The 57,671-nt window shown below is 45.6% G+C and carries 28 protein-coding genes (2 of these 28 cut by a window edge); 1 reads left to right on the forward strand and 27 read right to left on the reverse strand.

Going from position 1 to position 57,671, the window contains the following annotated elements; genetic code table 11:
• From RIH33_RS08260 to RIH33_RS08385, 26 genes are all read right to left on the reverse strand, one after another.
• Positions 1-565: the 5' portion of a DUF1961 family protein gene (locus RIH33_RS08260; protein ID WP_406650382.1), read on the reverse strand. The gene continues 209 nt to the left of window position 1, outside the view; the window shows 565 of its 774 coding nt (coding positions 1-565); the start codon lies at positions 563-565; its stop codon lies beyond the left edge, outside the window.
• A 207-nt stretch (positions 566-772) separates the two neighbouring features.
• Positions 773-2,413 (reverse strand): sulfatase, encoded by a 1,641-nt coding sequence (locus tag RIH33_RS08265; RefSeq protein ID WP_406650384.1) that lies wholly within the window; start codon positions 2,411-2,413, stop codon positions 773-775.
• Between the two features lie 42 nt (positions 2,414-2,455).
• Positions 2,456-5,182 (reverse strand): hypothetical protein, encoded by a 2,727-nt coding sequence (locus RIH33_RS08270; protein ID WP_406650385.1) that lies wholly within the window; start codon positions 5,180-5,182, stop codon positions 2,456-2,458.
• A 76-nt stretch (positions 5,183-5,258) separates the two neighbouring features.
• Positions 5,259-7,109 carry a hypothetical protein gene (locus RIH33_RS08275; RefSeq protein ID WP_406650387.1) on the reverse strand — a complete coding sequence of 617 codons (1,851 nt, stop codon included), beginning with the start codon at positions 7,107-7,109 and terminating at the stop codon, positions 5,259-5,261.
• A gap of 413 nt (positions 7,110-7,522) precedes the next feature.
• Positions 7,523-9,172: a polysaccharide lyase family 7 protein gene (locus RIH33_RS08280; RefSeq protein ID WP_406650389.1), complete on the reverse strand. Its 1,650-nt coding sequence runs from the start codon at positions 9,170-9,172 to the stop codon at positions 7,523-7,525.
• A 141-nt stretch (positions 9,173-9,313) separates the two neighbouring features.
• On the reverse strand, positions 9,314-11,167 hold the full coding sequence (locus RIH33_RS08285) for an arylsulfatase (RefSeq protein ID WP_406650390.1): 1,854 nt from the start codon (positions 11,165-11,167) through the stop codon (positions 9,314-9,316).
• Between the two features lie 151 nt (positions 11,168-11,318).
• Positions 11,319-15,359, reverse strand: a complete 4,041-nt coding sequence (locus tag RIH33_RS08290) for a two-component regulator propeller domain-containing protein (protein WP_406650392.1) — start codon at positions 15,357-15,359, stop codon at positions 11,319-11,321.
• 136 nt (positions 15,360-15,495) lie between these two features.
• Positions 15,496-16,806 carry an alpha-L-fucosidase gene (locus RIH33_RS08295; protein WP_406650393.1) on the reverse strand — a complete coding sequence of 437 codons (1,311 nt, stop codon included), beginning with the start codon at positions 16,804-16,806 and terminating at the stop codon, positions 15,496-15,498.
• A gap of 34 nt (positions 16,807-16,840) precedes the next feature.
• Positions 16,841-18,505, reverse strand: coding sequence for a hypothetical protein (locus tag RIH33_RS08300; RefSeq protein ID WP_406650395.1), 1,665 nt, complete (start codon positions 18,503-18,505; stop codon positions 16,841-16,843).
• A gap of 85 nt (positions 18,506-18,590) precedes the next feature.
• A complete protein-coding gene (locus RIH33_RS08305) occupies positions 18,591-20,948 on the reverse strand; it encodes a GH92 family glycosyl hydrolase (RefSeq protein WP_406650397.1) in 2,358 nt (785 codons plus the stop codon).
• Between the two features lie 396 nt (positions 20,949-21,344).
• A complete protein-coding gene (locus RIH33_RS08310) occupies positions 21,345-23,186 on the reverse strand; it encodes a RagB/SusD family nutrient uptake outer membrane protein (RefSeq protein ID WP_406650398.1) in 1,842 nt (613 codons plus the stop codon).
• 33 nt (positions 23,187-23,219) lie between these two features.
• On the reverse strand, positions 23,220-26,207 hold the full coding sequence (locus tag RIH33_RS08315; RefSeq protein WP_406650400.1) for a SusC/RagA family TonB-linked outer membrane protein: 2,988 nt from the start codon (positions 26,205-26,207) through the stop codon (positions 23,220-23,222).
• A gap of 453 nt (positions 26,208-26,660) precedes the next feature.
• Positions 26,661-28,877: an alpha-L-rhamnosidase C-terminal domain-containing protein gene (locus RIH33_RS08320; protein WP_406650402.1), complete on the reverse strand. Its 2,217-nt coding sequence runs from the start codon at positions 28,875-28,877 to the stop codon at positions 26,661-26,663.
• 116 nt (positions 28,878-28,993) lie between these two features.
• Positions 28,994-30,193, reverse strand: a complete 1,200-nt coding sequence (locus RIH33_RS08325; protein ID WP_406650404.1) for a Gfo/Idh/MocA family protein — start codon at positions 30,191-30,193, stop codon at positions 28,994-28,996.
• Between the two features lie 188 nt (positions 30,194-30,381).
• Positions 30,382-31,728, reverse strand: a complete 1,347-nt coding sequence (locus RIH33_RS08330) for a Gfo/Idh/MocA family protein (protein WP_406650405.1) — start codon at positions 31,726-31,728, stop codon at positions 30,382-30,384.
• Positions 31,729-31,730: 2 nt separating this feature from the next.
• Positions 31,731-33,125, reverse strand: a complete 1,395-nt coding sequence (locus RIH33_RS08335) for a DUF1080 domain-containing protein (protein WP_406650407.1) — start codon at positions 33,123-33,125, stop codon at positions 31,731-31,733.
• Between the two features lie 182 nt (positions 33,126-33,307).
• The gene (locus RIH33_RS08340; protein ID WP_406650409.1) at positions 33,308-36,115 is read right to left on the reverse strand and encodes a heparinase II/III family protein; all 2,808 of its coding nucleotides are present in this window, start codon (positions 36,113-36,115) and stop codon (positions 33,308-33,310) included.
• Positions 36,116-36,137: 22 nt separating this feature from the next.
• Complete coding sequence (locus tag RIH33_RS08345) at positions 36,138-37,295, reverse strand: glycoside hydrolase family 88 protein (protein ID WP_406650410.1); 1,158 nt, start codon at positions 37,293-37,295, stop codon at positions 36,138-36,140.
• Between the two features lie 65 nt (positions 37,296-37,360).
• Positions 37,361-37,660 carry a hypothetical protein gene (locus RIH33_RS08350; protein ID WP_406650412.1) on the reverse strand — a complete coding sequence of 100 codons (300 nt, stop codon included), beginning with the start codon at positions 37,658-37,660 and terminating at the stop codon, positions 37,361-37,363.
• A gap of 187 nt (positions 37,661-37,847) precedes the next feature.
• Positions 37,848-40,352 carry a glycosyl hydrolase family 95 catalytic domain-containing protein gene (locus RIH33_RS08355; protein ID WP_406650414.1) on the reverse strand — a complete coding sequence of 835 codons (2,505 nt, stop codon included), beginning with the start codon at positions 40,350-40,352 and terminating at the stop codon, positions 37,848-37,850.
• A gap of 68 nt (positions 40,353-40,420) precedes the next feature.
• Positions 40,421-41,875, reverse strand: a complete 1,455-nt coding sequence (locus RIH33_RS08360; protein ID WP_406650415.1) for a sulfatase-like hydrolase/transferase — start codon at positions 41,873-41,875, stop codon at positions 40,421-40,423.
• Between the two features lie 301 nt (positions 41,876-42,176).
• Positions 42,177-43,733, reverse strand: a complete 1,557-nt coding sequence (locus RIH33_RS08365; RefSeq protein ID WP_406658706.1) for an arylsulfatase — start codon at positions 43,731-43,733, stop codon at positions 42,177-42,179.
• Positions 43,718-45,616 (reverse strand): hypothetical protein, encoded by a 1,899-nt coding sequence (locus RIH33_RS08370; RefSeq protein WP_406650419.1) that lies wholly within the window; start codon positions 45,614-45,616, stop codon positions 43,718-43,720. The genes RIH33_RS08365 and RIH33_RS08370 overlap by 16 nt, the downstream gene beginning before the upstream one ends.
• A 279-nt stretch (positions 45,617-45,895) precedes the next feature.
• The gene (locus tag RIH33_RS08375; protein WP_406650420.1) at positions 45,896-47,641 is read right to left on the reverse strand and encodes a RagB/SusD family nutrient uptake outer membrane protein; all 1,746 of its coding nucleotides are present in this window, start codon (positions 47,639-47,641) and stop codon (positions 45,896-45,898) included.
• Positions 47,642-47,677: 36 nt separating this feature from the next.
• Complete coding sequence (locus tag RIH33_RS08380; RefSeq protein WP_406650422.1) at positions 47,678-50,827, reverse strand: SusC/RagA family TonB-linked outer membrane protein; 3,150 nt, start codon at positions 50,825-50,827, stop codon at positions 47,678-47,680.
• 323 nt (positions 50,828-51,150) lie between these two features.
• Positions 51,151-55,263 carry a two-component regulator propeller domain-containing protein gene (locus tag RIH33_RS08385; RefSeq protein WP_406650423.1) on the reverse strand — a complete coding sequence of 1,371 codons (4,113 nt, stop codon included), beginning with the start codon at positions 55,261-55,263 and terminating at the stop codon, positions 51,151-51,153.
• Between the two features lie 318 nt (positions 55,264-55,581).
• On the opposite strand from RIH33_RS08385, the gene RIH33_RS08390 reads away from it, so the two are divergent.
• Positions 55,582-56,838, forward strand: a complete 1,257-nt coding sequence (locus tag RIH33_RS08390) for a CHASE2 domain-containing protein (RefSeq protein WP_406650425.1) — start codon at positions 55,582-55,584, stop codon at positions 56,836-56,838.
• Positions 56,839-56,993: 155 nt separating this feature from the next.
• On the opposite strand, the gene RIH33_RS08395 is transcribed toward RIH33_RS08390, so the two are convergent.
• Positions 56,994-57,671, reverse strand: the 3' portion of a protein-coding gene (locus tag RIH33_RS08395) for a chondroitinase-B domain-containing protein (RefSeq protein ID WP_406650426.1). 1,209 nt of this gene lie beyond the right edge of the window; 678 of the gene's 1,887 nt are visible here — the last part of the coding sequence; the start codon falls outside the window, past its right edge; the stop codon is at positions 56,994-56,996.

A 57,671-nucleotide genomic window follows, 5' to 3' on the forward strand; every position in this document is an offset into this window, starting at 1 on the left:
CTGTTCGCTCATAGGCTGGAGTGACTTCCGTATCCCCAAAAGTTTCCTTATTACTGGCCGGATAGCGTCTCACCCGTAGGTAATCATTGCCAGGATCTTCGTTTACCATGGGAAAAGCGGCGTAGCTGATGTGAATGGTATTCATGTTGAGCCAGTATTTGCTCATAGTTGGTATCCTGCGGTAGTCATTCCATTCTGTGATGTCCTTGCTAAACTGCCCCTCACCAATTCCCGTGGCCTGAATAAACAAAATATTCACGTTGATCACCTGCTCTTCGGTTCGTGTGTAGTCGTATTCGATTTTCACATCGCCCTCAAAGGACGGTTTGGTCCAGAGTACTGCATGGTGTGCATCGTTGTGATTTTCAGGGCCTGCACTGAAAGTCATACCCTGTTCTGAGTTTTCGATGGTGGCCATTTCACCATCCAAAAACCACTGGTCAGTCCAGTCTGCGGTACAGGAATCCGAGAAGGCTAAAACCCATGATTCTGAGTTAACTTCCTTTTGCTGCCCAGGGGAACACCCCAGGTACATCAGGAACAAAACAACTACGACTATTTTCATTAAATGCTGCAATACCAATAGCTTTTAATAGCCCGGGAGGAAAGCCATATCCAAGCTATGGATTCCCTGCCAAACCTAAATTTTCAACGCTAATTTCGGTATTTCCAGCTTTGCAGGTTATAACTAATGGACCGTATACGATCAATTATTGTTCAATTAATGAAATTTCAGCCTATCAGGGCATTTGTTCAATAAATCACTTTTCTACTACCAGAAGTCATTACCCTTCTCCACCATCATGTTCTTATACTTTTCAATAAAAACACTATCCAGCTCAGTTGAATCCTGGTATTTCACACGCAATTCTGATAGCTTGATTTTCAGCTCATTGAGTACTTCTGCATAAGCAGGATCATCAATGACATTGTTCATTTCCTGTGGATCATTGATGCGGTCATACAGTTCCCATTCATCCACGTCAAAATAAAAATGGGCGAGTTTATATTCTTTCGTGACAATCCCATAATGACGCTTGACCATGTGCACACTCGGGTATTCATAGTAGTGGTAATACACGGCATCACGGTCCCATTTTTCATTCTGCCCTGTCAAAAGGGGCATCAGATTCTCTCCTTGCATATCATCCGGCGGCAGTATGCCAGCAGCACTTAGGAGCGTCTGGGCAAAATCGAGGTTCTGTACCATTTCATCCTCTACCGAACCGGCTTTGACCTTGCCTGGCCAGCGAACCATCAAAGGAGTCTTGAAAGATTCGTCATAGATAAATCGCTTGTCAAACCAGCCGTGTTCTCCGAGATAGAAACCCTGATCAGAGGTGTACACCACAATGGTATTTTCAGCTAATCCACTTTCATCCAGATAGTCCAGCACGCGGCCCACATTGTCGTCCACTGAGGAAATGCAGCCCAGATAATCCTGCATATATCGCTGGTACTTCCACTGCATTTTTTCCTCCTCTGTAAGTGAAGGCCAGTTTTGCTCAAACCAGTTGTTTATGGAATCGAGAACAGGGTCGTACATGGCTTTCTGCTCCTGAGTAGCTCTGCCATAAGGGCCGTAAAATCCATTTTCGAACTCCTCCACTTTAGGTAATGCCTTGTCACCCATTTTTTCCACGAGCTCAGGCCTGATTTTGCTGTCGTGGCTGTACATCATGTGGGTAAGCAGGTTCATCTCAGCGGTATTCGCCGCGGTACCCCGGTTTTTATAATCATCAAAAAGGCTTTCAGGTTCCGGGAATATTTTCTTCGTAAACTCGGCAAACTTATCCGCCCTTGGCCACCAGGGACGGTGCGGGGCCTTGTGCATGTACATCATCATGAAAGGTTTGTCCGCATCACGTTTTTCTTTGAACCAGTTCAGGGTAAGATCTGTGATCACATCAGTGACATAGCCCATAATAGTGGTATCGCCCGCTGACGTATTGAAATCAGGGTTGAGGTAGTAGCCCTGCCCCGGAAGGATCATGAAATCGTCCACACCTTTTGGGTTGTTGCCAAAGTGGAGCTTACCAAACATGGCTGTTTGGTATCCATTGGCCTGAAAAATCTGCGGAAATGTAACCTGCGTGGTATCGAATGGCATCAGGTTATCGATCTTCCCGTTGATATGTGTATGCTTTCCGGTCAGAATGGTAGCCCGTGATGGCGCACAGATCGAGTTGGTCACACTGGCATTGGTAAACAGCATCCCCTCTTCGGCCAGGCGGTCGATATTGGGGGTTTCAATCAACTGGCTGCCATAAGCGCTGATGGCCTGATAGGCATGGTCATCAGACATGATGAAAAGGATGTTGGGACGTTTCGGTTCTTGGTTTTCCTCTTTTGGTGGGTTGCAGGAGCAGAGCACCAAAACGCCAATTACTGTCTGTAAAAACTGAACTTTCATACTTTCACTTATTGAAATTTTTAACTTCATTTTCAGCCACCATTAATCAAATGTGATCTCCCTGTAACTCCCGGAATCATACTGCCTTTCACTTGCTCCATTGCCAATGCTCACAGCAACCTCGTTATCGAGCATGAGTTTGCCACCATTGTACGTCAGCACCACATTGCCTGTTTCCTCAGTGGACAAGGTATATCCATGACCGTTCAGGGTAGTTCCGTTCCCCATAAAAAGGATCAGACTGCCATCTTGCGCTCTACCGACCAATGCGTAAGCAGCATCACTGCTCATATCCTGATACTTGGCCTCTTTTCCATCTTTGCATGAAAAGACATAGTCTATTCTGCCCGATTGATGCACGACCTGCACACCTACAAAATCATCTGTGGCATTTTCATCTTCAAAGCCATCGATGCTGACAATACTCCTGCCCTCCCCTGACGTGTAGGGCTCATATACCGAAACAAAAGGATGTGACCAGGCTTCGCCATGCTGCCGTGCAGCAAAAGTGAGATAAGGCTGCTTATCGACATCATAAGGTAATCCTCCATTCCCTCTAAAGGCTTTATTGGGTGGGCTTTTGATGGAAAACACTTCACGGCCTTCTGTACCTTTCATCCACAGATTCATGAAGATATCCTCCTCTCCCTCAGGCATGTCTATCTTCCATTCCACCTGATAGTCCTTATCCGTTTTTATCAATTTTTTATCCCACATATAGTCCAGCGCATAGAGGTGCCCCCCGGCAAAGGCCATTTCCTCATTTGGACTGAGGTCTAAAGGCTTACCGGACTCATCCATCAACTCCATCGATTGCCCAAGGTTATGATAGTAGTAATCGTGAAACTTATCTCCCTTGCGCTGCTTCTTTGAGCGAAAAATATCAATGTAGTAACCCGTAGCTTCCCCTGTCTTCACAATGCTTACCAATCGGCTCTGGTCGCTGCGGGTTTCCGGCTCCAGAAAGTACACATCAGAATAGGTGATCTCAGAATAATAGCCTTCCATTTTTTCTGATTTGGGGTACTCACCCATCAGGTCAAACGCATGATAGCTCAACATTTCCGTGTAGGAAGAGGCCCCATCTACCATCACCGTGTTGTGTGCCGGAAACTGTGAGTAATATTCCAAATAAATCGGCTGAAGGTAACCCGCTCCCTTACCGGGATCGGCTCCCTGCACAAAGCCCTTTCCGTATAGCTCCATGTTGATGCCATTGGCGTGCATGTGATTTCCCAAAGAGCCATTGAGCGAGACCATCATGCCGTCCCGGTCTTCGCCCATGCGCTGCACGTGCCAGCTCACGTTGGGCGCATAGAAAGTCTGGGTGATATAGTCACCTCGGTTTCCTTCTTTGTATTTGGGGTTAAGTTCCAATGGTTTGGATGCAAAAAATGAAGCGATATCAGCACGTGATTTCTGAAATTTCTCACTTTCCTCATCTTCGACAAGCAGTCGATACATCGCCGTGTATGCCTTTTCACAATCCTGATCACCACTTTTCTGAGCGATCCTGATCATATCACTGATGGGCTCGGTAGTCACAGGCCCATAATAGCTGTCACCAAAAGCCACCGTTTGCCCATTAGGGAAAAGATACTGTGGCAGCATTCGTACCGCCTCATCCATCACCGGCATATAGGGCAGCAGGTTATGATCGAAGGTATTGTAAAAGTCCACCATAAAATTGGTGAGGTCTTTGGTCACGCCCTGGGCATAGCCCGGGCACTCCGCCCATACGCCATTCTCTGAATCATAACCGTATTCCAGAAACTTAGTGAGCGACCACTGCCGGGCAGAAGTCACATTGAGGATGTAGTTGATGTAGTACTGCCGGCCCTTACCGTCTTCATAGTTTTCATCGTCCTGCAAAACCATGGCGGCCTTCAGGATGATTTTGGCCTGATGCAGGTTCCAGTTGTTTTGAGGCACGCCGTTTTTGATGATCAGGTCATTCCATTTCTTGATGGTGGCGTCATAATAGCTGATCTTCTCTTGCTGGTTTTGCTCAATATATCGATGTAAAAAATCATAGAGCTCCGCCACCTCAGTCAGTATGCTTTCGTGAATCACCTGAAAGCACGTTAGGCCCACCAGCGTTTGAATGTGTCCATTGAGCAGGTCAATCGGCTCACTGCGATAATACATACCCATCATGTAAGTATCGAAGATATCGAAGGCAAAACGGGCATAGCGCTCATCGCCTTCCAGCCAATATAAAAACGCCGCATCTTTGGCAAAACCGATAATCCGTTGATTGTGTCGATGTATGATACCCCCTGTCTCTGCCTGACCGACCCATTCCAGGGGATTCCCTTCCCTGGTTTTGTTTTGCAGATACAAACCCCGCTCATCGTCCATATAAGGAATGATGTCTTCCAACTCCGGCATCACATAATCCGTGGTGTAATCGCGTGATCCTGTAAAGCGAACAGTGGGTACTGGTGCCTCACCATCGGCATGTGAATAATAGATGCCATTGACATAGACATTGGTGGCTTTGCTGGTCCAATACATCTGCAGACGTGACACCATCCATTCCGGATCACTGACATGACGCTCCACATGCTCATCTATCCGTTTGTGAATGCCCGCGAGCACGTCCTTTGCCCATTCCTCTTTTCGGATGGTTTTCTCCAGCTCCTCCCTCTTCTCCTCCGTAATGTAAATGCGCGGATACCCCTTTTCCAGGTTTGTGGGCAGGGGAATTTGAGCGTTGCTCAAAAGTGAGAGCAAAATCAGGGTAAAAAGTAATGTTAGTTTTTCCATGCTCAATATTTTATTTTGTGGTGCGATTGGGGTTCTTCTGTTGCCATCATTTGCAGCCCCAAAACACACATCAGTGTCAAAAATTTGGGGTAAAGCGAACCGTAATGCGGCCTTGCGATAAAGGTTGATTGAAATCCACACCCACACGAAACGCCGGAGCACCTTCACGTAAGTGCGCTACCGGAACCTGCTCTCCTTTCAGGCTAAACTGGCCACTTTCTGAGAAAACCTCAGCCTTTACGCTCATCCCATTTTCCGTAAGGACTATCGTATGATCATCTATGATTTCATATTCACCCAAAGTCATGATCGCCGTGCCAAACATGACCGGTTTTGACGTTGAAAATTCATCGGTAATGGTAATGGTGCCCGTGCCGGATTTATCATGCTCCACCTTTCGGATCAGTTTCTCCAGAGCCGGAATTTCATAAGCCGGCTTTAAGTCCATCACCAAACGGTCACTGCCTTTTTCAAAATCTGTTTCCAAAATTTTACCTGCGAACGCTCTGCCATTAGACTGCAACTGACCATCAATTCTCGGTAACGGATGCCCCCAGGAACTGCGTGCCGGGTTGTCCTTAGCAAAAGCACCGGCTATGTACGATGGTGCGCCAATATCGCCACTGACAATTTCATCACCCAGGGCTATCACATAACTCCCCACATCACTGTGATTGTGATTTTCAGCATTGTGACCCGCTTTTATGGAAATAGAAAATGGTATCGGCTGCTGCCCCCGGGAAATCATCACACCGTAATCGTCGAAATACGTGACTTCCGGTAATTGAAAATCAGTACCCGCTTCCGCAAGGTAATTTTTAAAATCAGCACCCAATACGATGGCCTGTACCGCCTCATCAGGCTTAAAGTAGCTGGGTTTTCTGGTTTGGTAATACTTGGCTGCCATCACATAGGCAAAATTGTCGCTGCCACTTTTCACATGCGTTACCCCATCCGAAAACGGAGAATACAAGCCGGGATGAATCTGAAAAGCCTCCGGAAAATCAGCCACACGCTTTAGCTTCACTGAGTCGCTAAAGGTGAAAAGGTCAATCTGCCCGTCGGTATAATCATAGAGAATTTCGGCCAGGTAGAGATAATGGCCAAAACCGTAATTCCAATAGCCGGTGCCTTCAGAACAGTAGCCATCTTCACCAAATCCAGACATGTAATACCTCATGCTGTTGATCGCACTACCGATGGCCGCCGTTCTTTCCTGCAAATCCTCAGAAGCCACCATAATGGTGAAAAGCGACCCACTGGTACACACAGAATTCCAGTTGCTCGTGGTGCGTATCCACTGATTACTTTCGGGGTCCGACTCTTTGGTCGATTTTAAGTACGAATCGGTAATTCTCCATCGCAGTTGTTTGTTGATTTCATCTCGTAATTCTTCCGATAGTTTATCCTCCAGCACCGCATCGGCCAATGCCAGTACCAAACCAAACTTTCGGGCACCCAGATCGATATGCACCCTCTTTCCTTCCAACACGGTATTTTGGTCATCGTCGTGATTGGGGTGCAGCCATGACTTCATAGCCAGGATAGCTCGTATATGTGCTTCTGCGGGCTCCAGAAAGCGGCCTTTATTTTCGATACATTCTGCTAAAATGTATTTCTCTAAGCGATCCATCGTTCGGTAATACCGTGGCTTATAGATCCCACGGTTTCCTTCCTTGTTGGCTCTTCTGTAAATCTCATCGCTGATGGGCACTTCCGGATCACGCTCTATTAATGCTTCTGCATCCTCCAAATAGTATTTACCCAAATCTGTCTGACCAAAATCTTCCCAGTAGGTACGATGGGTATAAGCAGGTGCTGGCTGATATGGCTCTTTGGGCACCACCTCCCTGAGCAACGCCAGTTGTTGCTCATTCGGGTAAATAGCATCCCCACTTACCAAAGTCAGGTATGCTTCTATATCCAAAGGTTTACTTTCCTCATTTTGCTTCTGTGTGCATTGAACCAACAACAATAGGGAACATATCAAGGCTGGGATGTAAGGTGTTTTCATGGTTTTATCATTGAGGTTTACCCTTCAGGTAGTTGATGGACATCAAAACATAACAGAAAGCCGGCGGCCACGAACAACCTTTTCATAGCATGAGGTTTTCTATTACAGGACAAATCAATGACCATTATCCAGCCACAAGTTCAACATCTGCAGGGCTTTGGAATATAACAGACTATTCAAGAACTATCAATTATGATGCATTGCTTGGCACATGATCATGGATCCTCAAAAATATCCTTCAGCTCTTTGCGACCGACATGATAAGGCATAAAAAAGAGCCGTTCCAATAATTGAAACGGCTCTCCAAAATGGTAATAAATAATTGATTAGTCCTTAATAATCCTGCTTGTTTGGGTCTTACCATTCAATGAGTATTGGAAGAAATAGACACCCCTTTCCAAATCGGTAACATCTACATTTACCTGATGGCTACCCTGACTCAAAACATGTCGCTCAATACTGCGAAGCACTCTGCCGTCCAAGCCCAATAGCTGCCCATGGAAATAGCTTTCCTGATCGATTGTAATGTCTACTGTAAATGATCTGACTGTTGGATTCGGATATACAGTAATTAACCCATCGCTTTGCTCCAGACCTATAGAGGCATCTATCCGAGAGGAAGATCCCGTACATGTTATGACATTAAGGGAGCTGTTATAAACCAATGCTGCGTGTGTCACATCATCCACACAGAAATTCACGGTAACGCCCCCTTTTTCTGTGGCTGAAGTTAACAAGTCTACAGTTCCTCCACTGCCAGTAGTACCTGACACAGTTTCATTAAAAGTTCCCGAAAAGGTGCCAGTCACATTGGCTCCAGAAACAGGAGATCCGGAATCATCCAGTATCGTTACAGTTGCCAAACCATGCTTTTGGCCTTTGCCAGCACCCTGAGAACCGGTGACAATGTTGGAAACGTACAAATCCGTACCCTGTCCTACGCTATTACCAGTAATAGTGACAGTTGCTGAGGTCGCAGATGCAGATTGGTTATCAGTAGCCACTGCGGTGAGGTTGTATGATCCAACGCCTACCACCCAGTTTGTCGAGAATGGACTTGAGGTATCGATACCGACACTGCTTCCGTTGACAAAAAATTCTACCTGACTGACCGTACCATCACTATCAGCAGCATTGGCCGTAATGGATAGGTTATCCCCTTCATTAAATGAAGCTCCATCCGCAGGAGAAGTAATACTTACACTGGGAGGAGTATTTCCTGGTGATCCACCCGGTCCGTTATGCAACTCATCAAAATAAGCAGTTGCTTCACCATTGTCCTGCAAATACACACCTGCTTTCCAGTAACTCGGATATGACCAGTATGAAACATCCATATTGACTTTCTCCACACCCTGAAAATTGATGATCATGTTACCACCTACCAGCTTGATTTCACAATCGAAATACCCACCAGGATCAGCCCCAAGGTCCACATGGGTGGTCGCCTGACCTCCTGCGTCAGTCTTAATCGCTGCCCATATATGGTTGACCGGAGACTTTGTCTGATGCTTGTAAATGCGAAGGAGAGGTTTATTCGGGCCATTCCCGGCATTGGCATCATCGTGGATTTGCATGACAGTGACTTGATCACACGTCTGCTGTACAATGTCAATTCGCCCAAACAAGGTTTGATCAGATGCCGTAAGGTCCCAGTTTCTCAGGTCTCTTAGTTCCGTCCTGTTGCTGGACCCGGACTGATTGAACGCTACCTTATCACCATCGGCCACATAAAACCAACTTGAGGTATAGCCATTGATTAAATCAGACTGAGTAGCTGCAGTAGAGCTGGTTGGGGCCTGCAATTTACATTCTCCAATAAAATCCTGAAACCTGGGAATGTCATATGGTGCACTATAAGTTTGGGCTACGGCACTATTTTCGAGAAAAAAGAAGGCAGATAGCATGAATAAACTGGCCGCTACTGGCCGAAAAAATCTGACTCGAACAGCCTTTAAAGTATTTGTTAGATTCATTTTAGTTGTCTTTAATTGGTTAGAGTTCAGTAATCCGGTTAGGACTACCCTGTTCATTGTATCCATGGATTGGTTACCAATAATTAGTCGACTCGTGAACATTCGTTAACGAGATAGGATCAGGAAAACGAAACTTTCATTTTAGCGCCTTTCAATATGGACATAGTACGCACCCAATGTTTCTCCAGAATCCAACGTGAACCATGTCTGCAGTTTGCTTTCGCCCGCTTTCAGGTCTATTTCAAATTCCACAAACCCGGCACTGGGCTCCACCACTTGTATTACATCCACGTCCTGGATTTGAAGCCTTGCCTGCGATATGGTTAATGCTGTACTTTCCACACTTTCGGTAACACTTGTGCCTGGTAGCGGTGTTCGCACTGCTGCTTTTTCGTTCAAAGCCAACTGAGTTTCCTCCGGCCATCTGCGAAGCTTCACGCTGTACTTCCCACTTTCCTGAACATTGACTAACCAGTATCCATTGTCCTTGTAGGCTGTACGGATATGGCGCTGGTGCCATGGACTTGCCTCGGCTTCTGTATGCCAATCGTGAGCGACTAACCTGGTGGGATTGTCAGCGCTGTGTCCTACATAGAGGTAAGGTTGATCTTCATAGGTGGGTGAAAGCTCTGCCCACCACTGATCATAGTAATCCCTGTAGGCTTGTACTTTATCAGGGAATTGGTCTGCGATATTCTCCCGCTGTTCCGGATCTTCCTCGAGGTTATAAAGTTCCACGCCATCCACCAACCGCCATTTTCCCTGCATCAGGGATGTTCTCCTCCATGGCTCAGGCTTCTCAATGCGCTGTGAATTGGCAATCACAATCCGGTCCTTGAATGCAGCGTTATCTCCTTTGATTAAGGGCACCAAACTTTGACCATCGAAGGTTATGTCACCTCCGGTTTCCAGACCACATAAGTCCACAAGGGTTGGCAATACGTCGTAGTGAGCTGTCAGCTCATCAATATCCTTTCCCTGATTGATTTCACCTCCATCCCACCGAATGAACAGCGGCACCCGGTGGCCGCCCTCATACTTACTGGCTTTCAAGCCCCGCATTCCTGCATTAAAGCCCTTGCTCATAAAGCCATCTAACCGATGTCCATCCATCGTGGCCCCTTGAGCGGTGCCGTTATCAGTAGTGTAGACAATAATGGTGTTGTCCAACCGACCGCTCTCCTTCAGGAAGTTCAGCAGTCTGCCTACATTTTCATCAATGTTGCGAATCATCCCCAGAAACGGGGCACTCGGAATGCTGTCGTTGCCCTCCAGATCCTTATAATATTTGTCTTCCACAAAATAGGGTGAGTGGGCGGTATTGGAAGGTAAGTAACAAAAGAAGGACTCGTCCTTTTTCGAATCAATCCATTTGATCGCCTCTTCAAACCAGATATCGGCACTGTAACCTTCATACCGCTGCAACTCTCCGTTGTGGATGTACATATCATTGAAATAGTCATTGTCCCAATAATCCATGGTTTGCTCCATACCTCCTCCTCCATGTGTCAGTACTTCATCAAAACCTCTATCCTGTGGCCGGAAGGGATAGTTATCTCCCAGGTGCCACTTACCAAAAATTCCGGTAGCATAGCCATTGTCTTTAAAGATTTGTGCTGCGGTAGTTTCACGCTCCAGCAACAGGGACCGACCATTGACGGTATGCCAAACCCCGGTACGATTGCTGTGGTGCCCAGTAAGTAAAGCCGCCCTTGTTGGTGAACAAGTCGGGCTCACATGATAGTCTGTAAACCGAACACTGCTGCCGTGCAGCTCATCAATGTGAGGGGTTTGGATAAAGGGATTGCCCAGGGCCGAAATATCACCATAACCCTGATCATCGATCAGGATGAGTATGACATTGGGCTTTTTTGCAGAGGTAGTCTGAGGTGAACAAGCATGAAGCATCAAAACCAAGGTCAGAACACATACCCCCATCATTGAACGCAAAACGTACCCGGATGCCTTACTCACTGCTATTTTAGAATCTGTCATTGGGAGCCTGTTGAGTGGTTTAATTAAAATTGGTTTGACTAAGAAGGATAATTTCACTCCTGACAAAGCTGGTCATAACCTGAAAACCTGCCTATCACATATCGTTCATATGTTATAAACAATGACTCTACAATTCGGCTATCTGGTGGATCTATTTGATCAACTCACTCGGTGCACACCCGAATTGCTTTTTAAATCGCCGGCTGAAGTAGAGCGGATCATTGAACCCAACAGAATTAGCCACTTCAGAGACGTTGTAGTTCCTCGTTTTCAACAGTGAGGCTGCTTTTTTCAGGCGTATGGTTCTGATGAACTCATTGGGTGACATATCGGTCAGTTCGGTGATTTTCCGATACAGTTTGGATGAGCTGAGTGCCAATTCTGAACTTAAAAAAGCCGGAGTTAAATCAGGACTTCCAAGGTTCGTCTCAATGATGTCCTTTATCTCAGAAATCAGATCAATGTCAAGTTGTGAGTGCGCCAGGCTGGTCACATCACTCTCGGTTTCATCAGAAAACCGTTGTTTGAGTTCGAACCGGGTTTTAATAATATTATCTATTCTGGATTTTAACAATGAGGGATCAAATGGCTTGACCAGGTAACCATCCACTCCTATTTTATACCCTTTGATTTTGTTTTCATTTTCACCCAAAGCCGTCAGCAATACTATGGCCGTGTGACTGATCTTTTCATCGCTTTTAAGAGCTTGTACAAACTCAAAGCCGTCCATTACCGGCATCATGACATCCACCACACAAAGTACCGGTTTTACTTTGCGACAAAGTTCGAGCCCCTCCTTGCCGTTTTCTGCACCATACGTCTTATAGTAGCCGGAAAGAAACTCTATCAGATAATTTCTCAGCTCAGCATTGTCATCAATGACCACCACAGATGATTTCACATCTGTATTGGTCTTAGGTGCAATGTACGTACCCAGCGCATTCAATGATTGGGTAGATTCCAGTGATTCCTTTTCCTGTTCACTATCAACTACGGTTGAAATCTCATGGCTTTCAAACGCGGTTTTGGAGATGGGCAATTCTACGGTGAAGATACTTCCTGAATCTGTCGTGCTTTTAACAGCAATGCTCCCTTTGTGAATCTCTACCAGGGATTTGACAAGAGAGAGCCCGATACCAGTACCTGTTGTGCTCTCTTTGCTGTTGTTTGCCTGATAAAATCTGGAGAAGATCTTTTCCTGACTTTCAAGTGGAATACCAATACCATCATCGCTCACTTCTATCAGCAGGGTCTTGGAGTCGTTCTCTTTTACACCCACAAACAGGTCAACATGTCCGTGGCTATTGGTAAACTTGAGCGCATTGGAGAGCAAATTGTACAGTACTTTATTGTACTTATCCACGTCTATCCAACATACGATGGACTCATCCTCTACATTAAAATTGAAGTTGATGTTTTTAGAATGCGCCAACTCCACGAAGGAATAAAAAATGTTGTTGGTATATGGCAGGATGTCAACCTCTGCCACTTTTAACTTGACCTCACCCGCTTCTGCACGTCTAAACTCAAGAATCTGATTCACCAGTCTCAATAACCGGTTAGTGCTGTGATTGATCAGGTTAGCCTTGTTTCTGATGAATTCATTGCTGTTTTCATGATCCAGGATTTGTCTGACCGGCCCAAGTATTAAGGACAGTGGTGTTCTTAGTTCATGAGAAATATTGGTGAAGAATCTTAACTTTTCATTGTTGAGTTTTTCATCGCGCTCACGTTGAACTTTTTCGGTCAGGAGCTCTTGTTTTAGCTGAACACGAAATTTGATTTGTTTCCGCGTGAAATAGCCCATCAGCACCAAAACAAAAACCATCAATGCAATTCCTTTATAACTCACCCAAAAAGAAGGCAATATTTCAATACTGTAGGAAGAAACTTCACTCCATTTGCCATCACTATTACTCGCCCGTATCTTAAAATTATAGTCTCCGTGAAGCAGGTTGGTATATTGAACCGTCCTGGAGTTACCACTGGTTTCTATCCAATCGTCATCAAAGCCTTCCAGCATGTACTGAAATTTATTCAACCGCTGATTGGAATAGGAAGCTGAGGAAAACTGTATGGAGAAGTTTCTGTTTTCATGGTTAAGAATCACTCTTCTGGAGTAATTCAGGCTTTTATCAAGCGGTATTTGCCCATTTAACTGTACTCCAGGCAAAACCAGCTCATTATTTACTTTGAATTCGGTAATGATTGGCTTTGGTGACCACTCGTTTTCCTGAATATTCAGTGGAGAAAAACTGATCACTCCGTTTTTACCTCCTAAGTAGATCTTCGAATTATTGAAATTGTAAAAACCGCTGGAGCTAAATACATCGAGCCGGTTGCCACTGTTTACGTTGTAAATATTGGCTTGATTATTATCCACATCATACCTGGATATGCTGTTGTTGTTCATGTTCAGCCACAAATACCCATTGGCATCTTCTACAATATCTGTCACCCACTTACCCTTCAATTCTTTGGGTTCGGATATTTGCCTGAACGTGTTGCTTTCTGAATCAAAAACGCCCAAACCTTTTCGAGTAGCTGCCCATATTACCCCTCTGGAATCAATGAATACATCACTTACATTTTCATGTGGCAGTCCTTCATTGGGTCGAGAGTCGTCTGTAAAAACATGAAATTCCTTCCTGGCCAGATTATACCTAACCACGCCACCTTCGGTAGCAAACCACAGGTCGTCAGAATCAACTGCCATCTTATTGATGTCAAACTCGGGCAGTATATGAGTGATTGGTTTCAAAGTTTGCTTCTCCAGAAGCTTTGCACCCTCTCCATGGGAGCATACGATCAATTTGTCCTCATGCTGCGCAAAATCAAAAACAGGAGTATTGCTGAAGCCTACATCTAACAATCTGGAATCCCTTTTGAGATAATCAAACACCAGTATCTTCCCATTCCATAAACCACAATAGAGTGTTTTACCGTCGGGTGAGTAAATGCTCGCTATGTCAAAATTTCCATTAACAAGAGGGACTAAACCCTCACTGGAAGAAATAAACAGACCATTGTGCCTGGTAGCTACAACCACTTCATTGCGATAGGTCTTAGTAAATCCTCTGATTCTTGGCACCTGGTTATCGATGTACCTGGATATGTCTTTGTTAATCTTAAATTGATTTTCGTAAGGGTCGTATTTATCCAGCCCCTCTTCGGTACCAATCCACAGAACTCCCGATGTATCGAAATGCAAGGCCGACACGAGATTATCCACCAGGGATTCATCTTCAGACAATACTGAAAAGTACCACTGAAAATTACCCCTGCTGATCTCCTCCAGGTCATCGCATACCAGCAAACCACCCAGTGTACCTACCCAATATTTACCATCAGGCGCCTGAGCCACACATAGAAAATAGGGCCCCAACTTTTCACTTACTTTGTCATCAGGGATCTGTAGGTTCCTAAAGCCATTCTGGGCCAGGTCAAACTTGTATAGCCCCTTGCGTGTCCCCACAAAAACATCCCCCTCTGCGTCCTCATAAATAAAATACAAATAAGGGTTGGTGACGGTAGATCCGGGTACCTTCAATGTAAAATACTCGATTTCGGATATTATACCTGTCCCTCCCAGTTTCACCTTTGCTACACCTGCTGTTTCAAAGGAACCTATCCATATATTTCCATTGCGGTCTTCGAAAATCCCCTTCACATAGTTAAATCCTTCCAGAGGCACTTTGGTAAAGGCGTTTTTGTCAGGCTCAAACAAGTACAGCCCGGAATCTTTTGTACCCACCCATACACGGTCAAACTGATCCAGGTAGATGGAGCGTATTTCCTCATCGGGCAAACTGTTCGGGTCCTCACTCTTGGACAAGTAAGTGGTAAACTCATAGGTATCCAGCTTCAAATGAGACAAGCCCCTGCGTGTACCAATCCACAAACTATTAGAGGCACTGTCTAATTTTAAAGCGGTAATATCATCGTTGTACAATGTATTATTGGCTTCATCATTGCTCAGGTAGTTTTTGAACTGAAATCCATCAAAACGGTTAAGTCCGTAAAATGTGCCTAACCAAATAAACCCCTGCTCATCCTGAACAATATGTCTGATGGAATTATGAGACAGGCCATCTTCGTCGTTATAATGTTCAAATTCTATATGCTGAGATAGCGCATAAGAAACCGACAGGGTCAATAAAAATACCAGGGCTAAACGTTGTTTAATCAGCATGCCGCATTACCATTTAATTCCCAATTCCAATTCTCATTCTTTCCATCTGCTATTTAACAGCTCCAACCATCCTGTGAAAATTTTAAAAGACATTAATTATACCCTCTAATGTAAGACCTTTTCGAATTTTCATTTGTCAAGGTTGAACAAACTCCACATTGGTCAGCTTTATCACAATAGGATTTGGCCAGATCTTGTCGTTATAAACCCGCTGGGCTCTGGTGACAGATAATTCCAAATTATGAGATCGCTGACTGAATAATGATACTGGTTTATTGTCAGGTGAATATTCGACCACCAGATCATTTTGACCCAATACAGACATTTCAGTATCCTCCGTAACCCTGATGCTCTCAGTATAAAAAAGCCTTCGCCCACCCTTGAACCACTCTGGTTGATTCGTAATAAAAACATAGGCTGTATTTTCCTCTTTGGCCCTGGTAAACCACAAATCACCTTCTTTGATTTTACCAGGCACCGTTCTTACATTTTTTACAGCTTCATTGTTAACAAACATCCAAAGGGCAATTTCACGCAATCGCTCCTCCTGCTCAATGGGTAGTTCGCCATTGGGTTTGGGGCCTACATTCATCAAAAAATTACCCCCTTTGGCTCGGATCTCAATCAACTTGTTTATCAAATCCCCACCGTCTTTGTACACCTCATTGGTTGGTTTGTAAGCCCACTGTGTACCCATCGTCATACAGGTTTCCCACGGTCCGGGCATGGGGCTATCCGGGATTTTCTGCTCTGGTGTATTCATCTCTCCACGGGTTACTACCACCTCAGGATACTTTTCATGCACATATTGTACGAGGTTCCTTTTAGAGAAAGAATCGAAAAATGCAAAATCAATCTTCCCATAATTGGTGAATAATTCATCCACCTGCTTCTTCGCATATTCAAACAGCTCCTCGTTTTCAGTAACCTGCGTCATAGGCCCTTTTCGTGAAATCAAATGCCCTTGTTGATAGATGAAACTAAAATCCTCCGGAGAATAATAGAAGCCGACTTTGAGTCCAAATTTTCGCAAAGACTTCACCAGCATACCGGTAATGTCCTGGCCGTAGGGGGTATTCATAATATTAAACTCGGTGGTCTTCGTATCCCACATACAAAACCCATTGTGGTGTTTGGTGGTGAATACAACATACTCCGCTCCGGTGAGCTTAAATAATCTGGCCCATTCATCCGGATCAAACTTATCGGGATAAAATGTTTTCGGCAGTTCATTCATGTACCGCTGAAGATAATCCTCCGAAGCGCCTACCATGGAGTGGCTAATGACGCTCCCGAGCTGTGAATCCATGCTCCAGTGGATGAATATCCCAAACCCCATGTCCATGAAGTCTTCTTCCAGTTCGGGCCTGTTTTTCAGCTGACTGAAAAGAGAAATACTGACTAAACACATCAGAAAGGTCATCAGGGACTTTTTAAGCTTGTTCATGGTTTGAATATTTTATCGTTTAATTAATTGCATTCTACATTCCTAAATCACCATCCAGCAATGGCCAGGAATCAAAATCTCTATCAAGTTGGTGATCATCTACTGACACCATCACCCACTGATTTTTCTCTGCCTTTACATCGTAACCCAATAAAGGGCCTCCGGGAAACTTAAATTGATGAGTCAACATATCAGGGTCTGGGTTTTCGGTGATTACTTCCCTGAATACGCCTGCTGCCGGGACATCCTCAAACACCGCCACCAATCCAAGTTGATCCGTGGAGTAAATGATAATGCTCACGTCGTTTGGGCCTGAATAAGCAGACCAGGCTCCTTCGCGAGCCACCTCCTGCAGGTGAGGAGGAACGGACACAGCACCTGCTGCACAGGCGAAATTTTTATAGACTCCTGTGTTGTTCCAATGCATGAAATCATCACCGGGCCCGGAGAGGTGGATTATTTCAGACAGGTGATCAGCAGTGTCGTTGAGAAAAAGGCAAACAGGCCTGGTTACAATCTCTGATTTCTCGCCCCGGTTGACACCTCCGGCACTCAGCAGAAAACCCTGGCCTGCGCTGCTGATCTCAGGGGAAGCCGCCGGGCCATGTCCCTGACGCACAAAATGTCCGCCGCGTTTCTCAAAAAGCATCTCCACAAACCGATCAGCCGGACGGTAAGGCATGCATGCCCCCATCAATGAATGTATGATGGCCACCCCGATGTTTTTGTCATATTGCTCAATGGCCAGGTAGCTCAGCCAGGACTTGATAAATGCCCCATGATAATCTGTAGTGAGCTCCCTGATGTTTGTTTTTTCGTACCTCCTCCGCATTGGCGGGAAATGCTTCAAGTTGAGGCTATTAAGCGCATAGCTCCAGTTGATATAATCGAGCACCTCTCTGGCTGTGTTGCGCACTTTTTCAGACGCAAATGCTTCAAGATTGAGCAACGCAGTGATGGTATACCCCAAATATGGAATAGAATTGAACTCGTAAAGCCCATTGGTTTTCATCTCTTCCATGAGGGATAGTAGCTTTTCCTCCATGCCATTGGCTACATTGTCATAGTAGCGCTCGGTATTGCCCTCCAACCGTACCCACCTGTTTTTGAGATACCGTGAACCTTCGGTCATCAGGATGTGATTCTCAGTCTCCATGACCAGACCTAATGTTCTGGGAACTGTATAGCTAAAACTGCCTCCGTCCTCCAGCAACAGAACCTCCAACAGGTGCTTTTTTGTATCGGGATATAGGATGTCCGGCTGCTCACCAAATTTCCAGAGGATGGTCGTCAGAATGGTGAGGGTAAAATCATAATCTCCCTTCGGGTTCAGGCCCCATGAAGAACCACAATTCCCCCAAACGGTCATGCTTTGTAAAATGGTATTTACTTCCGGGATATCTTGCTTCAGTAACAACCGGGCAAGTAAAATTCTGGTGGCATTCCCCTTTTTAACCAGCATCTCCGCTGTTACGGGCATTTGAGCCATGACCTGGTAAATACTATCAGCAAAAGCTGATTCATTTTTCCATTCCCGGGTCCGTTCATGAGGAACAGCAATGTTTCCGGGCTTCAGCGTTACCTCACGGTATTTAACAGGACCTAAAATCTGCGATTTGAGCTGAATGTTGTTCACTAAAAACAACACCGCCACACCAAACAGCACGATATACTTTGCTACAACCTTAACCTTCACCATGCTCCAATTTTAGTTATACATACTAACCTTTGTTAGGCATATCCAGCTCATTCACAACTTCCCATTTCCTCTGAACTCGCAGGCATTATAGATCACTATTGATTTCAGTCGTCGCCATGTCAGGAGTGCTCGTGGATCTATCTGTCATGCGCAGTGTGAGGCTGCCGCCTGCTGTGATTTGTCCATGACTGATGGTATATCCATTGACCAGTTGGTTATTCCATTCTACCGATTCTACATAGACATTTTCATCGCTGTTATTGATCGATTCAATGGTAAAAGTGGTATCGGAGTAATAATCCGGATTCAGCTCTATGCGCACCTTGTCAAAAATGGAGCTGCCGATTTGGTATTCTGGATTTTCATCCACTCCGCCATTCATTTGAAACAGGCCTATTTTCATTAACACTGCCAGGCTTCCCATCAATCCCTGATCCTCGTCTCCATTATAGCCCGTGGCTGGAGATAAACCACTAAAGGTTTGATCTACCACACTGCGGGACCAGTATTGGGTTAAGTCGGGCCTACCCATTTTGTGAAAAACAAATGCCGTCTGTATAGAGGGTTGATTGCCGTAGTTAATCGGGATCCTTCTGTACTCAGGGTGCTCTTCTACATCGTGGGATGTGCCAGCTGTAAAGCCCAGTTTCATGGCCTCTACGAATTGAGCGTTGAGTTTTTGCACGGCCTTTTCGGAGCCTCCCATCAGGCTGGCCAGTCCCTCTATATTGTGGGGCACAAACCAGGTGGCCTGAGCACTGTTTGCTTCTACAAAGCCCACTTTGTATTCGTAGGGATCAAAATTCTCCTGCCATTTGCCATCAACATCCCTAGGGCGCATCCACCCTGACCCTTGGTCGAATACATTTCTGAAGTTTTCAGAGCGTTTTAAGAAATACTCATAATCTGCCTGATGACCCAGCCGCTTTGCCAGCTGTGCGAGGGTCCAATCCTGATAGGCATACTCCAGCGTAAGGCTTCCTCCGTCCTGATGTCCCCCAAATTTCCCATCAGGGAGTGGATAAGGGACAAAACCATTTTCTATGTAGTATTTCAAACCTCCACCTAAACTGGTGTCATGCTCATAACCTGCCTTTTCCATGATCCCACCTGTCACATGGTTCTTTTTCACAACCTTGTAGATGTGTTCCAAATCCTCAGCAATCAATCCTTCCTGAATAGCACTCACAATAAAAGGCGTGCTGGATGCTCCTGTCATTACATAAGTATAGTTTCCTCCAGATGGGCCCCGTGGGATTAGCCCTCCGTCTTTTTGATACTGCAGAAGTGAGTGCACAAACTGTGCTTTGATTTCAGGATAAACCAAGCCCCACAGGGTATTGATGGTCCACTGCGCTCCCCAAAAGGAATCAGAGTTAAAATGATTGAATTTAGGCTGGCCATTGTCATCCAGGGGTAATTGCCCCACTCTGAAAGTAGTGCCGGTATTGTCCGGATAAGCACCGTTTACATCACTGATAATTCTTCGCCCCTGCAAAGCGTGCCACAAGTCTGTATAAAATCTTCTCTGGTCTGTCTCGGTGCCTCCCTCCACTTTGATTCTGCCCAATAAGCCATTCCATTCATTTTTGGACTGAGCCACCACCGCATCAAAATCCCAGTGAGGTAACTCCTCCCGGATATTCAATGCTGCGTTTTCTACAGAGGTGTAGGAAATTCCCACCTTCATGAGTACAGCCTCCTGCTTTGTACTGGCAAGCCTCACCAGGTAGTTGCCTGTGGTTTCGTCTTGATCCACAGAAGCAATGTCTGTGTTCAGGATTACCTTGAAAAATACGGTTACCGGCTTAGGTCTTCTTCCGGTTGCACCCATGACTACTTTACCGGAAAGCTCATTTTGATTGTCTTTCCTGATCCCTCCGTCCGTGTTTTCACATGGGCCGAGCATCGTGTTGAGGTTAAACAATACACCTGCCTGATCTGCTCCGGGAAAACTGTATTGATGTAGCCCCACGCGGGTGGTACTCGTGAGCTCAGCGGTGATTTGGTATCTGTCAAGCGCTACGTAATGATAACCCGGAGACATCTTTTCGGTTTCATGGCTAAACCTAGAATAAAAGTCCTGGTAAACCGTGCTTTTATTCCCTTCTGATAAGGTGACTGGCATTACAGAGACTCCAGACATTTGCCACGCATGAATGTGGCTAAATCCTTTTATGGTATCCGTTTTATACCTGTAGCCACTTCCCCAGGCACCGTCAATTTCAGTATCAGGACTGAGGTTGACCATACCAAAAGGCCTGCTGGCAGATGAAAAGAAAAACCATCTGGAATTCTCGGTATCTAAAGCAGGATAAACCAGCTCGGAGACAGATTTCTCCTCTTCTAATTTGTCTACCGTTTTTACTTTCAGTTTGCAAGACCCTGTTATCACTAAAACCAGGCATACAAAAATTTGTATATATAATTTGTGCTTATGCATGTATTTTCTCTTTAAACAACAGGAGTGAAATTTTTCATGAAGTCACGAACGCAACACGAACAACACCCCTGACTTTCCACTCCCCTCCGGAAAACATTACTCATTTGATGTTTTCATGGGCACGATTTTTCCACCTTATCCTGAGATGGACCGAAAACCTCATGTACCATCTGACCATCATTTTACAAGCCTTCGACTCGTGGGTTGTAGCAGGTTTCACTCTTTTGGAAGACTGCTAAATCAGCATCTGATTTCAGCATACTTTGCCTCTTCCTTCTACTCTAAAGGAATCTTGACCGAATGAAACATTTGCTATGGTGAAGTGTAAAAAGGCAGACAAAAAGTTTCATCTGCCTTTTATACAACTGGAATTAGTTCACACCCAAAACCACGATCCTAGTATCCATCATTTTGAGCAATGGATGGAATGGTTCTATCAATCTCTTTCTGAGGAATCGGACGCAGGTAATGCGTACTCTTCAACTGACCCAATGCCCTGGTCCATGGGTTCATTGACGAGGTGCGCTCGATCAGTTTTTCAGTTCTTTTCAGGTCAAACCACCGACTATACTCACCCATCAGTTCCCTTGCACGCTCATCCAGGATCATATCGATATCCAGGTTTCCGTTGGCCCGATAGGACACAGTAGCCATAGAAGACAGATTGGCTGGTTCTTGGGCGCGCATTGGATCGCTTCCTGAATTGGCGCCAAGCGCTCTGTCAACAATCGTATTGTAATAAACCTCGGCACCCCCCAGATTTCCATTAGATGCACCTTTCAGGATTGCCTCAGCGGCAATCAAGTAAGCTTCAGCGGAACGGAATAGTGCCAGATCAAATGTACCCTGGGCTTCATCGTATGGGAGGCCTGGCTGCCAGAACTTCCACATAAGAGGTGTCATATCCTCCACATGGTAAGGCGTATTAGGATTAATTCCTATTTCATCCAGATTCAGAACTGCATAAGGTTTGCTACCGCCTACATCCATACCCTTATCCGCATTGCTGGCAGGGCTATTCCATGGAGGAAAATACACTACCGTATCTCCGGTGGCTATATTGATCTTCGTATCAGGATCATTAAGATCCGGAACAAAATCGTTGACATCCGTCAATGCATACATCGCCTCTACAAAATTGTGATGGTACCTGGTATCCAATTGCGGATCAAACAATCTGTAGGTCGCCGGAGTGGTGATATAAGTGTTTCGTCCACCATGGCGATTATAGTCGCCCGTTCTTCCCGGAGAACCAGGAATACTTTCTGCGTCTCCACCAAAAAGAGAATGATAATCATTGCCTATTTGATATTCACTAGGCTCATCATTGTCACTACCATTGGTTAGAATGTTGTCACTAAACTGTACAGCAAAAACTATTTCAGCATTTTGATCATTCTGAGCAGGGAAGGTTTCTTCAAGTGGATTCTCAGCGTGAAGGGGGAATAATTTACGATAATCTGACTCCAGTGGATAATCGGCAATGATCATATCTGCATATCCTACCGCCTTGTCAAAATCAGCTGCCGTTCCACCCAGGGAACTGTTGAAATTCCACCCTCTTGTCAGGTGAACCCTGGCCAATAGAAACTGTGCAGCACCCTTTGTGGCACGACCATACTGTGTATTGTCCTTCGTAGGCAGGGCTGCTTCTGCTTCTTCCAGGTCTTTAACAATTTGATCGTAAACCTGCGCTGCGGGCACTTTGATCACTTCCCTGCTGGCAGTAGTGGTTTCCTCCAATGGCATTGGAATATCACCCCATTGCTGCACCGCATAGAAATAAGCAAGAGCTCTAAGGAATTTTGCCTCTCCCACTCTGATCGCTATCAAATCAGCATCCATTCCCTGGACATCATTTTGTCTTGAGATGGTGGTATTGGTCCTGGAAATTTGACTGTACAGCAAATCCCATAGCTTGGTAGTGGAACCCACATTAGGGGTAAAGCGGGTATCGTATACATTTAAGACGTTACCCTGGTTTCCACTGCCCGCTTCGTCCCAGGACGTACTGGTAAACAGGTCGGTTCCCATCAATACTAAATCCCGCTCTTTATGTATTTCCCTAAGCTTGGTATAGTTTGATCTCACAAGATCCTCGAACCCTTGCTCAGTGACATAATAGTTATCTGTGGTCTGATAAGAAACCGAATTCTCATCCAAAAAATCATCGCAACCGGTAGTGAACAAAGTCACAAGGGCCAGTGCTATTATATATTGTTTATTAAATAGTTTCATTTTTTAAATGTTTTGATGCTGGAAATAAACCGACTAGAATGAGACATTTAAACCAAACAAATAGGTAGACGATGGAATACCGTCATTGTATGTACTGGAGTTAAATTCCGGATCCATCCCATCAAAATCATGGAAAACAAATGGATTGCTTATCTGGACGTACATCCTGAAGTTGCTAAAACCGTATTTGTCCAATGCTGTCCCTGGCAGGGTATAGCCAAGCGTAATGTCAGAGATTCTCACAAAACTTGCATCCTGATAGAATACAGCACCCCTGAAAGGATTATTGGCAATACCGGGCCCATAGTATTCATTGGAAGGGTTGTTAACAGTCCAGTAGTTAAGATTAAGTGCATTGTATCTTCCGGCACCTATCTCCCCCATGGTACCTGAGAGCATACTGTTTCTATAAGTAGCGCCCTGGCTGGTATAGATCAGAAATGAAAAGTCAAAGTTGCCATAGGTAAACTTGTTGGTCATTCCCATCGTCCAGTCAGGCTGTTCGGAGCCAATGATCGTTCTATCATCGATATCTTCATTTGAAGAAATCATACCGTCACCGTTTTGATCCACCACCTTTACCGAACCAGGAACCTGATCATACTCAGCAGCTTGATCAGCTTCATCCAATTGCCAGATTCCATCAAATTCATAATCGTAGTGAGCCTTCAATGGGTGGCCTACAAATAGACCTGTAGCGATATCAGCCTGTATGCCATCATTGCCAATAGAGAGTATCTCGTTTACATTCCTGGCAAAATTGATACTGGTGGTCCATTTGAATTTCGTACTGGCGATATTCACCGTATTCAACGACAACTCAATACCCCTGTTAGCTACTTCACCTACATTGGTGGTCACGCTACTAAAGCCTGAAGATGTCGGGATTTGCTCATTGTAAATCAAATCAACTGTTTTACGGCTATATACCTCCAAACTAGCGCCGATCCTGTTTTTAATGAATCCCATATCAAGACCGATGTTCAGTTCCTTACTTTTTTCCCATTTCAGATTTCTGTCCGCCAAATTGGCCGGAGCAAACCCGAATGCCTCGGAGCCCCCAAAATCATAGGCAGTATTGACCAATCTCGCCTGCGTGCTGTAAGGAGAAACAGAACTATTACCAACCAATCCATAGCTCACCCGTAATTTCATGTCGGAAATAGCCTCAATACTATTGATGAAATCCTCTTCACCAAGTCTCCATGCCACCGCTGCTGATGGGAAGAAGTCCCATTTATTCCCCTCACTCAATTGTGAAGCGCCATCCCATCTGCTGGTAAGTGTCAGTATATATTTGCTTTTATAACCATAAATGACCCTTCCCATGTAAGAGAGCAAAGATCTCTCGGTCAGTCTTGTATCTAATGAAGCAGGTCTTCCTGTGCCGTAAGCGTACCATAAGGAATTATATGGAATCTCATCAACATAACTATCCATTTCTTCATTGCGCTCGAAGAAGCTACTTTGCGCACCTGTAATCATGATATCGTGATCACCGAGCCCCTTCTTATAGGTAATTATGTTGTCCAGGGTATAATTGGAGATATCATCGGTTTGGCGAAATGATCTCGGAAGTAACGTAGTTTTTCTGTCCTTGGTCATAGTCCCCCGGAACTGGCCAAATCTGGAATTGTCAACGCTTGCGGAAATGGCTGATTTAATAGATAACCCTTCAATGGGGGTTAATTCCAGGTAAGCATTCCCAAAGAAAGTATTCGACCGGGTCTCATCCTGAAAATTATCAGGGTGTATTTCCATAAGCGGATTTAAAACCTGCTTATCATTGATGCCCATCCAGGCAGCATAGCCATTCCATTCAAAATCCTGGTTCTCATCCGGGTTCAGAATGTCATCGTAGTGGGCCACACCCGTAGGCCTGGCTCTGTAAGCACTTCTCAAGGCTTCATTAGAGCCCATTTGCTGCTTTGCAAAACTATAATTAGCTGTAAAACCTACTTTCAGGAAGTCGTTTACCTTACTGTCCATGCTACCTTTGATGTTATAGCGCTGGAATTCTGTATGCTTCAAATTTCCGCCTTCACCCAGGTATCCAGCTGAAAAATGATAGTTGGTAGTGCCACTTCCTCCGCCCACTGATATGGAATGATTGGTCTGCATAGCAGGTCCTGAAATTTCGTCTAACCAATTGGTACTCTTACCCGATTCAACCAGGTCAATTTCCGTAGAAGTAAACGGCCTTGAAGTACCACCATTTAGCTCATTATCAGTCACGCTGGCCTTGTAAAACTGCTGTGCATTCATCATGTCTGGTAGGTGATTTGGTGTTTTTACACCTACGTAGCCATTGTAACTAACCACTGGCTTACCTGTGGTTCCTCTTTTGGTCGTAATAATGATCACACCATTGGCTCCTCTGGAACCGTAAATGGCAGTTGATGAAGCATCTTTCAGGATATCCATCGACTGTATATCTGCGGGATTAAGTGCATTGATGTCTCCACCCATCACACCGTCAATGACCACCAGTGGCTCGTTGCTGTAATCTATCGAACTCAACCCCCGAATGTTAATGTTGTATCCTGCCCCCGGCCGGCTATTCTGTTTAGTGACAATCACACCGGCAGCCTGACCCTGAATGGCTTTTGCCGCCTGGACAGGGTTGGCTCGTACAATATCCTTAGACTCAACAGAGGCTATTGCTCCTGTCACATCTTTCTTTTCAACCTGACCATAACCAATAACCACAACCTCCTCCAGCGAGGTGACATCAGGCTCCATGGATATATTGATCGTTGACCTTGTGCCTACAGGTACATTTTGGGAATGAAATCCTATAGAACTAAATACTAAAACAGCATCTGAACCTTGTACCTCAAGTGCATAGTTTCCGTCAAAATCTGTCACTGTACCAGTGGAAGTACCCTGAACAAGTATACTCACTCCTGGTATTGCAGTATTTTGATCGTCTGTTACTACTCCTGAGACTCGCGTCTGTGACCAGGCAGTACTCGCATAACCTATTAATAAGGCTAACAATAAGAGTCTACGTTTTCTCATAAAAATCATTTTAGGTTAAAAAAAATTGAACTCCCTTATGGATTATCAAGCCTCAAGTAAGATTAACCGAATATTTTCCTAATGGATTTTTTATCCAAAAACATGGATGATTTATATACTTGGTAAAATACAGTCTATTTATTGCGTATTGCCACTTTTAAAAGCGATTTATCCTTACAAAATTGCCATTTTTTGAATGGTTAAACCATTATTCCCAGATACCATCCAGCCAGTCGGGCCATTCGGAAGCGTACATCCATGCGGTGAGTGATATGTCCATAGATATGATCCCGGGGTATGGGCAACTTCCTGCCCCAACTTCAAAATCATGTGGAAATTCTCCCCGGCGGAGCAGATCTTCTTAAATAATTCACCAAAAAACATGAGTTTTTACGCGAAGAAACAATCTGCACAACAGGATCAGGGTCAGGTTTTATAATTCCAGGTCAAAGTCTAAAATAATTCCAGGTCATTTACGCCCGGCTGCAGCAGAATAATATCCTGATCGATATCAAGTTCCACTCCATTCAGGACCACTCTGGCAACTGATTCTCGCTTGAAATAGAACTCACCGGACATGTTGGCAGGAATTTCGACGTGATAACTTTCAGTCTCATCAGGGTGCCGGACATAGTCAGCTTTGATGGAACCTCTTATGGTAGGCACTTTGATGGCACTTGAAGTTAAACCGCCCATCTGTGGTCTGATTGTGACTGTGGTACAGCCCGGAGTTTTGGGCTGGATGCCCCACAAATACCTGGGAATGATGTTGGCTGGAGTTGCTCCCCAGGCATGGTTCCAATCTGAATTAGGTTTGTATTTCATGTCCCATGCTTCCAGGGTCATGGTAGACCCGATTTCTATCATATTATACCAACTTCGATCATGTGTTGCGGTCATCAACTGCAGCGCATAGTCACCTTCATTGGCATTGTACATTGCCTCCAGTAGGTATTGGGACCCATAGACACTGCAAGCCATGCCCCTGGATTTGATGAAATCCGCTACTGATTTTACGTGTTCTTCAGGTACGATATTAAAAGCCAGGGCCAACATATTGGAGTGTAGGGAGGCATGGTCCGTACCTACACCATCTACATAGACGCCCGCCCTTTCATCAAACAACTGGTCGTTGATCGCTTGTCTCACTTTGAGGGTCAGTTGTTGAAGCTCTTTTGCTTCTTCATGCTTATTCAGAAGCCTGGCAAATTCGGTGATGATCTCCAGGTTTCGGTAATAGAAGCAATTAACCACCGTATTAATCGGCTTGAAAACAAAGCCGTCCCGCTCACCTTCCTCTGTAGCCAGCTTCCAGCCGGTATCCTTTTGAGCTGGTGGCCAGTCTACGATATCTTTCAACCGGTCTTTGGGGTCGGTAAAACCTAACTTCTCCATGAATGCAGGTGTCGCGTTTTCCGAGCTTATCAGGCCATCTTCACCACGCAGCTCCATTAAGGTTTTATGTTTGAGCTCCTCATAATATTTGGTCACCAGCTCTGTGTTACCGGTATACAGGTAGTCTGCATGAAACATAAGCGCTACGTGCAGCTGCCACTCTGTGGGCCATGTCGGGTGTTTCATGAAATATTCCACAGTTCGCCGCGCCATGGCGTACTCCCTATCGGTAGTGTAATGGCTTAGCTGATTCAGATAGGCATCTGCCTCGTAGGGAATGCGTTCCCGGTCACCATCCACATACAAACCAGCAAAGGTTGTTGCCTTAATGGAGTATTTACACAAATCCCAGATTCTATTTAAGGTACTATCTGAACAGGTAAAATAGCTGGCATCATCCTCCCAATAGCCATGGTAAAATAGCTGAGTGAAATCTTCGGCTTTCATCTGGCCTTGTGCTCCTTCCAATTCGGCATATCGGAATGGCATCAACACCGGAAATGAATCCGGCAATTGTATGGCCACAGATTTCGTATTCCTTTTGTCAGGTTTGATTTGCAGCGCATATTCTGACACCTCAGGACTTACCGGCACCTTTATTTTTTGGTACCGAATGGTTCCCTGCGGATCTCTGTTGATGTGATTGTCAACCAGCTGCTCTCCAATATGGACAATGAGGGTATCCCTGGTTTCTGATTGATACTGAAATGCCAGGGTGGCAAATGCATCTTTCCCAAAGTCTATGAAATAAGAATCCTGACCGATTTTCCGAAATACAACAGGCTTGATGCTCTCCACCTGAAAATGGTTGGCACTGGTAATCACTCCTTCTTTTATACCCATTTTGAAGCGCTGAATTTTGGAGAATGGACGCTCCTGGCCTTTGATATCCCAAATTTTCACCTTCCAAAAATAACTGTTCCCCTCCTCCAGGGGTTTCCCCCGAAACTCCACATCGATTGATTGTCCTTCCGGGACTTTCCCGGTATCCCAAACATCACCCTTATTTTCGTTCAGCAAACTTTGAGAAGATGCTACCAGGATTTGATAAGCCGTCTGCCTAACCGCCGATATGGGTACTTCCCAGGCAAACTCCGGATTGAAATCTACTATTGATGTTCCCTCAGGTTGTCGCAGGTATTCGACACTTAAGCCCAAAGGACCATCGCTGGCCTTTGAAGCTTCCTGGCATCCGATCATCGAAACAGCAAGTATGAAGCAGATCAGTTTCAGAAGGGCTTTAAAACGAAGTTGACTGTACTTATTCCTAAACATGATTTGAGAGAATGATGGGTTGGATTCCAGATATGCACATATGATCTTTAACAGAATAAGTCTCTCTATTCCTCTTATCAAATGAACAAACTACCCCGGCTTGGTTTACTTAGCTATCAGCCCAGGTTATCAAACTCAGGATTCCAATGGACGATTTTTTGATTATACATGGCATCCAGCCCCATCTGCACACAAATGGCTGCTTTTGCTCCGGAAACAATATTGGACGCTGGTGTGGTGTTGTTTGTGATGCTATCCCGAAAATCCATCAAGGCCTGTTTACTTGGCTCGATATGATCAACGTGAATAGGAATGCCCTTGCCTTCGTCCCACGAGACTGTTGCCCCGGACACACCATCTACATCGCCCACTTCCTTGTTCAGTTTTCCTTCAGGGTAAAACCATGCCTTGGCATAGCTTAAGATCAGGGTGCCTTTGTCGCCAAATACTTTGATTTGATAGTCGTCTTTAGAATTGGCGGTTAAGCAAGTGAATTTGGCTTTCACACCCCCTGGATAATCATAGATCAGGTGAATGTTATCATAGGTTTCCCTTCCATCTTTCCAATAATCTACTCCACCAAAACCAGTGACTTTGTTGGGAGTAGCTCCCAGTACCCAGTTAGTAAAATCCAATTGGTGTGAACACAACTCGGCCAATAAACCGCCGGAATATTCCCTGTACATCCTCCAGTTAATGATTCTCTCCAATTCCGGAGAAGGTACATACCTCCTCCAATCCCCGTTTCTATTCCACTGGCATTCAAAGGCCTGAACCTGACCCAGCTCACCTTTTTTTATCAGATCAACCACGTGGCTGTACAATCTGGAACTATGGTATTGATGGCCCGTTTGGAAGATCTTTTTGGATTTACCAGTCACCTCCACAAGGTCTTTTATCCCATCATAGCCTTTCGCCATGGTTTTCTCACAGTACACATGTTTCCCCGCGTCAATGGCATCTTTTGCAATCCCGGCGTGCGTACTAAATGGGGTTGCAATCAGTACAGCATCTATGTTTTTGTCATCCAGTAACTTTCTGTAATCTTCGTACCCTTTCACCTGCTTACTCTCCACTTTACTCAGGCCTTCTTCCAGGCGAAAAGGAAGAATATCCGCACAGGCAACGACATCAAAATGATCAATACCATTGATATTGGGGATCAAGCCCTGCCCTCTGGATCCTGTACCTATCACCCCTATTTTTATTGAATTATTCGCTTTGTTAACACCCATTATGTTGGCTGTTGCGAATGTTGAAGTCACTATTCCTGCTGTAGCTAAACCACTATTAATTACAAATTGCCTTCTCTTCATGCGTTTCTATTTATTTCTAATCTCTGATGGTATTTACGATAAACCCTGTCGCTCTCCATCACGGTATAATTTAACACGACCGGGTTTTATTTCGCTTCATCAATAGCCTTTTCTTAACATAAAATCACCTTTGACACTTATGGTCAAAGGTGATCGATTCTACTATTTACCTCAACACCTGAAAAATATCAGACCGGTTTAATCTCCCAGCCCGGCTCATAGGTTCTGGACCATAATTTCATCGCCTCTCTGTTATAGATGCGACCAGTGGTTTCATCCACTTCATAGGCATCGTCTATTCTGTAAGCAATGTTGGCATAATGGGTCAACATCTGACTGATTGCTCCCTGGTCTATTGGTGAAGTCAATTCTGCCTTACCACGAATGGCATCAAAGAAATTCATAGTATGCATGGTTGACATATCTCCACCACCACCAAGGGCTGTTCCGGCTTCAGTTCCAGAAGAAAGACTTTCTTTGATCAGCTCCCCCTTCAGACTATAGAGTTTATAACCCTCTCTGTCAATGAAAACAGAACCTTCAGATCCGTAGATGATGGTACCTCTACCAGCCCCAAATTTATAATACCCATTCCTGCTTTGGCCGTCCCACTTGATCACCTTGTTTCCTGAAAACTTAAAGGTAGCTTCCATGGTATCGTACATTTCCCATCCATCGTCCTTGTATTGGTATTTGCCTGCATTGACTTCTACGCGCTCCGGGTATTTGACCTGTAGCGCCCATCGGGCAATATCCAGTTCGTGCGTGGCATTGTTTCCTGTCTCTGCCGTTCCGTATGCCCACCCGTACCAGTGCCAATTGTAATTCCAGGTGTCATCAGTATATGCCCTTCGGGGGGCTGGCCCCTGAAACAACTCCCAATCCAATCCCTCCGGAGGGTTGGCCGGTGTCTGGTGAGGTACAGATCCTCTTCTACTGGTATAAAAAGCGATGGCCTGGTAGACATCACCAATTATCCCTTCATGGATTTCCTTGATAATCTCCTGCGATTGCGGAGAAGAGCGTTGTTGGTTACCCATTTGAACAATCTTATCGTATTTCTTCTGATAAGCTACCAGCAACTCACCTTCTCTTGGATTATGACTACAGGGTTTTTCCAAATACACGTGCTTGCCGGCCTGCATAGCCATACATGCTCCGGGTGCATGCCAGTGATCTGGTGTTGCCATGAATATGGCATCTACTTTTTTGTCACTGATTACCTTTCTGATGTCATTTTCCAACTTGGGCTTATCGTTTGTCACTTCCGCAAACATGGCAGCGGCTCTTTCCCGCTGACTTTGCATCACATCACAGAGATAAACCAGCTCTATATTATTAGCAGGATCTGCGATCGCATCTTTGTAGGCTGGAAACCTTCGTCCCAAGCCCTGCAGGGCAACGCGTATCCGATCATTCGCTCCTATTATTTTAGAATAGCTTTTTGCACTCATTGCATTCAGCTGGCTGGTCAGACCGATACCGGCAGCACCTGCAGTCGCTTTTAGAATAAAATTTCTTCTGTCTTTTCTCATAATTACTCCGCTGTGTTTTTATCCATTGGACGAATCTTTACATTTCTAAAGGACACAAAATCACCATGGTCCTGTAGGAGAATCTGGCCTTTGTCCAACTCACCAAAATCCTTCCATTTGACATATTTACTTTCCGAAACCAGCTTTCTGTATTCCGGGCTTTTGCGCTCATATTCCAACACTTTCACGCCGTTTAGCCAATGCTCTACATGGTTGTCGATTGATTTGATATGAGCGGTATTCCACTCTCCAACAGGATTTATCGGCTTATTGGTATCTGCCTGAATCAGATCGTACAGAGAAGACACGGTCCTACTGCCTTCATGATTTCCTAACTTGGCATCCGGATGCAGGTCATCGTCCAATATTTGATATTCCAAACCAATAGAAGATCCTGATCCTTTGTTGATCTCCGTATCTACATAGTATTTAATTCCACTGTTAGCTCCTGGTGTAAGTTTAAAATCCACCTTCAACTCAAAATCACCAAAAAGCTCCTCGGTCACAATATCGCCTCCGGCTCTGGACTCTGCTCCGCCTGAGGATAATACCGATAAAACTCCGTCTTCTATTACCCAACCTTCTTCCGGGAATTTATCCAGTTTAGCGCCTTTCCAGCCAGTAGTAGTTTCACCATCCCAAAGTAACTTCCATCCTTTTTTAGCTTCGTCGATGGTTAAATTATTCTTTGTTACGACTGGTTGTAATGGCGATTTGGTCGTGTACTTGTCAAGGTCCTGAGTAAGGATTTTCACTTCCCGCCACATAATACTCTTACCTTCCTGATCATCTTCCTTGATACTATGCACCTGCAATCCTATAAACCCGGTGGCCGTTTGATCATCAATCAGGTACGCCGCAGGCACACCATTTATCCATGTTTTAATGGTATCGGCTATGGCTTCAATCCGATAGTGGTTCCAGTCGTTTTGTTTAAAAGCCTTTTGTGCTTCAGTATTAGCCTCCATGGTATTTAGCCACCCACGTCTGGCTTCATCATAAATGCCCGCACTCCAGGCCCTTTCAGATGGATCAATTTCGATCTGGTAACCGTGTACCCTGCCCTTCAGGTAATAGTCAAAACTGTTACTCCGGATTTGAATGCCAGAGTTCATAGATGGGTCCACCTTGTACTCCAGCTCCAGAATAAAATCCCCATAGCGTTCATCTGATCTTAAGAACGTATTCGGTGTGTTTTTAACGGTGGTCCCTACAATGGCTCCATTCTCCACCTTGTATGTGGCATCGCCACCAATTTTGGACCACCCGTTCAGGGTTTCTCCATCAAACAAATTAACCCAGGGGGTTGAATCCTTTGCCTCGGTCTGGCATCCAAAAAGACTCGCCGAAACTAAAAATGAGAGTATGACTTTTAGTGTGTTGGTTTTTGTGATCATATAAAATAAAGTCTATTTATTTGATTGTAATTATTTCAAAACTAGTCTATACATGATATTCGAATATGGATTTTTTACTCAAAAACATGGTCAAAAATGAAAATATTAATGTTTACGGCTCTCAAGGTAACCAAACAACAGAATTTCTGATTTTCAATTCTCATCTAATTAAAACCTAACGGCTAGTTTTTCAAAACAATGACTGCTTTTTGAAAGGCGTCATCCAGTCGAAAATCAATTCTACCCGGGTCGTTGCGGTTTTTCATACCCTTCCTTGTTTCGATAAGTTTTCCATCTGCATAGAGCTCGATATACTCAGGATTGAACCTCACCGGCACCCCGATCAGCACCGCTCCGTCATTTTGAATTTCAAAACCCCTTTCAACTCTTTCAATGGAGAGGGTGACTGGTTCGCGCACACTGAGTATCTCCCAACCCTTTTTCGAGTAGCGGGTAACCCCGGCAGCAAAGGTGAAGTCAAGTTCATCCCCGGTTTCCCGGGTGATGCTCAGCAGTCCTTTCTGGTAAAAGTCGTCAGCGTCTACTATGTCGTTTTGAGTGGTGGTGACCACTATTTTGTCGCTGGTGACCTTGTTTTCATGTGTGATCTGAAGGATCTGTGCTGAGCCATTTCGGTCATCTTCTGTTATAGAAACATCCGAAACTACCTGAGAATCGCCTTCCATGTAGGGATTGAGAACCGCTACAAATGGATCCCTCCACGCTTCTCCATGGCTTCTAATAACCAGGGCAGGTACTTTTTCATCAAGTATTTCAGCCGGAGCAGTTGCTTCGTTCAGCGCATTGGATTTGGGGCCATTTACGGCAAAATACTCCCGGTTTTCTCCGCCTTTGAGCCATACTTTCATCAGGCTATTAGGATTTCCGACACTTTCCAACTTAAAAAGGGCCTTTAAATCCTGAGGAGTGGTAAGCGATTTTTCATCAGAAAAGTATTCGTATGCCGGCAAAAATCCGGGCCCATTCAGTGTAGCCGAAGCAGAGGGTATCAGTTCTTCATTTTCGCCATAGAAACGCAGCGACTGGCCCAGGCTGTGGAAAAAATAGTCGTGTATTTGGCTTTCAGCGTCTGGTCTTTCAGAACGGAACACGTCCAGCACATAGGATTTCCCGGACTGATTGCGAACGATGGCTGTCAGCCGCTGCTGATTGGCAAGCGTGGTGGGCTCTACAAACGAAACCTTAGAAAAAGTGACCTGATCAAAGATATTATTGCGGTCCCCCGATACCGGGAAATGCTGATCTAAACTAAATGGCTGGCTTACCCGCATGGCGCGACTATCCGAAATACCATCTACCACCACCGTATTGTGTGCAGGATAGCGCGCATAGTATTTGCGGTGATCTTCGTGCCAGTAGCTCGGCCCTTTGCTCATGTCCGGGGCCAGAACCTGCTCATTTGCATACACTTCTATCGCGATTCCATTGGCATGGGCATGGTTTCCGAAGGCACCAAAAGTAGAAACCATGGTGGCATCAGGGCCTGCTCCCATGCGCTGCACAAACCAGCTCACATTGGGTGCGTAAAATGTGGGCGATGTTAAACGTGCGATGAGTTCGCCGGCATCCGCCTCATCAGTCTCAACCAACTCGTCCACATAAAAAAACAGCTCAAACAATCCTTTTCCCCGCTTTTCAACGTCAGAAAGGCTTTGATATAAGGCGGTAATTTCTTTTTCTTTGACTGTCTTGCCATACTTTCTGTAGTTGGCGATCAAGTACTCAAATGTTTCATCTGGCAGTGGCTGATGACGGGAATCTCCGAAAGCGACAATGTGTCCATTTGGAAACAAGTATTGGATGGAGGCCAGAGTAGCTTTCTCTACAACCGGGAAGTTTTCCAACTCATTGTCGTTGGTGGCATTGTCCAGTACGGTGAGGATCTTCAACAATGTCTCCGTGACGTGCATCGAGTAAGAGGCGGATTCTGGCCAAATACCTGTTTGCTGGTCATAGTTTAAGATGGCCTCCTTCAGTGCTATTTGTCTGTCGGTGCTCAGCTCAAAGGTATGATCGAGGTAGTATTGCTGCCCTTTTGCGTTATCGTAGTATTCGTTGTGATCCAGGGCCAAAGCAATAAAAGTGAGGAAGCGCGCCTGGAAGAAATTCCAGTTGTTGTCGGGTATTCCATTTTTGATGATTTGATCGCCCCATTTCTGAAAAACCGCCACGGATATATCCCGGTCGTGCCCGTTTTCATCGAGGTACTGGTACATAAAATCGTAGATCAACGAGAGCGAAATCACTATTTGCTCGTGGATCACCTCAAAGGTGGCCAATCCCGACACCCACTGTTGTTTGGAACTATCAAGGTCTACGGGAGCATCACGGTAATACATACCCTTCATGTATGTGTCGTAAACCGGTAATGCCAGTGCCGCATATTTCTCCTCTCCGGTGTACCAGTACAGAAATGCTGCATCTTCGGCAATGGCCATGATGTTCCTATTGATCCCTTCAATGATATGACCAGCTTTGGACGGATGTACCCATTCCATTTCTTTAGTCTCGCGGTGTCTCAGGTACATGCCACGCTCATCATCAAAGTAAGGCGCTATTTCTTCCAGCGGTGGCCTCATATAATCGGTGGCCCAATCCCGGGTTCCAGAAAAACGTACCGTAGGCACCGGTGCTTCTCCTTCAGAGTGTGAAAAATCACCTCCACGCAAATACACTTTGTCGTGTTTTGTTTTCCAGTTCATTTGCAACCGAGCTACCAACCATTCCGGATCGGCGGCACAGCGCTCCATGTACTGATCTATTTCTTCTTTCTTTTTCGCTATGATTTCCGCCTTCCATTTTGTCTTTTGTACCGACCTGGCAAAATCCTTAGCAGCCACGCCGCTGACATATATTCTGGGATGGTTTTCCCTGGCCCCAGATTCACCGGGTTGTGCCTGGGACACTGCGGCCGGTAGCAATAGGACCAACACAACCATCCATGATTTAATATTCAGCTTGAAATTCATTTTGTCAACGTTTAATATGTCCTCAAATCGCTAATCCAAATTCTTTAAGCCTTAAGAGGGCTTCCATGAAGTAATAATCTGCATAAATGATGGGCACATCTATTTCCCTTCCCTTTGGGTAATGTCCTGTGGAATGCAGCAAAATGGCCAGGTTATCTTCTCTGCTGAGATAGTTGGCAGTAGCCAGTCTACTAATCAAATCCACCGCTGCACTTTGATATGTTTCACTTTCCGATTGATCCCCCACCAGTGTAGCGAGTTCCAACAGGCCACATGCGGCAATACAAGCTGCAGACGCATCTTTGGGAGCCTTGGGGATAGCCGGGTCATCAAAGTCCCAATAAGGAATACCGTCTTCCGGCAAACGACTAAGAAATACCCCGGCCAGCTTTTTAGAAGTTTCCAAAAAGTCCGCTCTGCCTGTCTCGCGGTGACTTATCGCAAAACCATAAATAGCCCAGGCCTGCCCACGTGCCCACTGAGAACTATCAGCGTATCCCTGATGTGTGATCCCTTTAATAAAATGGCCGTCGAGGGTATCATATATTCCTACATGATAAGTGCTGAAATCTGATCTCACAAGAGTTTCCATCGTGGTTTCAGCATGTTGTTCAGCGATATCATAGAGCCTTGTGCTGCCTCCGTTTTTGGATGCCCAAAACAGCAACTCAAGGTTCATCATATTGTCGATGATGGTGTTATGAGGGTATTCCTTCTTTGCCGGCCAGGAGTGTATGGTCCCGACTGTTGGATGGAAAAGAGTGGCCAGTGTATCTGCCGCTTTAAGCATCACCCGCCGGTAAGTGTCGTTGCCAGTCAATCGGTAACCATTGCCGAAGCTGCAATAGACCTGAAAACCAATGTCGTGATCTTCCGCCGATGTGTTGGCTATTTGTTCTATTGGTTGTGTAAACCTTTCAGCCTCCTGCTTTAAAGATTCATCACCGGAATGCTCATAAGCATACCACAGGATGCCAGGCCAAAAACCACTGGTCCAGTCATGTAGACTCACGGTTTTCCACTCTTTCTCTCCCATGGCGATGTTCCTCGGCATGCGATCGGCATTGGGTAGGCTGGCTGCAGTAGCCCTGACCTTCGAAACGCAATGATTTAATACCTGTTCGGTAGAATTCTCTTTTGGGCCCTGACTACATGAAGCCGTCCACAGAATGACCGACATCCAAAAAATGGTTTTTGTTGGTCGCCAGGAATACGTGTTGAAATTTCGGTTCATCCTCTCAATCATTAGTCTAGTGGCACCAAATGCATAGCAAAACCATTGTTGGCGAGCAGCTCGATATCCATTCTATTTTCATTGCCCAATGCTAATTCTTCGCTTTTAACCCTGGTTCGGGACGATACAGACTCCTTATTTTCCTCCAACCTTCTCACTTCAAAAATGACGCCCGGTCCCTTTTCTAATGACAGCACGAAAACATTTTTGCCATCCGGCGAAGTGACTTGTATGGGTGCCTGATGGTTCGCACAGCCCATGGTAGCCAAACACATAATAAGTAGCCACCCGTATTTCATAATCCTGATCATTGACAATGGTTTTTTCATTACAAGTAATTCACTCAATAACCTATGGATGGAACACAATCATCCACCGAGGCTAAAATAGGAATCATTCGAAAACCGCAGTTTCAATTGCAAATTCCATCCATGAATCAGGTGATTATATCCATGATTTGTCGCCATGGCCTGTCAATTTCTTATCAATTCAGGATGATCAGCCCCCGCTTAAAGTCACCAACTCTCCGGCTTTGGTGGGCAGGTCATACAAATAGCTTTTTGGGGGCTCATACCCTTCTAAATTTGCTTCTTCTGAAATCAGAGGTTTCAGAACTTCAGGTGTATGATAGAAAGGATTTTCATTTGATCCTTTGGCCTTTTTCAACTTTTCACCTGCGGCCTTCAACTCATTGTAAGATCTGACACGCAGGTTTCCGCCAAGGGTAGATTTAACAACCGCTTTTAACAGTTTTCCATCTTTCCACTCCATCGATTCAATCACAAAACCACCACGTGCACGCAATCCACTGACCTTCCCGTCTTTCCACACATCCGGTAAAGCCGGCAGCAAATGAATGGCACCATCATGGCTCTGAACCAGCATTTCGGCAAGACCTGAGGTGAAACCAAAGTTTCCATCGATCTGAAACGGCGGGTGAGCATCCAGCATATTGGCATAGGTACCACCCCCTTTGGGTGAATCCGGACGTCCTACCAATTTGATTTGATCGCCCATCAGTTTATAGGCGTGGTTGCCATCGAGCAGGCGTGCCCAGAGGTTGATCTTCCAGTTCATCGACCAACCGGTAGAGGGATCGCCCCGATGAATCAGCACATTTTTAGCAGCTTCAAATAACACCGGATTTCTATAGGGAGAAATCTGATTGGATGGCTGCAAAGCATACAGATGAGATACATGGCGGTGCTTGTCTTCCGGATCATCCCAGTCTTTGATCCACTCCTGTATCTGTCCATGCCGACCGATTTGGATAGGCGCTAGTTTAGGAATTGTTTTTTCAATCTTCTCCATCAATGCTGCATCTTTTCCTAAAATCCTGGCCGCCTGAGCGGTCCTGGTGAGCATATCGAATACCAACTGATTGTCCATGGTTGCCCCATACTGGATGTTGACCATATTGGGCAAATGTGTCGGACGGTTTTCCGGTGAAGTTGACGGAGACATCACCAGCCAGCCGTTCTCCGGTTCGGGTGTTAAAAAGCTCAGACAAAATTCTGCTGAGCCTTTCATGGCGGGGTACACTTCTTTCAGGTACTCTACGTCTCCTGAAAACAGGTATTTCTCCCACAGATGCTGACTCAACCAAAGGCCACCGGAAGGCCACATGCCCCAGGTGGCTCCATCCACAGGGCCCGTAATTCTCCACAAATCGGTGTTGTGATGCGCTACCCAACCCTCTGCCCCATACATCACCTCGGCAGTTTGCTGACCGGCCACAGACAGCTCCTTCACCATCTGTATTAATGGCTCATGCATCTCTGGCAAGCTGGTGACCTCAGCAGGCCAGTAGTTCATCTCGGTATTGATGTTGATGGTATAAGCACTTTTCCAGGGTGGATCAAGCTCATTGCACCAAATACCCTGAAGATTCGCAGGCTGACCACCGGGCTGTGACGAACTGATCAGTAAATATCGGCCATACTGAAAATACAATGCAGCCAGTGCAGGATCATTCACCGCACTAAAGTTTTTGATGCGTTCATCGGTTGGCCTTTTGGATTCCTCCGTTTCTCCCAGATCCAGGACTACCCGATTGAAAAACTCCTGATAATCATCAATATGCGACCGCTTGAGTTCCTGATAGCTTTTGCCTTCGACCTGCTGCAGATAGCTGACTGCCCGCTCGTGTTGATCGGCGCTGACCTCCTGATAGTTGACAAAATTGGTCGCTATGGACACATAGATGGAAACACTATTCGCACCCACAACTGACAAGGATGTGTCTGCTGCGGTAACCCTGCCCTCTTCCGGAATAACTTGCACGCGTGTCTCAAACCTCAGCTTGCCTTCCGTGCCGAGGGCCTCTTTTGGCAGTCTCTTGCTTTTGCGATCGTTGTTCCGCCCCACCATTTTCAAAAGGTTGTTTCCCTCGGTGGACACTTCAATCAGCTCAGACTTTGGCCGATCCATGGTGGCGGTAAAGCTAATCTGTCCCGCCTCACGCGCCGTAAGACGAACCACCAACACCTGATCGGAAAAGGAGGTAAACACCTCTCGCTGAAACTCCACCCCGTCCACAGCGTACCTGGTTTTCTGAATGGCGGTACTGATATCCAGTTCTCTGTAGTAATTGCTGTATTGTTGGTGTCCTTCGAAGCTCAGGTATAAATTCCCCGCTGTTTCAAAGGGCATACCATGAGAAGTCTCAGAAATAATCCTGGCATTAGCCAGGTTGTGTGCCTCCTGGTACTTACCCTCAAAGAGTAGTTGGCGAATTTCCGGTAGTATCTCACGAGTCTCCGGGTTGTCATTTCGGTGTGGACCACCCGACCACAAGGTCTCTTCATTAAGCTGGATATTCTCAAGCCCGGGTGTTCCATAGACCATGGCTCCCAATCGTCCATTGCCAATGGGCAACGCCTCGTTCCAGTTGGGTGCAGGCTCATCGTACCAGAGCCTCATGTCCTGCCCTGATCCGGGGAGCGCCATCAGCAATACGGCAAGAGTCAGGGCTTGTTGGATACTTATCATGATAATCCTCATATCTAGAGGGGTTTACTATTGATGATTAAAGTGCCGCTACCGTGCTACCACTTCACAGTGCTGCTCGATTAACGTTTCCAAACATGGCTATCTTCCAGCAATTCCCGGTATTCCTGAGTGAGTAATTTTTGCATGGTCGCCAGTTGATCGGGATGCTCATAAGACAGCTCGTTCCATTCGTATTGATTCTGCGCGAGGTTGTAAAGTTCGAAATCCACCAACTCTGCATTTTTTACAGAATCCACATTTCCCTGATAGACATTTTCGATTTTAGGCAAATATGCCGTGTCATATTTGAGCCGGGCCATGAGCTTCCAATCTCCATCTCGCATGGCCACTACCCGGTCATTCAATGCGTTGTAAAAAGCCCATAGCAAGGGCTTCTCCCTTGTCATCTTTCCTGTCCTGAGCAAATTGGTCAGCGATTGTCCATCCAGCGCTCTTTGTGGGAGCGCTGCTCCTGCCAATTCACAAAATGTGGGCATCAAATCAAGTGCGGATACCACGGCATCTGATGCTCCATTGTAGGTAGGATTTCCCATCCAGTGTACAATGCCGGGTACTTTGAATCCACCGTCTGTTGTCCACAACTTGCGTCCTTTTAAGCCACCCGTGGTACCATAGGAGTGAATGGCCTTTGAATATCTGAGCAGTGTTTCCGGTCCGTTATCGGAGGTGAACACGATCAAGGTATTGTCGTGGCCATTTTCTTCCAGATACTTTACCAGGCGCCCTACGGCCAAATCTACGTTGGCTACATTGGCAAAGTACTGAGCTTCGTTCTCATTTTGTGCATACGGGAGATACCTTTGAACCAGCTCTGGTGGTGATGCAATGGGCACATGAGGCTCATGGAAAGTCACCTGTAGGTAAAAAGGCTGGTCTTTCTTCTGCTGCCCCAGCCAGTCCATCGCTTCATCCACCACGATCTGACAGCTGAAACCCTCGATCTCACCTACTTCTTCTCCATTTCGCACAAAGTTTCGAGGATTCTCATGACTGGGTGCGGCATTGTTGTGCGTGGCAAACCAGTGATCGAACCCAAAGTGATCCGGTGTAGGCTGTTTATCAGGATCGTTGAAAAGTGAGCTGCAATGCCACTTTCCAGATAGGCAGGTAGCGTACCCGACAGACTTCAGTCTGGCTGGAATGGTTTCTTCATAGCCTTGCAGGTGCACCATGTCCCTATTGTCTGGTTTTGGGCTTTGTCCGCCTATAATAAAATCATAAATACCTGCCCTATTTGGGCTCCGGCCAGTCATCAACCCCACTCTGGAAGGAGAACAGACAGGCGCCGCGGAGTAAAAATTGGTCATTCTGATCCCTTTACTTGCCAGTGCATCCAAATTGGGCGTCTTAATCACAGGGTGACCATAGGAAGACAAGTCTCCATAACCCAGGTCATCACATAGAATGACCACAATATTCGGTTGTTCTATCACAGACTCAGTCGTTTGCTTTTTGTCGCAGGCCATCAGGCTCAGGCCAAAAACCACCACCATCAAATGTCCAAATCTCATCATTACTTCTCGTTGTTAATGTTTACTTAGTTGTTTGTCGGAGTGCCCGGGAATTTCCTTCCGGGGTACGCTGAAGAAACTCAGGCCCCTCAAAACTCCAAAACACAGTATGCAATATGCCTTCTGAGCGGATAAAAAGGTATCAGGTATCGTCCCAAACAGATGAATTATGATTCTTTATGGCTGGAGCCACAATGAGACTGGCCTGCCTGGAAACTAAAAAAGGCGCCAAGCCCGAAGAACTTATCCTCTCACCTGACGCCTCCCAACCAACCCCAATTACTCTTTAAGCAATCGAACCTTGCTAATTTTTTATCCAGTCCAGCTGTTCCCACCATTCCGGGCCATCGTTTTTTTGTGGTAAACCGGGTGTGCTTCGCCCACTGACCACTATGTCGACCAGTTCTTGTCTGAGTTGATTCACCAATTCCGGATTCTTATCCTGAATGTTATTTTTTTCACGCTCGTCCACATTTAGATTGTACAACTGAACTTCGGGCATCCCCTCTATATCGTCAGAGCCAGCACGTGGGTAACTCCACCCGCCGGAGCTGGAAGTAAACAAGGCCTTACTATCCCCATTTCGATAAGCAAAAGAGCCATCATAAGAATGCATCACGATGCTTTCCCGCTTCGGTGAGGTGGATGGAAGTCCCAGGGCTGACAAGAAGCTGTAGCTATCCTCTCCGGCATTATCCGGATAAGTGGTCTTCAACAGCTCCGCCAGCGTGGCCAGAAAATCCGTGGTACTGACCAGATCATCAGTTTTGGCAGGCTTGACCTTATCAGGCCAGGTAATGACAAATGGCACCCTATGACCTCCTTCGTAAAGGTCTGATTTAAAGCCCCGATATATGTGACTGGGAAAATGGCCTTTGCTGGCTAGCTGATCAAAATCCGCTTGATTGGAGCAACCATTATCACTCAGAAATACCAAAATCGTGTTGTCAAAAACCCCTTGCGCTTTGAGCGCTTCAGCAACAGCCGAAACCACTCCGTCTGTCATCATCACAAAATCGGGATAGGGGTTATCCAACCCGCTCTTCCCCTGGTATTCGGGCGAAGGTAAAATGGGATTGTGCGGCGAAGTGAGTGGCAGATACAAAAAGAATGGTTTGTCCTTATTCGCATGTGAGTTGATATATGCAACAGCCTCTTTTTGAATCTCCGGAAGGACCTCCTCATGCACAAAATCATCAGATATTTCGCCTTCCAGCCAGATGGATTGTTTCTTCTGACTGGCGGTTCTTTTGGTAGGTACCATTGTAGGCATGTCGTTTTCCACCCATACATAGGGCGGCATGCTCAACGAGCCAATTATCCCATAAAAGTAATCGAAGCCCACGCTGGTAGGTCCATTGGCAATTGGCTGAGTGTAATCTATGCTATCCTTTCCTGCATCTACATTGGCCCAATCCCAGCCCAGGTGCCACTTGCCTATTGCGGCGGTTTCATAGCCCTGCTGCTGTAATAAACCAGCTACCGTCAGTCGTTCCTCTGGAATAAGCGCTTTATCATAGCCATAGAGTACCGATTCTTTCAACCGTGTTCGCCAGCTATACCGCCCCGTGAGCAGACCATATCTGGTCGGTGTGCAAACGGATGAATTGGTATGAGCATCGGTGAACATCACGCCTTGTTTTGCCAGGTCATCAATGGCAGGTGTCTGGATCTTCGATTGGGGATTATAACCCGAGATATCCCCATAACCTAAATCGTCTGCCAGGATGATGACGATATTGGAAGGCCGCTGTTCTTCCTGCTGGCAGGAACTTAAAACCACGGTCAGCCCCAACAATAGTCCTCCCAACAAATAGATCCCTCGCAGCTTAAATCGTGTTTTCATTACTGTTTTTTCCATTCATCCAGACTCAGAGCTTCCGCGAGTGAGTTTCCGAAAAATGACACGCTATAAGTAACCACCACATCAAACCAATGTCTGAAGTTGATCCCGGATGGCCATGATCTACTGACAATGCCTCCTCTGGCGGATGGATCCTCTCCGAAGTACTGATTGTCCATGCACCACTCCAAAGTCTTCATACCTACATCATAGTATTTTCTGTCCCCAGTGAGCTTGTAGAGTCTAATGTATAATCCGGCCCACAGTGTAGTGGCTTTTTCTCCAACCCCCACAAACTCAGGGTCTCTATCAAAGCGCACCGAAAATGACCCATCTGCGGCCTGTGTCTCCATGATGGCATCTGCAATCACCTGCACCTTTTTTAAATATCCCTGCTCAGGAGCTACCCGATGTGCTTCGATCAAACCATCGGCGATGTATCCAAAAGCCTTGGTCCAGTAGTTTACGGGACCTGATTTCTTCTTATCTCCATAGAAAAACACCCCCCACATACCATCTTCTTTTTCAAATGCGCGGATTAGCAAATCAGCAAGACGAATGGTGGTCTTCTTGAAATATTCATCCCCGGTTTCAAAATACAACCCGGCTAAACCAGGCAAGCCCATTGAGCTCTCAAAACTCATGATGGACTTCCATTCTTTCTTGTGAAACTCATAAGCCTGCGGAATCCAAACATCGTCGTGCTCATCCATCAGTAGATTGAGCTTTTCTGCTACTTTTCTACCCGCATCGAGGTATCTCTGGTCGCCTGTGGCCCGGTACAGGGGCATCCAACCCCATCCCACTAAAAACAAGGCATCTACTGTGCTTGCCTCTGTGGCACTGGTTCTTATTATTCCGTATGCAGGACTTGCAGGATCTGTAATCAGCCTGTCCAGCGTGATATTTCCAATCTCGATGGCTCGCTGCTTAAGCGCTTCATTACTCAACCCGGTCACTTCGGTGTCCACACCATCCGCGTCCACAGCTTCCAGAAACATCTTTGCGGAAGGTCCCCAGGCCCAGGCCCAGGCAGGTCTCAACCGGGTTTTGGCAGAAAGGTCGTACAACAGGTACTCACCTCGGTTAGTTGCGCTATCTGGTTTGGTGTCTTCACAGTCAAGCACGTAGCGGGTAGCCCATGAAAGTGCTGCCACCATGCGTTCACGTGATACACCAGTCCCGGTAGATACTTTTGGCAAGGTACTGTCCCAGGTGACTTCCGAACTGGCAATAAACTCGCCGGTATCTACCCGGTGAATTGACACTGCCCCTACCCAGTCATCCCGCAGCACATCAAACTGATAACTCACTTTATCCTCTGCTACATCAGCCTTCGTTGACAGATAGAAATGCTCAATGGCGTTGGTTTTAGGGTCCAGAATCAGGGAATTGCCCCAGTATTCTACTTTTTCATAGGGTATTCTTATTTCGGCAGCCACAGGGTTTTCACCGGTATCATTGAAATCATAGATACCCTGCTCTTTTACGTTCATCTCTATGATGGCCTCCATGTCAGGTTTCATGGCGACATCCACTGTAGGAAAGCGCTGCTCACGACCCGAATTTCTCCTTATGTCGGCTTGTTCGTCAAAACCAGCCATCCACACATCCTTGGTCTGTTCGTTTTGAACTTTCGGTGCGTTTGGTGACACATCATCGTATTCGAATATATATTCATTCGCTTTGCTGAAAAGTCGCACCTCTACCTGCGAAACATCGATGTTTACAGGAAGCTTAAACGACAATGACCGTCCGTTTCGGATTACTTCAAAAGTGCCTTTTCCACCCAAGACCTTGTCTCTGCAAGCGGTGCTTAGGGCGGATATACCCAGTGAAAATCCAGCGGTTGCCACAGCTGATTTTTTGATAAAGTGTCTTCTTGATTCTTTGTATGCCATCGTTTAAAAAATTCAAAAACATCCCTGATTTCATTCGACCATGAACAACATAAAAAAATCTGCTTCTGGTGAAACAGCTTCTTTTGATTGAAGGACGAAACATGAAACCAATTCAATCTGAGGTGTTACATGTGTTACCCGTGAAAAACATTAACCCATTAATTCTTGACTTCCCAATTTTTGCTGGTCTCAGGAGGCGATTAGGTCGGTCTCATTAATGAACAGCCAGCGACCATCGCCACCAGCTGTTCATTATAATACTCATCGGACCTACTTTCTTTAATATCCCGGGTTCTGTAAAATACCAGTCAGCGAAATTTGACTAATCGGAATAGGAGCCAGGTAATGGGTCATTGTGAATCTTCGATTCGATGCCCCATCTCTTACAATTACCCTAAGGTTTTCACCCGAACCAACCGTCACGGTTTTCTCACCAAATGGATAGATGGAAGGGAGATACAATGACTCGTCTCCATCATAGACAGTACCTTCTATCACAGCTCCATAAATCTCTTCAGCAAATACTTCATCCGCTATACCCCATCGCTTCAAATCATGAATTCTTGTGTTTTCGCTGTATAGTTCCAGGGCTCTTTCTCTTCTGATTTCCTCCAATATATCCAGGTCATAAGCAGTGGCCAGACTATTGGTCAATGGGGCTATCCCAGCCCTTGCTCTGGTCTTGTTAATTGACTCGTCTAACTCAGCATCAGAAATGGATCCTCTGAGCTCATAGATGGCTTCAGCATATGTTAAATACACCTCTGCCAGACGCAATATTGAATAATTCTGCGCATGTCTTTCATCAGGTCTGTATCCATTCCATGATCTGAATTTTCTATTTCGAATACCAATCCCAGCGCCTGAATCACTTGGACCCACATTGAGGACAGGCGATCCATTTTCCGGTACGTTGTAGAAGTACGCGATCATCCTGTTGTCCCTGTTCTGCAGTTCATCCCACATGGTGTTGTATCCCTGAAATTGCGGGCTCTTGCTGATAGGCAAACCATCGGTACATAGAAACATGTCCATGGATTTTCTGTTCGGAGCCATGCGGCTTTCAGTTGTTGCGAAATTCAAATCACCAAAGCCCAGATCGTAATCATAAATCTTTTGAATAATGAACTCCTTGTTGGAGGACTTATCAAGTCCCAATGGGTTTGATCCGGCATCTTCCAGCTGATGCAAGTAGAAGTTGGCATTGATCTCAGGAAAGTCATGATTCCAAAGTTCATATCCTCCATTGACCATCACATCCTGAGACAGGTCAATCGCCTCACCCAGCATTGCCTCTACTGAAGGATAGTTAGCTGGTTTGGTAGAGCCAGCACCGGCTGTGGACCCATCTCCATCTGTGTCGGTACCTACGTACTTTTCCCATGTGGCCTCATACAAGAGTACTTTAGCCTTATAAGCCTTAGCGGCCATACTTGTGATCTTACCTAAATCTGACTCACCCACTGACGGAGGACAATTGGCAATAGCCTCATCCAGGTCAGACAGAATCAAACTGATTACCTCATATCGGCTGCTTCTCGGGGTTTCAAATATTTCGTCAGGTGAAGCCGAACTGATGACCGTAGTGATCAGGGGTACTCCGCCGAACCTCCTCAGCAATGTGAAATATTCGTACGCTCTGAAAAAATGAGCGGTACCCACATATGCTGCGATTTCGGTGACATCTCCCGTGTATTCAGCAGCACTTGCTATCAGCATATTTACATCCCTAAGGTCGTCGTACCCTTCATTCCAAAGTTCGTCAGTCTCAGGGGCCACCACGTTGCCCTGAGTATAGAGCTGAGGGATAGAGACCAAATCAGATCCGTAATCTCTAAACTCTCCATCCGCACCCCAGCCTATCATCCCATCATACAGATGGTTGGAGGCAAGTTCGAAATGTGCAGGCGTGGAATAAAAAGTCGCATCTGTAATTTCATCCAATGGCTCAAGATCCGTAAAGGCATCCTGGCACGAAATCATCATAGTGCCTAACACTATCAATGAAAAGAATATATTTTTCATGTCTTTTAATTTTTTGTTACAACTGAAATATCTCATTTAGAAGGTCAGGTCTATCCCAAGTGAATAAGTCCTCAGGAAGGGATAAATGTTACTTGAACTTCCCCGGCTTTCAGGATCGTAACCATCCTTGATCGCGGTAAACTCGAACAGGTCATTTCCAGAGAAGTAGATTCTCGCCTTTTCTATGGCCACTTTCTGAGTCAAACTTTGCGGTAAAGTGTAACCCACAATAAGCGTTTTGAGTCTCATGTAACGATTGTTCTGAAGGAACCACTCGTTATCCCACCAGTTATGTCGGGCAAGAGCTGTATTCCAGGTCATCCTGGGATATTCAGCACTTGAGTTGCTCTCCGTCCATGTTTTACCCAGAAAAGCCGCAGTTTGGTTGGCAAACCTGCTACCCGCGAAAGGAGCGGACAGGTTTCCTTCTTGTCTGTAAATGTTCTGGTCAAGTACTCCCTGGAAAGTAGCCTGAAAATCAATTCCTTTCCAACTGGCACCCAGGTTCACTCCATAGGTATAATGCGGTGACAGGTCACCCACAAACTTCAAGTCTTCGCCATTTTCAGTAGTGATCACCCCGTCTTTATTTCTATCAACCTTGATCACATCTCCCGGACGAAGGCCTGTATTTCCCTGGTTGGGAAAGCTTCCTGAATATGTGGAATAATAAGCATCAACCTCTTCCTGTGTCTGGAAAAAACCATCGGTTTCCCACAAGAACAGCGCTCCAATTGGATAACCTTCTATGTTGACACCTGCTGTGTTCAATACCGGAATGTTAGCACCATCAAGTCTTACGATCTTGTTTCTGCTGTCACTCATATTGGCTGAAACGGAAAAGGTCACATCTCCAACTCTATCTTTCCATCCCAGGGCTGCTTCCCATCCATGAGCATCCAGGTCACCTGAGTTGGTCAGCGGGCCTATTCCGTCATTACCCATTACCGATCCATATTCTACGGCGATCAACATCCCTGAATTATTTCTCAGGTAGTAGTCGAAGCTTCCACTTAGTTTGAAATCAAATAAGCTAAACTCTGTTCCGAAATTGGTCATGTTGATTCGCTCCCACGTCACAGTAGGGTCAATGATGTTCGGAATATTGGCAGCACTTTGAAGTGCTGGTGACGCACCAAATAATTGTCTGCTAGGTGCGACGGTAGAGAGATAGGAAAATTCATCAATACCTGCCTGATTTCCTGTTTCACCATAACTCGCCTTTAATTTCAAAAAGCTCAGGAATGATGCGTTTTTCATGAATGATTCTTCGCTGATCACCCATCCTGCCGAAACTCCGGCGTAATTCAGTGCCTTAAACCCTTCTGCAAACCTTGACGAAACATCTCTCCGCCCTACCAGGTCGATCAGATACTTTCCTTTGTAGTCATAGGCAATTCTCGAGAGGTAGGCATATAGTCCCCATTGACCTTGTCCTCCTTCTGTCTGGACATTTGTCTGTGGAGCAATATTGATATCATAAATTCCATTGTCTTCAAAGTAGCCGTTTCTGGTAATGGAATTGCCCTCTGATCGGAAATAGTCCCCTGTAACCCCCACTTTAGCGCTGAAGTTGTGATCATTAAAACTCTTTTGGTAGTTCAGGTATGATCCATAGTTCAGGTAGTCATTTTCCTCGTAGCTATCGGTGATTCCTTCGGCGATCTGACTCGTGTAGTTTGCAAAGTTGCCATCCCAATCATATAACGCTACGTCTATATTGGTCTCATCGGTACTTTGTACTCGTCTGTTGTAAGAACCGGTAAGTTCCAGGGTCAATCCTTCCACAATTTCTGCGGTCATCCCCAGGTTGATTTTGGTCAAATCCTCATCCAGATCTTCTCTACCACCCGATTCTACACTGGCCAGGAAGTTTTCAGAACCAATGGCGCCAAAGGCAGCTACGTACTGACCTGCGTCATTCTTACTGGGGAAAATCCAGGGGTTTTGCTGAAATGATCGGCCATCCACTCCGTTAGAAGGACTTGATCTTCTTCTTTTCTGATAGGTAATACCAGAACTCAAATTCACTCTGTCTGACAACTGATGATCAAAGTTGAATCTCAGGTTGTATTGTTTCTGTCCATCATAAGCAGGCTTCAATGCCCCTACATCGTCCGCAAAAAGTCCTGATATACGGTATCTCGTGGTTTTGTTTCCGCCGGACACACTGATGTTGTGTTGCTGTGAATATGAATTACCAAAAAACTCATCGATGCGGTCTACATCTTTCACATACATGCCATCCCACGCGAAGTAGATATCTGTCAGCGGGCCTTCATATCCATCTGCCAATTGCTGAATCTTTTCTGCCGTACCAAATCCCCAATAATTCCTTCCTTCTTCAGGCATTTCTTCGTTTGCCTCCAACCAGAGCTGGCCATACTCTCTCATATTTGCTGCATGCGGAGTAAGACCGACTGACTGCATTCTGAAATTACCGTTGTAATTGACTGTCAATTCACCCCGCGTTCCTTTTTTGGTAGTGACCAGAATAACTCCATTAGCTCCACGCGCTCCATATATAGCAGTAGCGGCATCTTTCAATACACTGATACTTTCAATGTCATCGGGGTTCATATTGTAAAACTCTCTTGCATTCAGAACCGGCACATTATCAATCATTATCAATGGTGGATCCTGATTGATGGATGCAAAACCCCTGATTTGCAAATCGATATCTTCCTGGCCCGGACGCGCAGATCCTCTGGTCACAGTGATACCAGGTGTTTGTCCCTGTAGGGATAAGGCAGGGTTAGTTTGTGCTCTGCTCGCAAACACTTCCTTACCTTTCACTACCTCTATGGCTCCCGTTACTGTTTCTTTGGTTTGCTCGCCATACCCGACCACTACCACTTCATCCAGACTAGATACGTCAGGGCTGAGTGATGCCTGAATGACAGACTGATTACCCACGGTAACCTCGAAAGGCTCGTAACCCACAAATGAAATAACCAAAACCGCAGATTCATCAGCCTGAAGCCTGAAGGCTCCGTCGATATCTGTAGTTGTACCTGAGGTCGTTCCTTTAACAACCACAGTAGCACCAGGCAATCCTTCCCCGTTCTCGTCAAGAACTTTACCGGAAATGGTCTGCCCCTGACCAAACGCACTCATACTTACCAGCATGAGCACGGCAAAAAGCATTTTCAAAAACTGCCCCTTTTTAGTATACCTTAATCTCATATTATTGAATTTTTCAGATTAGTTGATTAATTAAATTCCGGACTTATACATCCTTCTATTCACAAAGGAGCAAGACATCTCCGTTGTTGGTTTAGGGTCTTTTCAGCACCCGGGTTGGTAAAAGATTTCATCATAGTCAATAGGTTTTTAGTTCGTTGAATCTGGCGCTAATGAATGACGTGTTTAAGTCACTCAACACCGACAACAATGATAGATCACCCCAAGGAGGAGCGATATGAACTATGATTCAAAATCGATAAATTATGTGTCTTTTATGCGCTCAAACTACGGAAAACGCATTTTCATACACTTCCAAATATAAATTATACAATTTCCTCAGCTAGGTATTGATTGGGGGCCTTGCCAAAGTGCTCCCTGAAAGACTTGGTGAAATAGGCTGAAGAATTAAACCCGGACATGTAAGCGACTTCCTTAATGGAGTGTTGCTGCTTCCTTAGGAGATCCAAAGCATACTTCAACCTGATCACCCGGATAAAGTGACTTGGGTTTTGACCGGTCAGGGAGCTGACCTTCCGGTAAAACTGAGACCTGCTTGATCCCATTTCCTTGAGCAATTCGGCAAGCCTGAAATCCTGATCGCTTACATGGTCCAGGATCACCTTGGTGGCTTTGTCCAAAAAGGCTTCATCCAGTGTATTGGTAGTGATCTCACTCGAAGGGAGCATTCCTCCTATGGAGGTAAACTTCTCCCTCAGTCTGACTTTGGCCTCCAACAAATTGTTGATCCGAGCCTTCAGCACACTGATATTAAATGGCTTTGGTAAGTATTCGTCGGCTCCCGTCTGGTACCCTTCAATGCGATCTTCCTCGAGGCTTCGGGCAGTGAGCAGGATAATGGGAATGTGACATGTCTCTATGTTGAGTTTGACCTGGCGACACATTTCAAAACCGTCCATTTCAGGCATCATCACATCGCTGATCACAATATCCGGATAGTACTTATTGATTTTCTCAAGGCCTTCCTTCCCATTGGCGGCCTCCCGCACTTTGAAACGGGACCTGAGCTCCTTGCGCAAATGCACCCTCAACTCCTTGTTATCTTCTACGATCAACACAGTCGGGCTCTTGAGATTCGCGTCATCATCCGGGGACTCATCGGCAGTGGCCTTGTTATCAGAGATGGCCACCTCATAGGCAGTGGACAGAACAGCCGCAGGATCCTGCGCATATCCCTCTCCCATGGCTCTGTGTTCTACTCCTTTATACAGACTTTTGTCCAATGGTAAATCCACGATGAAGGAAGTCCCTTTCTGATACTCGCTTTCCACAGAAATCTCCCCTTTGTGGATTTCTACCAATCCTTTGGTGAAGTTCAGCCCTATACCGGTGCCTGTTTTGGTACTGTCTACATGGAAAAACCGGCTAAACACCTCTTTCAACTGCTCCTTCTTAAAGCCAATACCCGTATCAGCCACCACTATTCTCACATAGTCCTTTTTGCCCTTGTTCAATGGGGCCACAGACATGGTGATGGCGCCTTCAGCATCTGTAAACTTGATGGCATTGGATAGCAGGTTGGTAATGATTTTCTCCACCTTATCCGGATCAAAATACCCTGTTAAGGAATCAGATGTGCTCTCATACCTGAAATCCAGAGATTTACTCCTGGCCAAATCCTCGAATAACAAAAAGGTGTCCTTACAGAATTTCACCAGGTCACCCTCTACCAGCTCCAGGGGTGTCTTCCCGAGATCCATTTTCCTGAAGTCCAGCAGCTGGGTCACCAAACTAAGGAGTTTCCTGGCACTGCGCTGTATGACCAGTGCGGAATCTCTCACCACTGCTTCATCGTTGCTTGAAGATAAAATCTTATCGACGGGATTCAGAATAAGTGTTAGTGGCGTTCTAAACTCATGTGATACATTGATGAAAAACCTCAGCTTCATTTGATCGAGCTCATGCTGGCGCTCCTCACGAAGCCTTTGGCTGTACACCCTGAAAACAAGATAGATGATTCCACCTATCAGTATATTGTAGATCAGGTATGCCCACCAGGTTCTCCAAGGCGGCAGCAATACCTCCAGGTCAACGCTGGTCAGTTCGGCATTTTCCCAGTCGTCATCCAGGGCCGTTTTCACTTCGAACCGATAGTCTCCCGAAATCAGGTTGGAATAGCTGGCAGTACGATTGTCCTTCACATATACCCAGTCCTCATTTACGCCGATCATTCTGTGGGCATAGCTGACCCGGTCCGGATTCGGAAGATGTAATGCTACATAGTCGAAAGACACAAACCCCTCGTCATAGTTGAGTACCACCTTGCTCCTGCTGGTGATTGGGGCATCCAATAAGACCCGCTCATTGTAAACCTCCCCTACCCGCACCGTGTGATTCAGCACACTCATGCTGGTGATCATAGGTGCCCCCACTTGCTCCGACAAATGGACTTCCTCAGGGCGAAAGACATTCAGTCCGTTGATGCCTCCGGCCAGGAGTCGCCCGTCTGCCGTTCGAAAAATGGACTTGCTCTGAAATTCCATGCCCTGGATTCCATCGTGAATGTTGAAGTTTTTAAAATCTTCACCCTGCAAGTCCAGTCTACCCAACCCGCTTTTGGTGGTAAACCAAAGATTTTCGTCATCGTCCAACACCACTCCAACGATCAGGTTACTAGGCAGTCCTTCACTGGTGGTAAATCGCTTGATTAACTCAAAATCAGCATTGAGTTGATAGAGTCCCAGGTCTGTACCCACCCAATAGGTTTGGTCGTTTGCTTCTGTGATATGGTTGATTCTAAAGCCTCGAAGCTGTGATTTTTCTGTGTTCAAAAGGGGCAAAGTAACCAGCTCGGCCAAGTCTGAAACCTTGTTGAGGTCCATCACCTGCAACCCCGCACCTGTGCCCAGCAGCAAACGATTTTGTGAATCAATCAACAAGGAGAACACCAAATCACTTAATAGCTGCTGCCCGATGGTCTGGCTATTGTATCTATAAAACCTATCCTCCCGGGGATCATATGCATTCAGTCCGGCAGACAAGGTTCCACACCAGAGGATTCCGTTCTTGGCCTGGGTAGCATACCAGACACTATTCTGGCCGATAGAATACTCATTACTGGGGTCATAGGTAAACCGCTCAGCCCGGCGGGTATTAGGGTCAAAAAGGTTCAGTCCCCCATCCCATGTACAGATCCAAAGCTGCCCAGACAGGCTCTCCTCCATGTAGACGATCTTATCCGAACTGATGGTGTTTTTACCGGATTCCTGATGCCTGAAAGAGCTGACCACCTTCAACTGATCATCCAGAAGGTTCAAACCTCCTCCATCTGTACCTACCCAGATTCTTCCTTTAGTATCTTCTGTGACGGCCTGCGCTATTCTGGAGCTCAGCCCGTCATTTTTACCCTGCCGATAAAACACGTGCGCAAAGGCTGACTTATTCATGGATAATTTGCATACCCCTTCGTTATAAGTAGCAATCCAAAACATCCCCTCGCCATCTTCCATCACCTTGGAGGGTTGGTTATTGGGCAGTGATGACGGATCCTGCGGATCGTGCCTGATTTGTTGAATCAGCTCTTTCTCTTTATTCAGCAGGAAAATCCCATCGCCATCGGTAGATATCCATATCATCCCCTGATTATCCTGATAAATATCGAAAACAGGAACAGCCATTCCTTCGGTGTAATTCTTTAAGCGGTATTCACGCTTTTCAAAGTTGAATACATACATACGGGAAAGGTCATTCCCGAAAAGAAGCTCCCCCTTTGTATCCATCAAGAAACTCTTGGGTAATTGGTTGATTTCAAAATCAGCTTTGCCAGCACTTGGAATATGCTGAATAGACGCTGTAATGGTGTTAATAATGTTCAGAGCTGAACCCTCCGTACCAACAACCACCCCGGAATCGATTGGAACGATACCAACTACTTCTTCCTGGTCCAGTGGATATTTAGAATCAGGAGCGCTATTATAAGTTTGATAGATGGGCTGATCCTGCTCGGAGGAAAGATCCATTTCTACAAGGCCGGTGGTGGTGCCCACCCATAAGGTTTGTTGATCATACAGCAGGCAATTGACTGCTACCAGTGAGGCCTTCTCGTCAGAGTTGGACAACGCTATCCGGTGGAACTTCTCGGTCTTCTGATCAAACTTATTGAGCCCGGTAGAGGTCCCAACCCAGAGGTTTTGGGCATCATCCTCCACGATGGCCGTGATCCGGTTACCCCCCAAAGAATTTGTATTTCCATATTCCGGTCTGTAAATCGTGAACTCATATCCATCGAACTTATTGAGCCCATCGATGGTCCCAAACCACATGAACCCCCTGGAGTCCTGAAAAATCTCTGTACAGGTACTGCTGGATAACCCCTCCAGGGTGGAATACGATTCGAATTTCAAATTCTGATACTGAGCTACAGCATTTGTAGATGCTAAACAGAACATCAAACCCAAAACTCCCAGGCACTTACTCATCTTCTCTTCTATCTAATCTGAAATCCGTTCAATGATAATGCTATTTGAGAAAACTGTAAATGTATTATGAATAAAATGCCAGATTCTCTTACATACACTGCAACTCCAGGGCTGTTTGTCGTATCTGATCAGGCACACAACATAAACTGGTAGTGTGATGGAGTAAAATTTGGACATACTGGCTCGTGCATTTGTACCCTGAGGAGCTCTGACCTCAGGGTGTTACGGTTTTCAAAAAGGCATCATTTCAATAGGCCCGAATAACAGGAATCTCTATTTTTAATTTTTCTAAACTACTCGAAGCTTTAAATTCATCCTATGAAGCGGTTCATTCTGGACACCCTCCTTTGCTCTCTTTTCATTTTTGGAATAATGGGGGCCTTTGCATCAGTCACTTTTTTCAAAGTTTTTGACCTCTTCGATCCCATCGGGGATATGTTTTCTGACTTTGAGCTGACCGATATAGTTTTTTCACAACTCAGCGAAGATCCCATAGCTGACGACCGCATTGTGATGGTCAATATTGGTATGCTCAATAGAGAGGGTATAGCACGGCAAATTGAAATCATCAATCAATATGAGCCGGCAGTAATCGGACTGGATGTGCTGCTGGATGCTCACAAGGAATGGTCCGAAGATAGTGCGCTGACCCGAGTGCTGTCAGAAACGGCAAATATTGTGATTGGGGAAAAACTTGTGGGTTTGGATGAGGAAACGAATGAATTTGCCATGACCCTGAAACCAGAAGAACACATTGCCCAGGCCGCTCATTTGGGTTTTGTGAACCTGATCACCAATGCCAAGGTGCAGGAGGATTTGAAAATGTGCCGGGAGTTTACCCCTTCTGAAATTGTAATGGGGGAAACAAAGTATGCATTCCCGGTGCGACTGGCCTATGCCTATGACTCTCTGAAAACAGAAAAATTTCTTGCCCGGAACAATGATGTAGAAGTGATCAATTATAAGGGAAATATCATCAATTTCTCATCGGCCAATTACGGTATGAAATACTTTGCCCTGGATGTTCAGGATGTCCTGGATGAAAGCTTCAGTCCTGATCTTTTCAAAGATAAAATTGTCATCATGTGCTTTATGGGTCAGTTCCTGGGCGACACACAGACTACTGATGATTACTACTTCACCCCTATGAATGAAAACTATGTGGGCAAAGCAAAGAATGACATGTTTGGAGGGGTCATTCATGCCAATATCATTTCTGAAATCCTGGATGAAGACTATATCAATGAAATGTCCCGAAGGACAGAGATCATTTTGGCGATCATGTTCTGCCTCTTCAATGTATTCCTTTTTAAAATTGTATATGGTGCTCTCCCCAGGTGGTATGACGGGATCACCAAAATCTTTCAGCTCATAGAAGTATTGGCCCTGGCCACCCTTATGATCTACCTCCTCTTGCTTTTCAATTATAAAGCTGATTTTACCCTGGTCATGATCGTCATTGCACTATCGGGAGACTCGCTGGAGGTTTATCACGGTGTGGTTAAAAACCTGTTTTCAAGACAACGAAGAAAAGAGGTATTTAGAATCAATCGGCGGTTTTGGGAAAATCAATAAAGGACCTATGCGAATCAGATTCAACGCATCCGAGAATTATTTGGTGCCTGATCCTCATCTGAGAGTTCTTTTACAGTTTCGTCACTGCTACATCTGATATTAAGCCAGGTTAAGAAAAGCGGCTGATTGAGTGATATTAAGCTTGCCTTAATAGGCTAATTCTTTACTAACCTGAGGACCGCAGCCTCGGCTACCGCCTCACCATTCCCGGCATTCTGGAGAGTCAGGAAATATACACCTGTGGGAAGGATTGAAACATCCACTTCCAGATGATCCTGAACAACCCTCATTTTTCGGGATAACCTGATTTTACCTTCAACATCATAAATGAAGATAGACAGCTGCGAAGGACTACCAGTAGGCAGGGCCAGCCGCACATGATCGCTGGCTGGGTTTGGGAAAATTTCAATAACACCCGTACTCCCGGTACCAAGTGGGGCTGGCGTAACAGGCAAAGCAAACTCAGCAATGACATTCATATCCTCAGTGATCGAAATCATCTTCGGGTTGTCAGTCCCGTCCAGATCACCACCCCATTTTGAGAATTGATAGCCATCCGCCGGAGTAGCCGTGAGGGTTATGATTTCGCCTAAATGGTAAGTCTCCTTTTCGGGGGACCACATGACACTACCTTCCCCTACAATGGAAGATGCTAATGAAAATATGGCTTCTTCATTGGAATACCCAGGCCCGGTATTGGATGTGGTAGCATAGGGCTGCACATCCACAGCGTGGGGAAATTCTGAAGCTCCCACATCTTTTTGGTCAATTTCATCAGGTCTGGTCTGCTGCATAATGTCCAGTCTCAAGTCATCAAACTCTAACCCATCGAT

This window comes from Marinoscillum sp. (assembly GCF_040222955.1).
Lineage (GTDB): Bacteria > Bacteroidota > Bacteroidia > Cytophagales > Cyclobacteriaceae > Marinoscillum.

Bases quoted from the DNA above. Each gene is read 5' to 3' on its own strand.
- RIH33_RS08335 (WP_406650407.1), bottom strand. From the start codon at position 33,125: ATGATCACAAAAACCAACACACTAAAAGTCATACTCTCATTTTTAGTT.
- RIH33_RS08325 (WP_406650404.1), bottom strand. From the start codon at position 30,193: ATGAAGAGAAGGCAATTTGTAATTAATAGTGGTTTAGCTACAGCAGGA.
- RIH33_RS08355 (WP_406650414.1), bottom strand. From the start codon at position 40,352: ATGAGGATTATCATGATAAGTATCCAACAAGCCCTGACTCTTGCCGTA.
- RIH33_RS08310 (WP_406650398.1), bottom strand. From the start codon at position 23,186: ATGAAACTATTTAATAAACAATATATAATAGCACTGGCCCTTGTGACT.
- RIH33_RS08295 (WP_406650393.1), bottom strand. From the start codon at position 16,806: ATGAACAAGCTTAAAAAGTCCCTGATGACCTTTCTGATGTGTTTAGTC.
- RIH33_RS08280 (WP_406650389.1), bottom strand. From the start codon at position 9,172: ATGAATCTAACAAATACTTTAAAGGCTGTTCGAGTCAGATTTTTTCGG.
- RIH33_RS08370 (WP_406650419.1), bottom strand. From the start codon at position 45,616: ATGGCATACAAAGAATCAAGAAGACACTTTATCAAAAAATCAGCTGTG.
- RIH33_RS08270 (WP_406650385.1), bottom strand. From the start codon at position 5,182: ATGGAAAAACTAACATTACTTTTTACCCTGATTTTGCTCTCACTTTTG.
- RIH33_RS08365 (WP_406658706.1), bottom strand. From the start codon at position 43,733: ATGGAAAAAACAGTAATGAAAACACGATTTAAGCTGCGAGGGATCTAT.
- RIH33_RS08380 (WP_406650422.1), bottom strand. From the start codon at position 50,827: ATGAGATTAAGGTATACTAAAAAGGGGCAGTTTTTGAAAATGCTTTTT.
- RIH33_RS08375 (WP_406650420.1), bottom strand. From the start codon at position 47,641: ATGAAAAATATATTCTTTTCATTGATAGTGTTAGGCACTATGATGATT.
- RIH33_RS08320 (WP_406650402.1), bottom strand. From the start codon at position 28,877: ATGTTTAGGAATAAGTACAGTCAACTTCGTTTTAAAGCCCTTCTGAAA.
- RIH33_RS08300 (WP_406650395.1), bottom strand. From the start codon at position 18,505: ATGGTGAAGGTTAAGGTTGTAGCAAAGTATATCGTGCTGTTTGGTGTG.
- RIH33_RS08350 (WP_406650412.1), bottom strand. From the start codon at position 37,660: ATGATCAGGATTATGAAATACGGGTGGCTACTTATTATGTGTTTGGCT.
- RIH33_RS08390 (WP_406650425.1), top strand. From the start codon at position 55,582: ATGAAGCGGTTCATTCTGGACACCCTCCTTTGCTCTCTTTTCATTTTT.
- RIH33_RS08385 (WP_406650423.1), bottom strand. From the start codon at position 55,263: ATGAGTAAGTGCCTGGGAGTTTTGGGTTTGATGTTCTGTTTAGCATCT.
- RIH33_RS08285 (WP_406650390.1), bottom strand. From the start codon at position 11,167: ATGACAGATTCTAAAATAGCAGTGAGTAAGGCATCCGGGTACGTTTTG.
- RIH33_RS08340 (WP_406650409.1), bottom strand. From the start codon at position 36,115: ATGAATTTCAAGCTGAATATTAAATCATGGATGGTTGTGTTGGTCCTA.
- RIH33_RS08305 (WP_406650397.1), bottom strand. From the start codon at position 20,948: ATGCATAAGCACAAATTATATATACAAATTTTTGTATGCCTGGTTTTA.
- RIH33_RS08290 (WP_406650392.1), bottom strand. From the start codon at position 15,359: ATGCTGATTAAACAACGTTTAGCCCTGGTATTTTTATTGACCCTGTCG.
- RIH33_RS08265 (WP_406650384.1), bottom strand. From the start codon at position 2,413: ATGAAAGTTCAGTTTTTACAGACAGTAATTGGCGTTTTGGTGCTCTGC.
- RIH33_RS08360 (WP_406650415.1), bottom strand. From the start codon at position 41,875: ATGATGAGATTTGGACATTTGATGGTGGTGGTTTTTGGCCTGAGCCTG.
- RIH33_RS08315 (WP_406650400.1), bottom strand. From the start codon at position 26,207: ATGAGAAAACGTAGACTCTTATTGTTAGCCTTATTAATAGGTTATGCG.
- RIH33_RS08330 (WP_406650405.1), bottom strand. From the start codon at position 31,728: ATGAGAAAAGACAGAAGAAATTTTATTCTAAAAGCGACTGCAGGTGCT.
- RIH33_RS08345 (WP_406650410.1), bottom strand. From the start codon at position 37,295: ATGTCGGTCATTCTGTGGACGGCTTCATGTAGTCAGGGCCCAAAAGAG.